The organism is Undibacterium sp. JH2W (genome assembly GCF_049340425.1).
GTDB lineage: Bacteria > Pseudomonadota > Gammaproteobacteria > Burkholderiales > Burkholderiaceae_D > Undibacterium.
Map to the genome: position 1 here is coordinate 230036 of NZ_JBMPOT010000001.1, position 57039 is coordinate 287074.

The window sequence follows — 57039 nt, forward strand, 5'->3', positions numbered from 1 at the left end:
TGTGGCTTGCCCGGTTGCTTCTTTCATGACGGCACCGAGTTTTTTCTCTATATCGGGATTGCTGAGAACAGCCTTGTTGAAGGAGTTATTCATTTGCTGGGTGCGGTCATTTGATCTGGAAATCAGGTCAGAGACCACCATCTTGTCCTCTATTGTGGCTTCTTTTTTTGTCAGCAGCCCAGCCCCTTTGGCACGCATGCGCCCCAGTTCTTCAGTCAGATAGGGCTGGATATAGTACATCGCCTGTATCAATTGATAACTGTCTATATTCGGGTCCAGGCTGAGACCGTAATAATCACCGATGAGATCATTCACCAGCAGTAATTTGGGCATCAGTGCACTGTGGGCTTTATAGCTGTCGGGCACGCTGATACTAGCTTTGGAAACCTGCTCACGCAGGATAACCCAGTCTTGTTCAGCCTTGTTCCAGGCCTCGGTGATGGCTTTGTCGTTAATGCTTTTGACTATGGCAGCCATGCCAGCATACGAGGTATCGGCTTCTTTTTGCTTGCTTTCCCGTTTATCTTTTTCGCTACTGACACCACCTAGTACCAGGGCAGACAATGCCCGGTGCTGTTGCGTCAGTTGCACAGTTTTGAGTATCAGGGTCATGGCCGGCAAGCCTTGTTTTTCAGCCAGCGCAGCATCCAGGTTTTTGGAGGATTCCAGATAATACAGAGCCGTAGGTATAGCAGTCAAAATCAAGGCTATTACACTCAATAGTACAAATTTTTGCCATAGTAGCAACTTTGTTAATATCGATTTCATTCCTGCCTCCTGTTATTGAATCCATAAGATTTTCTTGTTGGACATAAAGTTTATAAATTTATCTTAGGTCAAGCCCGGCAGGATTGCGATGCGTTTATTGAAATCTGCCCGGTTTTCTTGTCAGAAATAGTTACAGAAATAGTGACGCTTTTGAATCTGGCTGGTAGCCTAGTGGGTATCTGGAGTGAACAGGCTGTGTATGCGCATACTATTAGTTGAAGATCATATCGAGTTATCCCACTGGCTGGCCAAGGCCTTGCGTGATGCGCATCTGACCGTGGAAACTGCCATGAACGGGGCGGATGCCGATGCGCTCTTGCATACGCAGGAATATGCCCTGGTCATCCTCGACCTGAGCTTACCGAAGATGGACGGCATGGATGTGCTGAAACGCATGCGTGCGCGGGGTAGCAAGACGCCTGTGCTGATCCTGACGGCCCGCGGTGGCTTGAATGACAGGGTGCAGGGCTTGAATTCCGGTGCCGATGATTACCTGCCCAAACCGTTTGAGCTGGCTGAACTGGAAGCGCGTGTCAAAGCCCTGTTGCGTCGCGCCCAGGGTAATGAAGCCGTGACCCTGACTTGTGGAGCACTGAGCTTTGATACCGTGATACGGCAGTTTCATTATGACGGCCAGCCACTGTCGCTGACCCCGCGTGAATATGCCGTGCTGGAAGCCCTCATCAGCCGCCCCGGCCAGGCAGTGTCCAAGGACAAGCTGTTTGATGAAGTGTTTGCCCTCGATGATGATGCCAACCTCGATGCCATAGAAATCTACATCCACCGCTTGCGCAAAAAACTCGATACCGTCAGCACAGGCAAGGTCGTCATCGTTACCCTGCGTGGCATAGGCTATCTGCTGGAAGCACGTTGATGAGCAGGCCTTACCGACTCGGGAGTTTGCGCGGGCAGTTCCTGCGCTGGTTATTGATACCCCTGGTCTTGCTGGTAGCCCTGAATGCTTTTTCTGTGTATCGCAATGCGCTTGATGCAGCGGACCTGGCATATGATCGCTCGCTGCTGGCTTCTGCAAGGGCGCTGGCAGAAAGGGTGCAAATCGTCGATGGCAAGGTGGTCGCCAATGTACCTTATGTGGCACTAGACAGTTTTGAAACAGATACCCTGGGGCGTTTGTATTACAAGGTCACTGGCGTCAATGGTGAATTTGTGTCGGGCTATGAAGACTTGCCTGATTTGCCCAAAAATGTACCGCGCTCAGAAATCTACCCTGCCCTGGTACATTTTTTTCATGCTGATTATCAGGACCAGGCGGTGCGTATCGCTGCCCTGCACCAACCCGTGTATGACGACCAGATGCGTGGCATCGCCCTGATAGAAGTCGGCGAAACCCTGGATGCACGGCGCGGCCTGTCACGCAAGATCCTCATCGACACCCTGTTGCGCCAGGCTGCCCTGGTGCTGGCAGTGGCACTCATGGTCTGGGTGGCTTTGCGCTTCGTGCTGGCCCCCATCATGCAATTGCGTGCCGATGTAGAAGCGCGCGAGCCTACTGATTTGTCTGACTTCGATGTCAATCTCGTGCATAAGGAAATTCGCCCGCTGGTGAATGCCATGAATGCCTATATGGCGCGGCTGCAGACGCTGATCAATGGGCAAAAGCGTTTCATCGCCGACGCCTCGCACCAGTTACGCACTCCCCTGACAGTCTTGAAAACCCAGGCCGAACTGGCGCTGCGCGAAAATGATGTGGTGGCCATGCGGCAGATTGTTGCCAGCATCGCCCAGACCACCGATGCCACGGTCCATCTGGCGAACCGCTTGCTGACACTGGCACGTACCGGGCATGGTGCGGTAGTGGCCGAGCTGGAAGATATCTTGCTGAACCAGCTGGCGCAAGAGGTCTGCCTGGAACTCGCCATGCCTGCCGTGCGCAAGCAAATAGACTTGGCGCTGGAAGCGGATGAGGCCATTCCTTATCGTGGCAACACCTTGTTATTGCATGAAATGCTCAGCAACTTGCTCGACAATGCCATACGCTATACGCCAGAAGGCGGGCGCATACTCCTGCAGCTGTATTTGGGCGATGGGCAGGCGCACATCGATATTCAGGACACGGGTCCTGGCATCGCCGAGGCCGAACGTGAAAAAGTGTTTGAACCTTTTTACCGCGCCGCTGCCAGTTCAGCGATCAATCCGGGTGGTACCGGACTGGGTTTATGCATAGTGCATGATATCGTCAAGCTGCATGGCGGTGACATCAATCTGGCAGATGCCAGCCTGGAAGAAAAGAGCCATGCAGAATTGCCAGGCTTACGTGTGCAAATCCATTTCCCCCTCTTGAGCTGACTAGTGTAGGATACTCAGTAGTAGTATCAGATTCATCATCACCATAGCAAAGGAGCACTTTCATGGCGGATACTCCCCCACTAAAAATAATTCAGGGTACGGCTTTGAACGAGCAGCAGAAAAAAGACTTGCTGCACCGTTTGGCCAGGGTCGAGGGGCAATTGCGCGGCGTACAAAAACTCATCGCCAAGGCGGCCGTGCCTGCTGATTGTGAGGCAGTAGCACAACAGATGTCGGCAGCACGCAAGGCGCTGGATCGTTCTTTCGTGACTTTGCTGACCAGTGCAGTTGTCACCCATGCAGAAAAAGCAGAGACTACAGAAGAAGCCATCGCCAGTACCAGGCGACTGGCTACTTTACTGGAAAAATTTGCCTGAAGCACAGCTGACAAAGAAGTAATCACCTATGCCTGCCTTTGCCCAGCCAGATCGCCCAGAACCCGCTTGCAGATATTGGCTACCGGTATGGCTGTTGCTTGTTTTTATCCTTGCTTGCTTCGTCTCTACGCCAATCAAAGCAAATGAGCCTGCAAAACAAGAGAAGCTGGTTTTACTGATACGTGAATTGCGCAATGAAGCCGGTGAGATCGTGCCCATACGCGATGAAATCCGCCAGCTCCTGAATTATTTTGAGCATCAACTGCAAATTAAATTTGAAATTCGCCGTTATCCCTGGACACGTTTATTGATCAATGCCAGGACGGGTGAAGGCATTGTTTTTGGCCTGTCAAAAAACCGTGAGCGCCTGCAAACTTACCAGTTTTCCGAAGCCATTTACGCCAATTATGTCTGGCTGGTCACACGCAGTGATGCCACCTTCACTTATAACAGCATGCTGGACTTGAAAGGCAAGACTGTCGGTGTTATCCGTGGCACCAGTTATGGCGATGAATTTGATAGTCAGCGCAATGTTTTGTTCCAGGTGGAAGAAGATGTAGGTTCACACGGTGCACGCCTGAAAAAACTCATCAATAAAAGAATGGATGTGATGATTTTTGGTGACCGCCGTGCCCAGGCCGACGAGGTCGAGCAATTACTGCTGCGCATCTTGCGCAAAGAATCCAGCACGACGGATAAAGCTGTGGAACAGGGCTTCAAGGTGTTACCCAAACCCATGCTGGTTGATGAATTGCATTTCGCTGCCGTTGGTGCCCAGTATGAAGAATGGATACGCAAGCTCAATGCGGCTATCCTGGCCGGGAGAAAATCCGGTGAGATTAGCCGCATACTCATCAGCGATAAGTAAGTCTCTCGTATTCCCCGCTTATGCTGCCATATGGCGTGCCTGCCTTTGCGGTACAGCCTTTGCTGCTTCTTTCCTGGTCTGCCTTTGTGGCGCTGATGGATCAGCCTTGTTACCCTGCTTGTGCATGGCCTGGCCAGCATAGTCACTCGACATGGCCAGCTGTATCGCTTCTGCTGCCGTACCGTGGACTTCCAGCAGCCATTTGTTGACCAGGGCTGCCAGCTTGTCGAGGGCAATGCGATGGGTTGCATCGGTATTGGCAAACAGCCAGTCAGACAAGGCCATGAAATTCTCGAACGCAGTGTCTGCCAGTATCAAGGGCAGGCTGTGGGAAAAACGTCCCGAATTGGCGATCATGTCCCAATAGCGGGCAAAGCGTATCAGTCTTTGCATGTCAGCAAAGGCGATATCCTTGTTGGCCAGGATGGTGTAAGGCGGTTGCGGATCAAAGGCCAATTGATAGGCGGCGGTATGACGGATGATAGGTGTGCCGCGCAGGCGCTTCAGGATGCCGAACTGGATTTCATGCGGGCCCAGCGCCACCAGCCTGTTAAAACCCTGGGCAAAACTCTCCATGGTTTCGCCCGGCAAACCGGCAATCAAATCTACATGCAAGTGGGCATGTGAATGCTCACATAACCAGCGTATATTCTCGGCAGCCTTTTCATTATTTTGCTTGCGGCTGATCAGGGCTTGTACTTCCGGATTAAAGCTTTGTATGCCTATCTCGAATTGCAGGCTGCCTTCAGGGAATTTTTGTATGCCCTCTTTCAAGGCATCCGGCAAATGATCTGGCACCACTTCAAAATGCGCATACACAGGATCATGCGGTGCTGCTTCCAGTTTATCGAGGAAGAATTGCATGATCTTCAAACTGGTTTTGATATTCAGGTTGAAGGTGCGGTCAACAAACTTGAACAGGCGCGCACCACGCTGGTACAGGCCTTCCATCTCTTGCAGGAACAGGTCTATATCAAAAGGCCAGGCTGTTTTGTCGAGTGCAGACAAGCAGAATTCACACTTGAAAGGGCAGCCACGTGAAGCTTCTACATACAGGGTGCGATGACGGATATCCTGGTCGCTATACAGGTGATAAGGTAACTGTATGTCAGCCATGGCTGCCTGCACGCCTGCATGCACCTTCATCAGTGGTTGTGGGCCTTGCAGGATTTGCTGGCACAGGCTGGCAAAGCTGACGTCACCCCAACCGGTAATCACATAATCGGCCAGGCGTATGATTTCCTGGTCGGCAGTTTCATGCGACACCTCGGGGCCACCTAGTACCACCACCACCTCGGGGGCAACACGTTTTAAGACGGCGACGATTTGCGTGGTTTCCACGACATTCCAGATATAGACACCAAAGCCGACGATGAATTTTTCGTCGGCTTTGCGTAAGGCCAGGATTTTTTCGACGATGTCGGTACTGCGTGCACCGATGACAAATTCCTGTATCTGGGTGACAGGCTGCAATTCGCCCATGTTTGCAAGCAAATAGCGTAATCCCAGAGAAGCATGGGAATAACGGGCATTCAGGGTGGTTAGCAGGATGTTCATGGCACAAGAGGCGGGAGCAGCTAAAACCGCTATTGTACGCCTCTAGTGCAGGCAGCCTGCCATGAATCCGGTTCGCCTCTGCGCGACACCGCTTGGTCGCGCATATGCTGGTAGTGAAACTTACTAAACTGGCATGAACATGCCTGAGACAATAATGACAATAAGAATTACAAGTTCAACAAGCACTACAACGATAACAACAATAACTAATCAGTGAAACGGATGAAAACTGGTGCAATAACAATCAGTCTGTCAGCGCAGCAGTCAGCATAACGATAGTTGCCAGAATTTGAGCAAAAACGATAACGGTGATCATGTTTATTTCCTTGGTTGATTAAAAACAAGATCATGATACGAGAAGGCAACTTGCTAATCCAATGACATGTTTAGATGTCTGATATATGAATTGTGAATGTCATTATTGCGTCACATTTCTAATTCACATGAATGTAATAATCCCGTTGTGCCTTGCCTGCTGCTTATTTCACCGACAAATTCTCTGTGTTTCCCCCTGTTGCGCCAGCCTAAATTTTTGCCACTACTCTTTTCACTCTGGCGCTTTGGCTTATCGTCCTTCACTCACTTTTTTCTTGCCGGATTATCTGTCTCAGAAATCGTTGAAGAAGTGTTTTTGACACTTCGATCTCAGTTTCCTGCATTTCGTCGCATAGCCCTCGCAGATTGACAGCGCAAGTTCTACAGTACACACATCAACCAACCACAAAGAGGAAAACGAAATGAAAAACACCATCAACAACACATTCAAAACTGGTCTGATCTTGTCTACAGCATTGCTGACTGGCGCACTGGCAATTACTGCTGCTTTCACTCAGGGCAATGCCGAAGCCAGTATGAATATCGCCAGCGTGACCATCTCTGCCAAACGTATGACCGAAGAACAAAAACTGGCATTTGATGCAGCTCAGGACATCACACAAACTGTCTTGATCAGCGCAAAAAGATTGACCGCTGAAGAGAAACTGACGATGGATAAAGAAGATCAGTTTGAGCGTCAGCAACTGGCAGAAAAAGCTGCATCCCGCAAACAAGGCTGATGAGCATGTGTTTCTTGTGCGATAGCAATCGCCAAAACCACAAGGGATGCTGGCAAGTGCAAAAGGACTTTTGCTTGACGAGCGCCCGTTTTTAAAACAAAGATTTTCGACACTGCTTTCGACAATATTGACGGAAGTTTTTGTTTTGAAAATGGACGCAGGAAATTTTAAGCTTCATCCTTTGCTTGCAAATGCAGTGCTGTAAAACAGTGCTGCATTTCTGCGTCTGTCGCCAGGCATAATTCATCATCATCTTTGCTGATGACGCCAGCGTTCACCAGCAATCTGATTTTGCTGATATCACTCGCCTGTTTGAGTACCAGCCCCAGATCCTGCAACTCGCCTTCGTGGCTGACCTGGGCTTTCAAGGCTTGCATGACGGCATCGGGGAAATCCCATTCTTTGGCAATGCGATAAGACAGAATATGCGCCATGTGCAAAAAGCGCAGGCGAAATTCGGTTGCCAGTGGCATGACAGGCGCCAGCATGATTTGATCGAGGCTGCGAAAAGCGATGATCAGACCGATGTTTTGCAAGAGGCCCGCCAGATAGGCGTGGAAACCATCAAGGCCCCGCTCTTGCGCCAGCAAGCGGCAAGCCTGTGCGCATTTTTCTGACTGTTCCCAGATCACAGGGGCCACCACGCTGGTGATACGCCCCGACTGCAGCTGTATCAAGGGCCGGAAAGCCGTGCGTGCCACCAGCAGGCGCAAGCCATTGATACCCAGCAAGCGTATGGCATTGTCCAGATTGCTGATCTTGTCTGCCGGGCTATAGTAAGAACTATTGACTTCACTGATGATCTCGGCCAACAAAGTCACATCTCTGGAAATATGGTTGGCCAGCTCATCGACAGAGACATTTTCATTGCGCAAGCTTTTCAATAATTGCGGCAGCACGCTGGGCACACGCGGTATGTGGCGGGTATTGCTGAAATCAGCCCGCACCAGGCGGTCCAGTGCGATCAGCAAGGGTTTTTCAGCACCATGTTGTATTTGTTTGCCATGCACTCCCAGCAACCATGGATAAAAACGTGAATCGACATCAAACGCAGCTTGCCAGGCCCCCTCCTCCGCGACGATATCTTCCGGTTCGCTGAAGACGGTTACTGCTTGCAGTGCATCGTCGTCATAGGCCCGCCCCCTGATGAGACGTCTGAACAAGTTGCGCAAATAGCCTAGCACCTTGCCTCCGGCTGGCAGCGGCAGAGTGGCAGAAGGCAGGGCAGCAACATAGGAGGCGCTCCAAACTGGCGATGCCTGCTATATTCGCACAAACTGAGGTTGCTTTGCATACCTGCCACGGCTAGTGTTGCTAGTTTGTGGGCAGGAGTAACAAATCTTGCGTAAATTAACTAGAATAAAGCCCTGCCGTAAAGCCTTGCCATTTCACACCGGAGTACATGATGCCTGAATTAGCCCCTCTTGCTATTAATACCCGTCCTGCCTTGTCGGTACTGGTGCTGTCCCTGATTTTAGGCCTGGCATTGCCACTTGCCCCAGCCAGCGCAGGTGTACTGCGTGACAAGCTCATGGAGAGACGCCAGGAAAGAAAAGAGCAAAGGGCTGAGCAGGCGGCGGAAAAAAATGAAATGACTGAGCCGGAATCTGCAGACCTGGCGCCCCAGGGCCTGCCTGCCGGCACCAAAGTCTTGCGTGATATCTCTTATGGAAGCGACCAGCGCCAGACCATGGATGTTTACCTGCCCACCAATGTGGCCAGCCAGAAACACATGCCGGTGATCTTCATGGTGCATGGCGGTGCCTGGAAGATAGGCAGCAAGACAGCCCGTGGCGTGGTTGAAAACAAGCTGGCACACTGGCTGCCCAAGGGCTATATCTTCATCTCCATCAATTACCGCATGCTGCCAGAAATCAAACCACTGGAGCAGGCAGATGATGTGGCCAAGGCCCTGGCGGCAGCGCAAACCAGGGCGGCAGAATGGGGTGGCTCGCGCAATCGCTTCATCCTCATGGGGCATTCTGCCGGTGCTCACCTGGTGTCGCTGCTGGCCAGCTCACCATCTATCGCCAGCAAAGCCGGTGCTTCTGCTTGGCTGGCAACGATCTCACTCGATAGTGCAGCCTACGATATCAGCAAGATCATGGAGCAAAAACATTACCGTTTTTATGATGAAGCCTTTGGTACCGACCCTGCCTATTGGCAAGCCACTTCACCCAGCCTGCAATTGCAAAAGAGTGCTGCACCTTTCCTGGCTGTCTGCTCCAGCATACGGCCAGACAAGCCCTGTGCCCAGGCAGGTGCTTTCGTTGATAAAGCCAAGTCCCTGGGCATGCAGGCTGTCTTGCTGCCGCAAAGCCTTAGCCATGCCGACATCAATAAAAACCTGGGCCTGGATAATGCCTATACGGTGGCAGTGGATCAATTCTTGAAGCAGTTCGATACGGTGCTGCATGCAGCCCATGATTAACCGCGGGGAGATTTACTGGGCCTGCCCTGATGAAGAACGTGGCAATATTGCTGCCCTGGCCCATCCGCATGTTGTTGTACAGGATGATGTCTTCAATCATTCGCGCATAGCGACCGTCGTCATCTGCGCCCTCACCAGCAATCTCAAGCGGGTCACCGAGCCGGGTAATGTCATGCTGGACTTGGGTGAGGGTAGTCTGAGCAAGCAAAGTGTGGTCGTGGTTTCTCAGGTGTCGTCGATAGAGAAAAGCCAGCTTGGCGATTACATTGGGCGACTAAATCAAGACAGAGTCGAACAGATCTTGGCGGGAATGAGATTTCAGCAAAGGGCTTTTTTTAGCTAACGGATATAGCCTGAAAAATCGTCAAACATGTCTGGAGTTTGAATCAACGAACAGCAACTTCTTACTTCAAGAAAAGAGTAAAAATGGTTTTCCTTGCATTGACACGCAATGGTCTGGATGAATTGATTGCACTCAGAAAAACGACGGATATCGCAATCTGGTGTGGCAGCAATGTCTTGAGTAATGCTGAATATGCCGCTTTATCTGGTATGAATATTTCACGCTTTAATTATCCCCTGAAAAGCCCGGGCGACGAGGCTTTTCAGGGCGCGCTGGAAACCATGGCAGATCATCATGGGAATGAAAAAATCTGGGTAGAGAATATTAACTAGGGAATCCCAGAGCGAATAAACCTAATCATTTTTGTCAGATGACTTGAGAAAAATTTCCTTTACTTTGTAGGAGCGGCTTCAGCCGCGAACAGTTTACCGTGTCGGGCATTCGCGGCTGAAGCCGCTCCTACAGAGAAAAATTTTCCTCGGCATTTCTCATTTCGGCTCGTAATGCAAGCCACCCTGCAAACCTGCTTCCGGATTTAAGCCCGTATACAAACTGCGCAACAAACTTCCCTCTTCATCATCCTGCCCCAGATGCCAGAACATGGCACCGGCCAGTTTGTATTTTTTCAGGTAAGCGATCTTGTAGGCAAAAGAAACTTCATTGTCATAGCTGATAAAGATTTTCTTTTCAGCGTTGTATATCCAGGGCACCTTGGTATCGGTACTGAAATAAGACTGGTAGCCCAGGTTGGCGGCCAGCAGTTTTTTGATTTCACCATAGCCAGGCATGCGCGGATCTTTGCGGGCGGTGCAGGCATCGCAACCCACCAGCAGGCTGGGGTCGCCTTCATAGACATCACCGGCAGGTGTGACAAAGGCTTGATACAGGCCACGGTTTTCTCCGGCCTCTACCTGGAAATAAGCACGGCCATAAAATGGCAAGCCCAGCACCAGTTTACTGGCAGGCACACCGGCATACAGGTATTGCTGCACGGTGGCATCCACAGTCAAGGGCAAAGGGGAAGGGAAGCGTTGTTCCAGTGCTTTCTTGCTCAATGCCGGTTTGATGGCCAGGGCGCGCAAGGGATTATCAAACATGTGTTCACGCGCATCACCAAACAGATGAGCATTGTGGTTCGTCAGTTTTTCCCACGGCCCAGTCAAGTCATAACTCATGAGATTGATGTAATCAACCTGGGCGGCGATTTGTGGCAAATGCAGGTAAGTGCGCGCCATATTGAAAGCGCCACCGGCAACCGCGATCGTCAGTTGCGGGGCCAGCTTGGTGTCTGGCCTGCTTGCTTTCAACTGACCCAGTTGCGTGCGCATTTCCTTGAGCAAATCAACAAAATTCTGGGCATCTTCTGCACGCGGATATTCCCAGTCTATGTCTATGCCATCGAAACCATATTCACGCACCATGCCTACGCAGGATTGCGTGAGTGTCTTCCTGTTGTCTGTTGTTGCAGCAGCCTTGCGGTAACGGCCTACGGTAGGGCTTTCATCATTGCTATTGCCCCAGCCACCTATGGAAAACTGCAAGCGCAAATCCGGGTTATATTTTTTCAGGCCTTGCAATTCTCGAAAGATTTTTGCTGCAGCTGGCAAGCTGGTGCCTTCTTCCAATACGCATTTGCCATCTTCGCTGATGGTCAGGAAAGAAAAATTCAAATGTGTCAGCATGCGCGCTTTTTCTGCTTTGATGGCAGAAACCGGGAAGGCGACCTTGCCTTCATCGTAGTGATTGATTTCTTCTTTTTCCAGCGCATAATAAGCCATGACTACCGGCTTATTTTGTAGCTTTGCTGTTGGTTTGCTGGCTTCTTTGGCCAGACTGGCAGCAGAGGAAGATAAGACCAGTATGCCGAACAGGCATGACAGGAGAGGACGTGGGGTAAGGTGAGTAATTTTCATATCCATAGCATGCAAGCGCAGGCAAAGCGGGTCAACAGGTTTTTATTTTTTAACAAATCAGGGCATACCACTTGCATGCCTTGCTTGTAAGTAGAGAATACCAGTCCACTAGCATACCAGACTGGTATGGCATACTGTGCGCCTGATTAAATGAAAGCGACACCATGACGACAGAAGAAAGACTGATAGACCTGGAAATACGCCTGACCCGCCAGGATGATCTGGTCGATACCCTCAATACACAAGTCTACAGACAGCAAAAGAAAATTGATGAACTCGAAGCGCTGTGCACGGCGATGGCAGCGCGCCTGCGGGAAGTGGCTGTGGCGGCCAGCCAGAGGACTGCGGTGGTGGATGAGAGGCCGCCACATTATTGAGACGAGTGTGATTTGCTCTCGGTTTTATGAGGAAATGGATGGCTCTTTGTGTAGCCATTGCCGCATCTAAGTGTAGCGGTTGAGTGCTTGTGTCGTGTTTTACGGATACGACTGACGAGTGTGGATGACGGCAAGAATATCTATCGCGTCGGCAGTAACTCGGTATACAACAACGTAATTTGGACTGACTACGAGTTCCCGAGTGCCACGCACCGACCCTGTTCTGTATATATATGGATGTGCTGGAATTTGAGAGGCAGCAAACTCAATATCATCTTTCAGTCGCTGCGCTGCAATCAAACTATGATCAGAAATATAATCAACGATCGTTAACAGATCGTCTTCAGCTTGGCTTGACCAATGAAGATTCAGCATGTTTTTTTTGTTTTGCGTCGATGATAGCCTGAACTTTTGCCATTACCTGATCATGGGGAGACCTTGGCGTTGTACTTGCCATGGATTTTTCGATTTTTGCACGCTTCCAAGTTTCATATACCTCAGCTTCTTCTGCTGTGGCGAACTCGGAAACGATAGGAGAAAGTGCAGTAGTCATGAGTGTAGATTAGCATATTTTCTGTGATGCGTCACAACAGGATACATATTAAATTATTATCATCTGGCTTCGAAACTTCCAGAGGTATTCTGTCTATCAGTGAATTAACTTGCATCAAGGTATTTCCAAGGCAATGATATAAGCCAGCAAGCGTGCTGGCTTATATTTATATCATAGGAACACAGGCACATGAGAACCGCGAAGGGTCAACAGCAAGATCCACAACTATTGCTGTAATTGACGTTGATTACCCAGCTCAAGTTCCCCTCATCCTACTCGGCTTGATAAACCCACTTCCCACCCTTGATCTGCACCATGACGCGTGCCCTTTGATCGAGGCCCAGGTGGTCGGATTTGTTCATGTTGACGACGCCATTGGTGGTGGCCAGGCCCTGCGTCGCTTCCAGGGCATCGCGCAAGGCAGCGCGAAATTCTGGGGTGCCAGGCGCGGCTTTTTTCAAAGCGAGGGGTATGGCTTGTTGCAGCAGCAGGCCAGCGTCCCAGGCATAGGAGGCGAAGGCTGCCAGGTTGCCTGCTCCGTAGCTGCTTTCAAATTTGTTGGAGAAATCCAGTGCAGCTTTTTTGACGGGGTTGTTATCGGCCAGTTGTCTGGCGACCATAACCGGGCCGGTGGGCAGGAAGGTGCCGTCGCAGTCTTTGCCGCAGACGCGCAGGAAGTCGCTGTTGGCGACGCCGTGGTTGTGGTAGATGCGGCCTTTGTAGCCGCGTTCTGCCAGGGTTTTGGGTGGCAGGGCAGCGGGTGTGCCGGAAGCGCCGACGACGATGGCATCAGGGTTGCTGGACATGAGTTTCAAGACCTGGCCGACGACGCTATTGTCATTACGGCTAAAGCGCTCAGTCGCCACGACCTTGATTTTTTTGAGCTCGGCATACTTGGTCACTTCCACCAAAAAGGCTTCACCCAGGGCATCCGAGAAACCGATGAAGCCCATGGTTTTGATGCCCTTCCTGCTCATGTCTTCGGCGATCGCAATCGCCATCATGGTGTCGGTCTGTGGCGTCTTGAACATCCAGGCTTTATTGGCATCCATGGGTTCTATGATGCGATTGCTGGATGCCAGGCTGATGGTCGGTGTCTTGCCTTCGCCGATGACAGGCAACATGGCGAGGGAATTGGGCGTGGTGGTTGATCCTATGATGGCATCGACTTTTTCTTCCGAGATCAGCTTGCGGGTATTGGTCACGGTTTGGGTGGTGTCTGAGGCATCGTCGAGGACGATGTAGTCGACTTTTTTTCCTGCGATTTCCTTGGGCAGCATGGCAATCGCATTTTTCTCGGGGATGCCCAGAGAGGCCGCTGGGCCCGTTGATGAAATGGTGACGCCTATCTTGATCTGTGCCTGGGCGCTGATGCAGAGCAGGCCTGTTGCCAGTGCCAGCAGGCTTTTCTTGATGTTGGTATTTGTCTTCATTTTTTCTCCGTATTTTTTGTTGTGAGTCATTTTATAGTTTGCAGGGTATTGATAAAAAACCGCGGAAGCGAGCGCGCCCACCTCTGACAGGTGCTGCGCTTAATTCATAATCGGGGAAGCGCGCCAGCAAGCGGGAAATTGCCACCCTGCCTTCCAGTCGTGCCAAAAACATACCCGCGCATTGATGTATGCCGGATGCAAATGCGAGATGGCGATTCGGGCTGCGGCTTATATCCAGTTGGTCGGGCTCAGGGAATTGCAAGGGGTCACGATTCGCTGCGCCTATACACAGGCTGATACGGCTGCCAGCGGCGATAGCGACATCGCCAATTTGCGTATCCACCGTCGTCATGCGGTTGCCTAACTGGTTGGAACTTTCAAAGCGCAGGAATTCTTCGATAGCGGTGTTGATCATTTCTGGCTGGGCGATCAGGCGGGCTTTTTGTGCAGGCCAGTCCTGCAGGGCGACCAGGCCATTGCCTATCAGGTTGGTGGTGGTCTCATGCCCGGCATTGAGCAGGAATACACAGTTTTGCAAGAGCTCGGTTTCCGTCAGCTTTTCGCCATTGGTTTCGCCTTCTATGAGGCGGGTCAGCATATCGGTCCTGGGGTCACCTGGATGCAGCCGGCGCTGTGCCACCAGTTGTTTCAGGTAATCCAGAAATTCAGCGACACATTGATTGGCGTAGGCAAAAAATTCTGGCGTGATGGCAGGTTCCAGTGCACCGAGTATGGCCAGTGACCACTCGCGCAAAGGCTCGCGCTCATCATGCGGCACAGCCAGCAAATTGCCTATGATTTCTACCGGTATGGCAGAGGCGAAATCGCTGATGAGATCGACTGCTCCCTTGCTTTCCATCTGGTCCAGCAAGCCATCCACCAGTTTGATGAGGCCGGGTTCGGTATCGGCCATGGCTGCCGGTGTCAACCCACCCATGATGAGGCGACGCACTCTTGTGTGCAGCGGCGGATCATTGAAGACCAGGCTATTAGTGTGATGTTCATACAGCAGAGAGTCACCATAGCGCGGTTTGAATTCCAGCTTTTTGTCTGAGCTAAAGGTCCTGGCATCCTTATACACATGCACCAGGTCAGCATAGCGCGTCAGCAGGTAAGAGCCATCCGGCATCTTGCGCACGGGTGTCTGTTCGCGCAAGGCGTGGTAATAGGGATAGGGATTCTGGTAAAAATCTGCAGGCAGGTGGCGCAGGTCAAAATCGTCCGTGATTAGCGGCGCTGATGTGGCGGTATTCTGATACTCAGGATCAGGATTCATGGAAAAACCCGGCAAAGGACAGAGTTTGCACTGTGTCCGATTTGCCGGGTACTGTCAATCAGGCTGACGACAATACAGATTATGGCAAGGGGGCATAATTCAAAGGCGTCCAGGCATAGCCCTTGCCCTCTTTGCGCACATAACCCAGGGCAGGAAAGGATAAATGAGCAGCACCAACCAGATAGGCATGCTGCGCTGCATCAGCATAGGCTTTTTGTCTTTGTGCCGTGGCAGCCTTGCTATTTTCTTCAAACTGGATGGCGACTGCTGGTGTCTCAAACTGGACTGCCGCAACATGCATGAGATCGCCCCACAAGACCAGGGTCTGGCCCTTGCTCTCCAGCTTGAAAATACTGTGACCGGCAGTGTGTCCATGGCTGGCAATCGCCTTGATGCCTGGCAGCAGTTCAGTATTGCCATCGAAAGTTTTCAGTCTGTTGGCCTCGACATAGGGCTGCAATACCTTGCTTGCTCTTTCATAATAAGCCTGGATTTCCTTGGGGGCCCTGGCCATATTGGCCGGGTTCAGCCAATGCTCAGCATCTTGGCGGTCTACCCGCACAGTGGCATTTGGAAAAACTGCTTTGTCGCCCTCCCCCAGGCCACCGATATGATCAGGATGTAAATGGCTGAGATAAATTTCATCAACTTGTTCAGCCTGATAACCGGCAGCCTGCAAATTGCTCAGCAGTTTGCCCAGGCTGGGGCCAAAGAACTTGCCACAACCAGTATCGATCAGCACCAGTTTATTGCCGGTATTGACCAAAAAGCCATTAACGGAAGTGATCACCGGGCTGGACAAATACGACCTGGCCAGGGCCTTGTTGACTTTTTCTGGACTGGTATTCGTCAGCATTTGTGCTGCCGGGAATGGGAATGTGCCATCCGACAAAACGGTAATTTCAAAATCTCCCAGCATGCTGCGATAAAAACCGGGTGTCGCCGTGCTTGCCAGCGGCGCGGCTGCCTGGGCAACTGGCGTTAGCCCAGTCAGGCTGATGAGGGCCGCCAGAGCGGTGGAATAAAATGCACCGGAAAATAGCGGGCGTGATAACTGCATGAATTTCTTTCTATGAGTGGCAAGACAATTAAAAAGCCAACACCTGCCGCCCGCATGGCGGCGCAGCATGTGTTGGCGATGTTGCTTGTGTAGGAGGATGGGCTAATCTGCCAGGGGGAACTAATTATTGCAGTGGAGCGTAATTCAAAGGCGTCCAGGCATAGCCCTTGCCCTCTTTGCGTATATAACCTATGCCAGGGAAAGACAAGTGAGCAGCGCCCACCTGATAGGAATGTTGGGCTGCATCAGCATAGGCTTTTTGCCTTTGCGCATAGGCGGCCTTGCTGTCGCTGTCAAACTGTATGGTGACGGACGGATCTTCAAACTGCACGGCAGCGACATGCATGAGGTCACCCCACAAGACCAGGGTTTGCCCTTTGCTTTCTACCTTGTAGATGCTGTGGCCAGGAGTATGTCCATGTGAAGCGACTGCCTTGATGCCGGGTACCAGTTCAGTATCACCTTCAAAGGTTTTCAGCTTGCCAGCCTGTACATAGGGTTTCAGGATGGCGATGGATTTTTCAAAGCTGCCCTTGGCGTCGCCAGTGGCCTTGTCCAGGTTGGTCTGGCTTAACCAATAATCGGTGTCATGCTGGTCTATGCGCACGATGGCATTTGGGAAGGCGGCCTTGTCACCATCTACCAGACCACCGATATGGTCGGTATGCATGTGGGTGATATAGATTTCATCGATTTGCTCAGGCAGGTAACCGGAGGCTTTCAGGCTGGCCTGCAGCTTGCCCAGGGTAGGGCCAAAGAAGGCTCCAGCACCGCTGTCTATCAATACCAGCTTGTTGCCGGTGTTGATGAGAAAGGCATTGACTGAAGTCACCACGGGGGATTGCAAATGGTATTTACTGAGTGCCTTGCCGACTTTTTCTGGCGTGGTATTGGTCAGTATCTTGTCCACTGGCAGTGGGACTGCGCCATCCGACAAGACGGTGACTTCAAAATCGCCCAGCATGCTGCGGTAAAAGCCGGGGGCACTGGTTTTAACCATGGGCGCTGCAGCATGGGCGCTCATGGCGGGGATGCCAAACACGGCCATGCCAGCCAGGATGGAAGAGCTGAACAGGCCAGAACGAAGCAAACTTTTCAATTGCATGGTTTTTCCTTGGAAGATGGCAGGGACACAGCAGGCTGGGGCTTGCAGCCGGGCAGCTTGCTGTTACAGGACAAAAATTGTAAATGCGACAGTTATTATGCCGAATTTCTGCCAACTTCGTTGCTAAGCGCTTATCTGCTTGCCTGAGTGTATTTTTATCGGTGTTAACTGATGAGGGAGGCAGTCAGGGCATCAACTTCTTCAGCCGATTCAGACAGGATGGAAAGCAAGGTGCCTTCGCCGACGGCAAAATCAATTTCTGAAGCCGACTGACGTATGCTTTCTGGCGAGCGTGGGTCTAGCGGTGATGGGACTGCTGCCAATTCATTGGCCAGCAATAAGGTGTCGCCCAGGGTTTCCGGTGGCATGACACGCATGCCATACCACAGGGCTTCAACAGCAGATACCACGCGCTTGGGTACCAGCAATTTGTTCAGGACGGCGCGGCCTATGAAGGTTTCATCGGTTTCGGTCAGCGCATCTGGCACGCTCGTTGTCGCATCGACATCCAGTAAGGCCGGGAATTCCTGAGCGCGTGAGAGCAGGTAAAACCCACCTACCTCATGCACGATGCCAGCAAACAAGGCGGTTTCTGCATCGACCTTGCTGACCTTGCGGGCGATCAGGTGAGCCAGGGCGGCAACATAGGCAGAATGACGCCACAGGGCATCCATCCTGCTGCGTATGCCAGGGTCGGAAACTGCGGCACTGAGCTGGCGCATGACCACGGCAGCGGTCACTGAGCGCAGGGTATTGAAGCCGAGTATGGTGATGGCAGTGCGGATATTGGTGACGCCGCCGCCAAAGCGGTTATAGGCTACTGAATTGGCAATGGCTACCACGCGGGCAGACATCAGGGGTTCAGTCATGACCAGTTTTGCGGCTGTCTCTATGCCGCAATCAGGATCGTCGAGTGCCTGTTGTATCTTCAGCGAGGCATTCACATTGGTAGGGAAAACCAAGTCGCCCTTGCTGGCTTGCGCAACGATACTCTTTAATGCTTCCGACTTGTTCATAATATGCTTGTTGGAGCAGACCAGAAAGCAGGGATCTGCCCCACAGCCCGCTAATTTTTATTGAAACCCAGTGCCCTTACCAGTTTACCAGCAGTTGCCTTGATCAAGGATGGCTCTTCCTCAGTATAGTCGTTCCTGGCGGAACTGAGGTTAACTGCTTGCACCCGGCGTATGTGATTGCCGGAAGCATCCAGTTTGAAGGCCGATACTGCCCTGGCCAGGTTATTGGCTTGTTCTTCCATGCTTTCTGCCGCAGCAGCAGCTTGCTCCACCAGCGCCGCATTTTGCTGCGTCATTTCATCCATCTGATTGATGGCGCGATTGACTTCTTCTATGCCTGAGCTTTGTTCCTGGCCCGCTGCCGTGATCTCAGACATGATTTGTGCCACATGTTTGACCGAGCTGACGATTTCATTCATGGTCTTGCCAGCCGCATCGACAAGCTTGCCACCGGTATCGACTTTTTCTACAGAATCGCCGATCAGGGTCTTGATCTCTTTGGCGGCACTGGCACTACGCTGCGCCAGATTACGCACCTCGGAGGCCACTACAGCAAAGCCACGCCCTTGTTCACCGGCACGGGCAGCTTCTACCGCGGCATTCAGTGCCAGGATATTGGTCTGGAAGGCGATGCCATCAATAACACTGATAATATCGACAATCTTGCGTGAGCTCTCCTTGATGGAGTTCATGGTGTGGACAACTTTGCCGACTTCTTCACCACCCTTGATGGCGAAGTTGGAGGCAGAGGTGACCAGGCCATTGGCCTGTCTGGCATTGTCGGCATTATGTCTGACAGTGGCCGTGATTTCTTCCATGGAGCTAGCGGTTTCTTCCAGCGCACCAGCCTGGTTTTCAGTACGTGAAGACAGGTCGGAGTTACCGGTCGAGATTTCTACTGCAGCAATCGCGATGGCATCTGTGCCCTGCCTGACTTCGCTGACGATATTGTGCAGGTTATCGCTCATTTCCTTGAGCGCATTGAGCAATTCACTGATTTCATCAGTACCATCAGCCGCTTCACGGAAAGTCAGTTCACCGGCAGCAACACGCTTGGCGATGACAACCGCATCACGCAAGGGTGTAGTGATGCTGCGCGTCAGGAAGATAGAAAATCCTGCACCAAACAGCAAGATCACCGCGCCTATGGCGAACAGGGTCAGGGTTAATTGCTTGCCCTTGCTTTCTGCCGTGGCGGAAAGCTCGGCAGAAGCCTTGTCCTGAATATCGACTAATTTATTAATCTCCAGCAAAGCTTTTTGTTGCAAAGGGTCAACCTGGGTGGCGATCAGTTTGACGGCTTCTTCACCATTGAATGCCAGCATCATTTTCATGGCTTCCTTGATGGGCACGTCCACTTGCTTGTCGAATTCTGCGACGCTATCGACTATCTTTTTTTCTTCTGCACTGAGGCCCAGGGCAATCAGTTTTTCACGGGTTTCGGCAAAGCGGGCCTGTTGCTTTTTGGAGATGGCTTTTTGCTTGTCGATTTCACCAATATCGCTTTGCAAGCCTATGTTGCGTATGGCAATGCCACCTTCCAGCATGCTGCTCTTCATACTGGCAGCGAGCTCACTTTTATTGTGCGAAAGTTCCAGGCCCGCAACCATTTCCTTGCGGTTACTGGCGCTGAAGATGCTATCGATGACCAGTATCAGTACCAGTGTAGCGAGTATCACCCCAAAGCCCACCGCGAGTCGGGTTCCTATGCGCAAGTGACGCAAATTCATAGTGAATCTCCAAGAAAGAAATACATTGCTACGAGGTCGTGCTTACCTGAATTCTTCAATTCAAAGGACTTAAGCTTCGGTACGCAAGGCGCATGCCAAGGACTGTCAGTCTCAGTTGCCGATTTGATTTGTATGTCGTAAAGATTTCAGATTAGCCTCTTAGAAAAAACTTTTTCATAAAACAACATATCAGAGTCTGGGGAATAGAAAATCTGGTATCGCAGACTAGGCTTAGAATAAGCTACGGCAGTTTATGTCTGGCTAACTAAATCACTTTGTTTCCATACTATGCCAAAATTGCTTTTGCGCAAAGCGTGCATGGCGCAAGTTTTTGTTAAATTCTATTGATCAAGAGCAAGAATACTTATGCCCATATTACTTGGTGTCGTCGTCCTGGTACTGGCTGTCAGTCTGTTAATGGTCTGGATGCGCTGGCGGCGGGCGGCGCGAGCTGACTATATACGCACTTATATGTTTCCACCTGGACTGTTGGAAAGGCTACACAAACAGCGTCCGGACTTGCATCTGAAAGACCAGCAATTGGTCGCCAGGGCTTTACGGCAGTTTTTCCTGGTCTACCTGAAATCCGGTTACAAGCATATTTCCATGCCTTCGCAAGTGGTCGATGACTTGTGGCACGAATTTATACTATATACAAAAAATTATGAGCAATTTTGCAAACAGGCTTTTGGTCGCTATATGCACCATACACCGGCAGCAGTACTGGGTAGCAGCCAGCGCAGCAATGAAGGCTTGCGCCGTACCTGGTGGTTTGCCTGCCTCGAAGAAAACATCAACCCGCGCCGCGCCACCCGCTTGCCCCTGTTGTTTGCCCTGGATGCCAAGTGGAATATCGCCGACGGCTTTCGCTACCAGCCTGACTGTAGCGCCTTGCGCAAGAATGGTGATGGCACAGTGTATTGTGGCGGCGATTTTTATGGTGGCAGCAGCAGTGATACTGCGTATGATTTTGGCGGCACCAGTCACGATAGCGGCAGCAGTGCCGATAGCAGCAGTGACAGCGGGGGGGACAGTTCGGGCTGCTCTGGTGGTTGCGGTGGCGGCTGTGGCGGAGGGGATTAAGCGCGAGGTAGGCAGAATATAAACAGAATATAAACAGAATAAAAGCAGAATCAAGCCAGACTGGGCCTGAGTGCAGCATTACTGCTTTCCAGCCTGTCCATCAGGATTTTCTTTTCACCATCGTGAAAACGCAAGAATTCCAGGCCTATGCGAAAGGCATATTGCGAGAGTATGGTGTACACCATCCTGCTCTCGACTTCGATTTTTTGTGCTACCGCGCCTATATGCAAAGGCGGTAAGCTCATGACCAGTTTGACCCTGCCATCAAAAAACACATTGTAGTCACAAAACATGCTGAGACCATTCTCGGAAATATCATTGATTCTGCCGTAATAACTGTTTTTTTGATCCCGGCCTTCATGAATCAGGGCGATTTCCCACTTCACCAGATAGCGGTTATGGGAACGCAATAGCTGCGTTTTTACTACATTGAATTTGGCCAGGGTGTCGGCGATGGCCGGGTTTTGCGAGGCTGCCAGGTCTTGCACGGCAATCACTTCACCGAGGTCAGGGTTGCTTGCTGCCGGGTCAGTAGACTTATCTGTGACTAAGGCTTGATCCAGTGGTGCAGCAGGAACTGCTGGCGCTATGGGATCAGAGCCATAAGAGACTTTTCTTTTTCCGGGTAGTTTATGCATGATGGCATTATATAGAGGAAGTCAGCATGAATTTCCACAAAGAAATAAAGATAAATGTTTGATATGCCTTTTCTATATTAATACACCTTCATGGTTCTGGTGCTGAATGTTGAATAGATATCCGCAGGTGAAGCTCAAACTGTGCTCAAGACTCTCTTCGCTGGCCTGAATTGCTCACGATAACTGGCTGGCGACAAGCCCGAATGTCGTTTGAACAGGCGGCGGAAGGAACTGGGGTCGCTATAACCCGTGCGCTCGGCCACTTGTTCCAGGGTCAGCGTGGTGGTTTCCAGCAGGCGCTTGGCAACATCCATCTTGACTTGCTGGGCATAGGTGGCTGGCGTGGTATCGAGGGTCTGGTGAAAGTGGCGTATCACAGTACGCTCGCTAACCGCCAGATGCCCTGCCAGGGCAGGCAGGCGAAAAGGCAGATGATGATTCAGGCTCAGCCATTTCTGTGCACGTTGCACCAGCACATTCTCATGCTGATGGGTATCTTGCTGGGTCATGCTCAGCAATTGCATATACGGCATTTGCGATGCACGATTGGCATCAATCAGCAAAGTCTTGGCAACACCGCTGGCAATATCCTGGCCACCAAAGCGCTCCACCAGATGATAAGCAAGGTTCAGGTAACTGGTGGCGGCACCACTGGTCAGTATGTTTTGATATTCATCCAGTATTTCGGAAAGATGCAGGCTGACTTCCGGATAGCGTGCCTTGAAGGCGCGCTCCAGCCACCAGGTCGTCGTGGCATGGCCACCATTGAGCAAACCAGCTTCAGCCAATAAAAAAGTGGCACTGCAATTGGCCGCCAGTACGCTGCCCTGTGCATGCCTGGCGCGTAAAGTCGGTAATAGCCCGCGCATGGCATGTAAATCCGCCGCTAGCCCGGCGACGCCATTCTCCATATAGATGCCCGGCAATAAGACTATGTCCGCCTTGCTGTCTGCAAGTATGGCACCGTCGACGCTCAGGCAGACTTTGGAAGGTGTCACGACAGACTCGCCGTCAATGGAGCGCAGACTCCAACTGAACAGCTGGCCTACCTCATCCTTGTTCTTGATAGCCCAGATGGCATTGGCAACCGCGAACACATCCAGCGGCCCGGTGACCGCAGAAGCCATGCATTGGGGATAGAGCCAGACCTCTATATGTGCCATTTGTCGTAATCTGCATAGAAAGAGTCAATACTGACACTGTCCGCCTTTTCCTGCAATAACTAGAATGCAGACTGCACATCACAGGAAAAGATTATGAGCACAGCAGATACAGCCAATAACACTGCAGCAGAAGAGCAGGCGCAACGCCTCAACCAGTTTGGCACTAAATTCCTGCCCGGCCATCTGGGAATACGGATTTTGAGCGTGGAAAAAGGCAAAGTTACCGCAGAATTGCCGGTCCAGCCACATTTACTGGCCCCAAATGGCTATCTGCATGCTGGCAGTGTCGTGACCCTGGCCGATACCGCCTGCGGTTATGGTTGCATCGCCAGCCTGCCAGAAGGTGCACAAAGCTTTACCACCCTAGAACTGAAATCCAATCATCTGGGCACGGCTCGTGAAGGCACGATCAGCGTCGTAGCCACTGGCGCGCATCTGGGTCGTACTACCCAGGTCTGGGACGCCGTCGTCAGCTACGAAGGCAAGACTATCGCCCTGTTCCGCTGCACTCAAATGATCTTGTTCCCCAGAAAGGATGCATGATGAGTCGTGATGCAGCAACGGTCTTACAGCAATGGCAAGAGCAAGAAGCTGCAGTGCGCGCCCGCATGGCAGAACCCGGCGTCTTAAGTCTGGAACAATTAAAAGCCGTCAGCGGCATTGATTTCCTGCGTGGCATCTTGAATGGTGATTACCCCATTGCCCATATAGGCAAGACCCTGGATTTTATTCCGGTAGAGGGTGAAGCAGGTCACATCGTCTTCCAGGGCACGCCGGGTTTGCAGCATTACAACCCGCTGGGCAGCGTACACGGTGGATATTTCTGCACCCTGCTCGATTCTGCCGTTGGTTGCGCCGTGCAATCCATGCTGCCAGCCGGTATCGGTTACACCACCCTGGAAATCAAGGTCAACCTGATACGCGCCATGAACAGCAAGACTGGCCCGGTGCGTGCTGAGGGCAAGGTCATACAGGTGGGCAAGCAAGTGGGTACGGCAGAAGGCCGTATCGTCGATGCCGCAGGCAAGATATATGCGCACGCGACAACGACTTGTCTGATATTTCCTTTGCCTTGATGCTAATCATACGGGCTTGCTTTCATTTTCAATAAGCAGCAATCCTGAATTCGTCGCTTCTGCGGCGTTTGTTGCATACCATGTTCTAATTGGCATGCAACGAACGCCACCCTACATCACACCAGCAAATCCGCCAGGCTGCGCGCAATGACCTTGGTGGCTTTGCGTAAATCTTCCAGATGCAAACGCTCATCTGCGCGCTTGGCATGAGACTCCAGCACAGTACGTGGCCCCGCGCCATAGATAACGCCAGGTATGCCTGCTTCCGAGAACAGGCGCACATCGGTATACAAGGGTGTGCCCAAAGCAGGAATCGCCTCACCAAATACCGCACCACCGTGTTTTTGTATCGCATCAACAAGAGGCGTATTACCTGGCAATGGGCGCATGGAATTTGCCAGCAGTATGCGTTTTACATCGACGCTGATACCAGGAAATTCAGCCGCGGTATCGTTAATAACTTTGCGCAAAGTCGCTTCGACTTCTGCCGGGTTTTCTTCCGGTATCATGCGGCGATCCAGCTTGAACGTGACGCGGCCAGGGATAACGTTGGTGTTGGTGCCACCTTCTATCGTTCCCACATTCAGGTAAGGGTGGGTGATGCCTTCGACTTTCGATGTGACTTGTTTGTAAAGCGTGTTTTGCGCATACAGGGCATTCAAAATCTTGACTGCTGCCTGCAAGGCATCGACACCTGAGTCAGGGATAGCTGCATGCGCCATCTTGCCATGTACCGTCACTTCCATCTGCAGGCAACCGTTATGCGCCGTGATAACCTGGTAAGAAAAACCGGCAGCAATCATCAGGTCAGGCTTGATCAGATTGTGCTTGAGCATCCAGCCGGGGCCGACTTCGCCACCGAATTCTTCATCATACGTAAATAACAACTCCAGCGTGCCTGCTGTTGGTTTGGCCACTGCTTCCAGCGCCCGCAGGGCAAAGGTATAAGTCGAGAAATCACATTTGCTGACTGCTGTGGCACGGCCATAGATATTGCCGTTTTCTATTTCACCGCCGTAGGGGTTCTTGGTCCAGCCTTCGCCTGGTGGCACCACATCACCATGGGCATTCAGCAGCACGATCTTGCCTGGGCCATACTGGCGACGTACCAGCAGGTTCGTGATGCTTTGCAGGCCTGCTTCTTTGACTTCATTGTTTGGTACAGCATGCTTTTCTGCGCTGATGCCCATGTCTTGCAACAGGTCAGCGGTGCGTTCTGCATGCGGGGTGTTATTGCCGGGTGGTGTGTCGGTAGGAACACGTATCAGTTCTTGCAGGAATTTGACTTGCTCGTCAAAGTGCGCATCTACCCAGGCGTCGAGTTGTTCGTAGTTATTCATGTCTTGTACTTTCTAAATTTTTATTGGATTACTTGGCACCAGCCTGGAACCAGGCACCGACGACTGCACGTTCTTCTTCCGTCATTTGTGTCATATTCCCTATAGGCATGGCCTTCAACTGCACCGCTTGTAAGTTCACCTTGACCGCATTCTGTTTGATCAGTTCTGGCGTATCAAGCTTGATACCGGCAGGTGCAGTGGCAAAGCCAGGCTGGGTAGGTGCAGCTGAATGGCAAGACACGCAACGCTGCTGGATGATGCCCTGTACTTTAGTGAACTGCGCTGCCTCTGCTTCTGCCGCCGACAGGGCAGGGTCAGGCGCTGCCACTTTCGCTGGCGGCTTGGGGGCAATCGCAATCGCCACGGCCAGCAATAAAGTCACGCCAGCCGCAGGGTAAGCCCAGTTGGTAATGCCCTTATGGCGCAGGTTGAAGAAGTGACGTATCAAGACACCCGCCGCCATGATGATCGCCAGCACCAGCCAGTTGTACTCGTGGTTATACGTCATCGCATAATGGTTGCTGATCATGATGAACAGCACCGGCAGGGTGAAGTAATTATTGTGTACGCTGCGCTGCTTGGCTTTCTGGCCGTGGATAGGGTCAGGCGATTTACCCTGCTGCATGGCTTCGACCAGTTTGCGCTGGCCGGGAATGATGAGCATCAGCACATTACCGACCATCATCGTACCTATCATGGCACCGACATGGATATAGGCAGCACGGCCACTGAGGAATTTCGACAACACAAAAGCTACCGCCACAATGAACACGAACATGATGATGCCGAGCAGACCTTCACGTTTGCCCAGCGGTGAGCGGCACAGCAGGTCATACACAGTCCAGCCCACCAGCAGCGTACCCAGGCCTATGCCTATGGCTTGCCAGCTCGTCAGGTCAGCCACGGACTTGTCTATCATCATCGCAGACGCATTGAAGTAATAAACGATGAACAACATCGCAAAGCCAGACAGCCAGGTGGCATAGGCTTCCCATTTGAACCAGTGCAGTTCTTCTGGCAATTCCTTGGGGGCGATCAGGTATTTTTGCGGGTTATAAAAGCCACCGCCATGCACGGCCCACAATTCACCGGACACACCCTTGTTGGCCAGTTCAGAACCGGGCTTGGGCGGGCGGATATTATTGTCCAGCCAGACAAAGTAGAAGGAGGCACCTATCCAGGCAATGCCTGTGATCAGATGCAGCCAGCGGACGATCAGGTTCAACCACTCAGTGCCATACGCAAGTAAAAAAGCTTCCATGTTTTCTCTCATGTTAGAAGCTCGTCTGCCTCCGCGGGGCTCTTCAGACGAGAGGGATATAAAAATATCCCAAAGTGGTCGCGAACCGAAGCTCCGCTGCGACCGGTGTTATTGAGGAATATACCTTCCTATTATTCACGATGTCAGTGCTAAAAAACCACAAAATGTATCTAACTGCTGCAAATGTCTCCTATTGCCGCAGTTAGACCAAGGGCAGGTGCCGTTGGTCCAGCATTAATAGCAAAAAACTTGGTGAAGTCTGGCAACGATAAACTTTTTCCCTACAAACTTCATTGAAAACCAAGTATATTAAAAATACAGATTTCGATATACGTTTGAAGACAGGCATCAGCATGGCACAACTACCCAATCATCTCGATCTGCATCTGATACGCATTTTGTATCTTTTGCTCAGTGAGAAAAACGTTTCCCGCGTGGCTTTGAAGCTTAACCAGCCCCAGCCTTCGATTTCTGCCTCGCTACGCAAACTGCGCGAGCTGACTGGCGATCAATTGCTGGTACGTGGTGGCCGTGGCATGGTGCCTACCCCGCATGGTGAAACCCTGCTCAAGCCTGCCAAGCGCATACTCGATGAAACAGAGCTCTTGTTTGAACGCAAGGTCCCCTTCGTCGCCCAGCAGGAAAGCAAGACCTTCCACATCGCTGCGCCAGATTCCCTGCATGTACAATTCCTGCCCAGCGTCGTCGAGCGCCTGCGCCGTGAATCACCCAAAAGCCGCATCGTCATCCATGGCCTGGGGGCAGAAGTCGATTATGTACGCCACCTGTCTGACGGCGACCTTGACCTTGTCATCGCCAACTGGGACGAGCCACCGCAGCATCTGCATCTATCGAAACTGTTTGAAGACCCCATCGTGTGCGCCATGCGCGCCGACAGCCCGTATGCCAAGCGCACCGGCACTGACGACATGACGCTGGAAGACTACCTGAGCCTGCCGCATGTCGCACCTTCGCAACTCCTGTCCGGTTATCATGGCGTTATCGACGCCCACTTGGAACGCCAGCACCTGCGTCGCAATGTCGTCGTTGAATCTGCTTATTTTGGCCTGATGCCACATATGCTGACGCAGTCCGACATGGTCCTGACAACAGGCAAGCAATACCTGAGCTTTTATGAAAAAAGCCTGCAACTCAAGACTTTTTCCATCCCCATCAAATTCCCGCCACTGCGTTTTTACCAGCTCTGGCATGAACGCGTCCATCATTCACCAGAACACAGATGGCTGCGTGAGCAGATTGCCCAGGCAGCCAAGTCTCTGATGAGCAAATAGCTTTTTTAACTGCCGCGGTAAGTTGAATAAGCCCATGGCGACACTACCAGCGGCACATGGTAATTCTGGCTGGCATCGGCCACGCCAAAAGCCAGGGTCACGCGGTCTATGAATTTGGGGCTGGGCAGGTCCAGGCCCTGCTTGTCGAAATAATCGCCTGCCGCAAATACCAGCTCATACAGGCCTGGCTTCAGGCTGTCACCTTCCAGCAAGGGCGCATTGCAGCGGCCATCATGGTTGGTGGTTTCTGTCTTCAGCAGGGTTTTCTCACCTGCATTGACGGCATATAACTCCACCTGCACACCCACGCCGGGTTTGCCAACGGTGATGTCCAGCACATGTGTACTGAGCTTTCCCATACTGATCTCCTATATTGATGACTTGAAATGCGCTATCAGCCAAATCTTATACTGCCAGCAGTCTATCAATATACTATCGAAGATATACAGATCATGAAGACAGCAGCACATTGCAGGCCGGAATTGGGCTTAAGCTTCATCATCATCATGCCGGGACAACACCGGTCACATTAATGAATACGTACAAATAACAGGCACAACGCCTGAGCAATTATGACGACAACTCTGGACCACCTGAACCACTGTAGCACGCAAGACTTTGTGCACATCCTGCACGGTATCTATGAACATTCACCCTGGATACCTGAACGGGCTGCCGCCAGCCGCCCCTTTGCCAGCATCACGGCTCTCAAGCTGGCCTTGCAAACCGTGGTCAGCCAGGCGACGGAGGCAGAACAACTGGGCCTGATCCGTGCTCACCCCGAGCTGGCAGGCAAGGCCGCCATCGCCGGAGAATTGACGGCAGAATCGACCGGTGAACAGGCCAAGGCGGGCCTGACCAATTGCAGCCCTGAAGAATTTTCGATACTGCACAAGCTCAATGCCGACTACAACAGCAAGTTTGGTTTCCCCTTCATCCTCGCCGTCAAAGGGCCGGATGGCAAGGGCTTTACGCGGGAAACCATCATCGCCACCTTCCAGCGTCGTTTTAAAAACCAGCGTGCAGACGAGCTGGCAGAATGCCTGCGCCAGATAGGCCGCATTGCTGAACTGCGTCTGAATGATTTGCTCGAACACACTCTGCAATTCGGCAACACCATCATGCAATGGTCAGAAACCCTGGCCGCCTGGAGCGATGATGAAGATGGCCTGACCTGCGCCTACATGACAGCCGCGCACCAAAAAACTGCAGAGCAACTGGCAGCCTGGATGCGCGAAGCTGGCATGCATGTGCATATCGATGCAGTCGGCAATGTGGTGGGCCGCTACCTGTCTGATGCAACCGACGCCAAGACCCTGCTGACCGGCTCCCACTATGACACCGTCTGCAATGGCGGCAAATACGATGGCCGCGAAGGGATCCTGCTACCCATCGCCATCGTCAAGTATCTGAACGACAGAAATGAAAAACTGCCTTTCAATTTCGAAATCATCGGCTTTTCTGAAGAAGAAGGCGTGCGTTTCAAAAGCACCTTCCTCGGTAGTAATGCCGTCATCGGCCAGTTCGACCTGGCCTTGCTGGACAAGACCGATGCAGACGGCATCAGCATGCGTGAAGCACTGACTGCCGCCGGACATGATGTCAAACAAATCCCGGCCATAGCGCGTGACCCTGCACAAATCCTGGGCTATGTAGAAGTGCATATAGAACAAGGCCCGGTCTTGCTGGGCCGTGACCTGCCAGTGGGCATCGTCACTTCCATCGCCGGCAGTTGTCGCTATCAGGTGCAACTCAAAGGTGTCGCCAGCCACGCTGGCACCACACCCATGAGCATACGCAAGGATGCTGCCGCTGCTGCAGCAGAAATCATTTTGTATGTAGAACAGCGTTGCGCCAATGGAACGTCCCTGGTTGGCACCGTAGGCCAGTTACAGGTGCCGCATGGTTCAGTCAATGTCATCCCCGGCTCCTGCAATCTTTCGCTCGATATCCGCGCCGCTGACGATGCTACCCGCGATGCCGCGGTGAATGACATCCTGGCAAAGATAGACGCCATCTGCCAGCGCCGCAATATTGAAGTCAATATAGTCAAAGCCGTATCAGCCCCGGCAGCGCCTTGTGCCCCATGGCTGATGCAGCAACTGGCAGCAGCCACGCAAAGGGCAGGTTTGCCCGCCTTTGAATTGCCATCAGGCGCAGGCCATGATGCCATGGCGATAGCAAAGATGACCGATGTGGCCATGCTGTTCACCCGCTGCGGCAACGGCGGCATCAGCCACAACCCACTGGAAACCATGAGCGCTGACGATGCAGAAGTCTCGGCCCAAATCTTGCTCGATTTTTTAAGGAGTTTTAAGGGTAGGGATTAGGACCAAAGAGCTCACCACAGAGACACAGAGGAAGGAAAGACTTCTTGCAAGAAGTCTTCGTTCCGCAGGCATGCGGCATGCCGCATGAATTCCCTGCTACACCACAGAGAAAAGCATGAGAAAACCTTTTTCTGTTTTGTTTTTCCTCTGTGCCCCCTCTGTGTCTCTGTGTTGAGAGGTTTTTCTGTACCCGTTTTACCAGGATTTCTGGCGCCACTTTCAGTATTGCCTGCATCAGCTTCGCAATGAAGACCTGATGCAGGACCAAGACTGAGCTTGAGCCTGCTGCCATGTTTGTGCTTGATAGCGCAACATGGTTTGAGGCGACGCAAGAATATGCTTTCACCGGCATTTTTTTACGACGCAGATCAATCCTGACGAGATGTCTTCTTCCAGTTCGTGGAGGATGTGCTTCGTCAGGCAGCAGTAAAAAGCGCAGTCGGACTATATGTTTCGGCTGTATTTGTAGCCGCTTTTCCTGACGACACCATCGTCAGGAAGGCAAACCAGGAGTCTTGCACATGATGCATTTCCCCGTCATACCGATTACCAGTCGCCTAAATCTTTAGCAGCTCAGTATGTGCATTTCCAGCCATCACTGACAAAAAATTCCGTCAGAGAACCCAGCAGTGATGTGTCAAAAAAACCAAACCATCAAGCAAGGAAGAGACGATGCAAACAGCGACACACCCGGTAGATGAAAAGCTACCAGCAGCAAAATTATTCACTCTGGGCATACAGCACGTGCTGGTGATGTATGCCGGGGCGATAGCCGTGCCTCTCATTATCGGCGGTGCCCTGCACCTACCCAAAGACCAGATAGCCTTCCTCATCAATGCCGATTTATTCTGTTGCGGCCTGGTGACCTTGATACAAGCCCTGGGCATCTGGAAGTTTGGCATACGCATGCCTGTCATGATGGGTGTCACCTTTGCGGCAGTCGGCCCCATGGTGGCAATGGCGGGTAACCCGAATCTGGGCATACTCAGCATTTATGGGGCAGTGATTGCCTCCGGTATTTTTGGTCTCATTATTACGCCCTTCATGAGCCGGGCTGTCAGGTTTTTCCCGCCTGTGGTTACCGGCACCATCATCACCGTCATCGGCATTACCCTCATGCGCGTGGGTATCAACTGGGCCGCGGGTGGGCAAGCAATGATCTTTGATGCAGCAAGCAAATCCATGCAGCCCAATCCCAATTATGGTGCGCCTGAGAACCTGGCGATTGCATTCTTTGTGCTGGTCTCCATCATGCTCATGACACGTTATTTGCGCGGTTTCCTGGGCAATATCTCGGTCTTGCTGGGCATGGTGGCGGGCTTTGTGGTTTCGCTGGTCTTGGGCAAGGTCAGTTTTGATGGCCTGGGTGAGGCAGGCTGGTTTGCCTTCATCATGCCGTTTCAATATGGCATGCCAAGCTTTGACCTGGGTGCCATCATAGGCATGTGCCTGGTCATGATAGTCACGATGGTCGAATCGACAGGCATGTTCCTCGCCCTGTCTGAGCTTACCGGCAAGCGCATCAGCAATGAAGAACTGGCGAATGGCTTGCGGGCTGACAGTCTGGGCACGGTCATCGGCGGTGTCTTCAATACTTTTCCTTACACCTCGTTTTCACAAAACATAGGCCTGGTTGGTGTTACTGGTGTACGCAGCCGTTATGTCTGCGCGGCTGCGGGTGTGATATTGGTGGCGTTTGGCATGTTCCCCAAAATGGCGCATGTGGCGGCATCGATACCTGTGTATGTACTCGGTGGTGCAGGCATAGTCATGTTTGGCATGGTGGCGGCCACCGGTATCAAGATACTTGGTAATGCCGGGCTCAATCACCAGCGTCATAACCTGTTCATCGTTGCCGTCAGCATAGGGGCAGGCATGATACCGCTTGTAGCACCACAGTTTTTCTCTCATCTGCCGCACTGGCTGGGCACGATAGTCGATAGCGGCATCTTGCTGGCCACCATTGCGGCAGTGACGCTCAATCTGTTTTTCAACGGTCAGGGTGCCGAGTCTGAAGCCAAGGCATTTGCCATGGCGGCGGCTCACAGCTCCGACCATTAATTTATCTGTTATTTTATTTTTATGGCCAGCTTACTTATCAAAAATGCCCGCGTCGTCGTCACCATGGACGACACGCGCCGAGAAATCAGCAATGGTGCGGTATACATCATCGACAATGTCATCGCTGAGGTAGGCCTCAGCGCAGACTTGCCGCAAACCGCCGAAGAAGTCATCGATGCGACTGACCATGTTGTCATGCCCGGCCTCATCAATACCCATCACCATATGTACCAAAGCCTGACGCGTGTCATACCTGCGGCGCAAAATGGTGAGCTGTTCAACTGGCTGACCAATCTCTACCCTATCTGGGCCAATCTGACACCAGAGATGGTGCAGGTATCGACCCAGGCCGCCATGGCAGAGCTGATCCTGTCTGGTTGCACAACCAGCAGCGACCATCTCTACATCTATCCGAATGGCTGCCAGCTTGATCACAGCCTGCAGGCAGCGCAAGAGATAGGCATGCGCTTTCATGCGGCGCGTGGTTCCATGAGTGTGGGCCAGTCAAAAGGCGGCCTGCCGCCAGACCGCGTAGTGGAAGACGAAGCCAGCATCTTGCGCGACACCCGGCGCCTGATAGAGACTTATCACGACAGCAGCCGCCACGCCATGCAACGCATCGTCGTTGCACCCTGCTCGCCATTTTCTGTCTCACGCGATCTCATGCGCGAATCAGCAACACTGGCGCGCAGCTATGGCGTCTCACTGCATACTCACCTGGCAGAAAATGCCAATGACATCGCCTACAGCCGTGAGAAGTTCAATATGACCCCGGCAGAATATGCCGAGGACTGCGGCTGGGTAGGCCATGATGTCTGGCACGCGCACTGTGTGCAACTCGATGATGATGGCATCTATATGTTCGCCCGCACTGGCACAGGCATTGCCCACTGCCCCTGCTCGAATATGCGCCTGGCATCCGGCATTGCACCAATACGCAAGATGCTGGATGCCGGTGTCAGTGTCGGCCTGGGTGTCGATGGTTGCGCCTCGAATGATTCTGGCCACATGCTGGGCGAAGTCAGGCAAGCCATGCTCCTGCAACGTGTGGGTTTTGGCCCTGACGCCATGACAGCCAGACAGGCGCTGGAAGTCGCGACCCTGGGTGGTGCCAAGGTACTCAACCGCGACGACATAGGCGCACTCAAACCCGGCATGTCGGCCGACATCGTCATGTTTAACCTGAAGCAGATAGGTTATGCCGGTGCCTGGCATGACCCGGTCGCGGCCCTGGTCTTTTGTACGCCTTCAGATGTGGCTTATAGCATCATCAATGGCCGTGTCGTGGTGCGTGATGGACAAATCACGTCCATAGATTTACCAGTAGTGATGGAAAGGCATAATCGTCTTGCCCATCAACTGGCTGAGGCAGCACGTTGAGCTGATCTTGCTCTTTCCAAATGCTGACAGTGGTATAAAAAATGCCGCTGTCAGCATACAATTTTCGTGTATCCAGAACTTGCTGGTATGCTTGAGTTATTGACTTTAATAACTCATGCATGAAAAAACAGATTCCATTAAACCCAGCTGAAATTACAGAGCTGAAAAAGCAGTTTTTCCATTCCCTGAACCTGGGAACAGGCAGGGCGATACTGCTCATGAAGGCGTATCCTCAACTGGATTTTTCCAGAGAACTCATTGCGGCATCCGTCAGGAATCTCGCAAATGATGCTCAATCTGAAGGTAGCAGAGCCGATTATTTATACCCTATGATCAGGCGGGCTAAGAATAGAGCCTTGATAGAAAAAGCAGTACTTCAAAAACTCAAAAAGAAAAAATCCGACGTCTCTGATCTGAATCAATTGTGTGACCTTGCCCTGCATTTCTATCAGGATGGAAATCTTCATGCGCGCGATATTTTTCTTGAGCGTTTCGAGAAATCTTTTGAAGATGGCTATGAGCTTTGTGGAAATGAACGGATCATGAAGATGGATGGTTTGCAGGGATTATTCAAGCTAGCGGAAAAGATAGGCAAACTCCCTGAAGAAGAATGGGCATGGTATGAATATCGCTGGGATATAGACGAGTTTCAGGACGCTAATCCTGCGCTGGATGTCTTTAAAGAATTTGAGTCTGCAGCTAAGGAAAATCCCTACATCCAGAACTATTTTAAATTGATATCTGCGATAGAGCCTTTCGAACGCTCACGCCGGAAAGAGCCTTCAGCCTACACGGTGAAAGATGTGGAGGAAATTATCAATCGCCCAAATAAACGTGCCGGGTTTAGCAGTGTACGCACTTTGAAGATGAGCCCGGAAGAAATAATCACAGTTGCCCGAAACTTTCTGGATGAAAAAGAGAAACTCAGAAAATTCAAGTATCTACGTTTTTTCTACGCGACCCAATTCCCTTTTGATTACGCGCCTTTGCTAAAAATTGCGAGTGGCCAAAAAAATCATCAAACTGTAGCAGTGAATAATGCAGTGCTTGCGCTCAGCCATTTTTCTGGTGATGACATCCGCGCCCTGGCTTTGAAAAAATTGCGGGAAGAGAGAATCCCCTGTGAGTACCTGCACCTGCTCGTCAGTAACTATCAGGCCGGGGATGCTGACTTGTTGCTGGAAATAATAGGGCGAGCAAAGAATTTTGATGAAGTGCATCTGCTGGTACAAGGCATCATCGCCATCTTCAAAGCGAATCCCGGGGCTGATTGCAAGGCACCGCTGGAAGCCATGTACTACAATATGAATTGCGCTTTACACAGAAGGGATTTACTAGAAATTCTGAATGACAATGCTGTGCTCTCTGACGATATTCTTGAAGAACTGGCATATGATACGGATGCAGATATACGCAAATTATCCCGTCGCATAAAACGTTCAAGAAAAAGTGAGGCTATATCAAAATGAGTTTGGCTATCAAAAAGTTTTTATGTTTTCTGTGTTTCAGCATCTATGCGGTGGCTGCTTTTGCCGCGCCACCCAAACCCATGGAACTGGATTGCAGTGGCACCAAGGCCAGTGTAGAGTTTGAGGAAGAACAGCTCAGTCCCCGACAATACAAGGCTTATCTGACTATAAAAGGGCAGGATGGCTATACCTCAATATTGACCTTTTCCGTGCGCAGTTTTGGGATGGAGTGTCGCAGTAATATACTCAACTGGCGAGGCTTTGTCGTATGGCAGACAGCTTGTCCTCTCGCCTGGGGGCCTGCTACTCCCTTCGAAGCCTGTGACAAGAAAAACTATTTTGGTATTGCCAAAGGCTCGCATATCATGTTGGTACCCAGTGCCAACAATGGGCGCCTAGCGGCTGAACTATTTCATTACCCTTATCAGAAAAAAGCCCCTGATCTGGCGCCTGTCAAAATATACTTCAAGACTGATGACAATCTCATCAAGTGAGTGTCACATCTACTGAAACAGATGAGTGTGATTGCGACGGACTTACAGTTTTTCGGTATGACCTTTCAAACCTATCAACTTGCGACCATGGAAATCACAGGTGACTTAGGCAATAACAGAGACGTGCACCAGGTTATATTTTGCATTGAAGTAAAAAACGAAACTTCCTTGGTGCCGACCATGCGCAGGCTGGCCTGTATCCAGCACAGCACTGCCGCCGGGATGAGTTAGAAGAGGATCATTGCTTGCTGGTTCGCATGCATATCCAAAATGCATGCGAACTCTTATTCAGTTTGTTAACTCAAGCTGCAATAGCTGCTCTCAGTGTACTTCTTTCCTGCTCCGTAAAATCGAGTGTCGTCAGATCATCATTGAGTATGACGACATGGGGTGTGCCAGCGAGCCTGATTGCCAGTGCCATATCTTGTTGATGCGGCAGGAACAGCGGGCCTTCTTTCTTGCGCATGATGTGGCGGAGTTTTTTCTTCACGCCATCTATATCGGTTTCAAAGTACACGGTACGTTCATTTTGTATGTCTTTGACTTTGACCATCACCGGTAGCAAGCCCGGTTTTGTTTTTATCAGGCGATTAAAAAGATTGCTCAACCAGGCGGCGTACAGGCAACCGAAAGAAATGAATCCAAACAGCAGGGCAAAAGTCAGTATCATGAAAAAACGGTTGGTGATATGTTCGGTCGCCATGGTCGTCGTGATCATGCTGGGATTGGATCTGGACCTGACGGCTACTGTGGACATGGATGGCTGGAAGCTGACAAACCAGAAGCTGTGCTTGATCTCCTGTGCTACGGTATCTTGCGGTGTTGGCAGATAACGGATTTTGACATCGCAGTCAATAAAGATCACTTTGCGGCTTTTGCAGCTACCGTGGATTTCTGCGCGTTCATCCACGACAGGGTCTTTGGATACTTTGTAGTCATACAGAAAATCCGGCACCGTCATATAGATCAGACCGACCAGAAAAAGCAGCCCGGTCATGGACAGACCTATCAACATCAGCACCCCCTGTTTTCCGGTAGCGAGTATTTGCATGCGTCGCTTGGGGAAGGCAGCGTTGATGGATGCAAGTTGTGCTTCCGCTGAAGTGCTGCGGGTGGTTAATGGTGTCTGGGACATGTCAGGCTTCCTTGGCAGAGTAAAAATACCTTTGTAAGTATCTTTTATAAGCTGGAAGTATCGGAAAAGCTGACATGCCGGAGTAGATTTATTTCAAATTTTTACATTTGAATAATCGTGTTGAAGAAGAGTTTTTCATTCGGTAGCAAGCATGTACACAAGCTGGTGAATGGAAAGATATCAGTGTTGAATATCAGGTTTGAGCAAAGATCATTCTGAGCCGAATACTACATTTGCTGGAACAAATGCGTGTGATTGCGGCTGACTTCCAGTTTCTCTGCATGGCCCTTCAAACCTATCAATTGACGGCCACGGAAATCACGGGTGACTTCGGCTATGGCAGAAACGCGCACCAGGGTGGAGCGGTGTATGCGCCAGAACTCTTTGGGGTCGAGTTCGTCTTCCAGTTCTTTCAGTGATTTGCGTATCAGGTATTCAGCTTGCTCAGTCTGCACCAGGGTATATTTTTCATCGGAACGGAAAAACAAGACTTCCTTGGTGCTGACCATGCGCAGGCTGCTGCCTACGCTGGCTTGTATCCAGCGCAGGTATTCACGCTTCTGGCTTTGCTGCTGCATTAATTGTGTCAGCATTTGTTCCACCTGCCTGGCCTGGTCGCTGGCGGCATTGGTGGGCGCGATTTTTTCTTGCTGGCGCTGTTGCAATCTCTCTTGCAGGCGTTGGCAGGTGCCAGCCAGTCTGTCGGCTTCTACCGGTTTCAAGAGATAATCCATGGCACCGCGCTCGAAAGCCTGTATCGCATATTCATCATAGGCGGTGACAAATACCACCAGTGCCTGCTTCGCTAATATACTGGCGGCTTCTATGCCATTCTTGCCCGGCATGCGTATGTCGAGAAAGATAATGTCGGGATGCAGTTCTTCGGCCTGTTCTATGGCGACTATGCCATTGGCAGCCTCGGCAATGATGGACAAGTCTGGCCATGCTTGTTGCAGGCGTGCACGTAGCTGGTCGCGCATCGGGCTTTCATCATCGACTATCATTGCTGTGGCTTGAACTGGCATGCGGTTACCCTGAATGCAAAACGCTGAATTGTTAAGAATAATAGGCTTATGCCTTGCTGTCTACAGGTACCAGTATGCCGACGATGGCACCACCAGCCTGTGGTGCTTCTATGACCAGTTGCGCCTTGCCTGAATACAGGACTTTCAGGCGTTCACGTATGTTTGTCAGGCCCATGCCATCATCGGCATGCATGTCAAAGCCCATGCCATTGTCTGTGACTTCGACCAGTAATTGTCCCTCGCTTATTTGGGCCTTGATGTCGATATTGCCACCTGTAGTCTTGGGTTCGAGGCCATGCTTGATGGCGTTTTCTACCAGGGTTTGTATCATCATCGAAGGGAAGGGCAAGAATTCCAGCTCCGACGGCAAGTCTATCTGGTAAGTCAGCCTCTCCTGCATGCGCGCCTGCATGATGTTGAGGTAGGCACGGCACATCTCTATTTGCAGGCCCAGCTTGCCATTACCCTTGTCACGCATCTGTGGCATGGCCGAGCGCAGGTATTTGATCAGGTGCTGGTGCACTATCGTGGCTTGCGCCGGATTGGTTTCTATGAGCTGGCCTATCAGCGCCAGGGTATTGAACAAAAAGTGTGGCTCTATCTGTGCTTGCAGCGCTGCCATTTCTGCTTCCAGTAAGCGACGTTCCAGTGCCTCTACATCGGCCCGGGTTGCTGCCGCAGTGGCGGCTATCTCTGCACTGCGTTTGCCGCCTGCCAGGCTCTTGATAATGCAGGAAGCGAACACCAGCCCGGGCATCAGGCTACCCAGGCCCAGGGCACCACCTACTATCATGGCGACCAGCGAGATGGCCAGTAAAGATGACCAGGGCACTACCGCCAGCCAGTCAAAGAACTTCCACCAGATCACGGTCACCGTATCGGTGATATCCATGATCAGGTCGAGTACTTTGTTATCGTCACGATGTTTCATACCATTTCCATTCACCGCTTATCTTGCAAGGCGGCTTATTCAGTTTGCGGGTTGCTTGCTGTCTTGTCTTTATCAGCAAATAATTTGGCAATGATAGCGCCAAACACCAGGCCATTTGCCAATGATGATAAATGCAATATGCCGCCAGTGATCAAAGTCAGCAAAGAAGTCAGCAAGAGCTTCTTCCATGATGCCTGCAATACCCAGTCCAGCGCATGGCGGCCTGCATAGACCAGGGTGTCTGCCAGGTTTTTGGCAAAATCCAGAACTGGGTTGTTGTTTGTGCTGTTCATGTTATCGCTCCTGTTAGTGGCTGTTTCAAGGGTGACCAAAGTGTTTTCTGTTGGTGTATTCATTTTTCTCTCCTGTCTGCCGGATGATTTCCTTCATCCATGGAGACAGAATAGCAGGCACTTTTACAAGGCAATAGCCTGCTGCGACTAACAGTAACTTGATTGGGTTTAACGGTCATTTGCGAGGATAATTGGGAAGAGTCGAGGAAAAGGCTGACAGCGCAAATCGCGGGCCAGCCCCTTCTTATGCATGGATTTTATTTATTGCACAACATCAGTCTGTCAAAACCCAGACCAAATCCTATACCCTGCTTATAGCTGCCACCGCCGACTACCTGTTTTTGCGCACCGAGTGCAGGGACAGAAATTTCAAAACCAGCCTCAGTGTAATAATCCAGTCCACGTTTGACTGAACTGGCGACTTCATAAGCACCGCTTTTCAAAGCCACCATTTGTTCTGCCATGGCCAGCAACTCTTCACGACAGGAAGAGTTGTCAGGATTGATGATTTCGACACCAAACTGGAAAAATTCGCGGTAGCGTCCTTCCTGTGGTTTTTCATAGCGCCAGCAACGCTCGAAATACCAGAGCTTCAGATTTTTCTTTTGCTTGTAGTGTTTGTCAGCGAGCAGTTGTACTGTTGCCGTCGCTTCGGGGCGCAGGCATAGCGATCTGCCTTTTTTATCCGGGAACACATACATCTGTGAGAGCACTTCAGGGCCTGCCTTATTAATGTAGATAGCTGCCGGTTCCAGTGAGGGCAACATGATTTCATTAAAACCATTTGCTTCCGCGATATCGATGAGGGCATTCAAGAGGCGACGTCTTTCCCTGACTTCGTCACCCACTAAAATTCTGACACCACGACTTTGCTCTTCTATTCTTAATTCCATATTTCACTCCATCATTGCATTGCAACATAGCCGTTGCGCATCCAACCCGGTCTTCGCGCAGCAGAAATAAAAAAGCCCTCTGTGCAGGCTGAGAGGGCTTTCTTAGTGATGGGGCTTAACATTCATCCAAGCAATAGCTCTCCCAGCCAGCGATGTGACTGATGTTGGACAGCATGCAAAAGAGAGATAGAAAATGTAGGCATGGCAGGGATCATAAATTTGCCAGCTGTTTCTGTCAATCAAGACATTGAATATGAAAATGTGAATTTCTAATAATTTAGAGGATTTTTTTGTTACGTATTTTTACAACTTTTCAAAACTATATTCTTTCTGTTTGGAATTTTTGAACTTAAAATTCCGTCCTGCTAAATAAACACCCAATTTTCTGGTTTTGTGAAATTTGGCCTAGATATTTATAAAATATATTACTAATATATTTCCACCAAATGATATTTGCATTTGGTAAAGACAATGTCCGGCGCTATTTAATAGGCTAGTGGACGGCAACAGCAAAAGCGAAAGTGCAGGGCACTTACCGGCGTATCCAGGCAAGGTCAATGCTTGTGCGTATCGATTCTGACTATCGAGCGCATTTGCAAGGCAGCCATGATAGTCGCGTAAGTGGCCGACACTTTAACTTTGACTGTGAAAATTCACTACGTGCGCAGGCATTGATAAAAGCAAGCAGCGGCATGCAGATGCATGTCTGCTGCTTTGACATATATGGAGTCGGTAAATACCTGCTTCCAGAAATTCGGGCGACGTCATTCTACAAACTGACGGATGAAAAAGCCTGAAGGGGATGGTATTGCCCGAAACTCTTAAACAATCAGGGAGATGTATTTCATGTTATATCCAAACAAAATAGCCAGCATGGCTGGGCTGATGGCGCTTAGCTTTACAGGCCTGACGCAAATGGTTCATGCTGCCGATGCAGAAGAACATACGCGCTTGAAGCAAGCACCTATGCCGCATCTGCGACAAAGTCTGCCACCTACGGCAGAGCAAAAGAAATTCAACCTGCCACCAACCAGTGCCACGCGCCTGGACCTGGGCATAGTCAATAAGCAAAGAAATCTGATGGCACCGCCACCAGTTGACGATTGCAAAAACATGGCCACTCTGGCTGGCTATAGCGGTGACGCCCTGGCAACCTACATCGTCAATTTGCCCAGCTATGAATGCCATTACGGCCTGTTCTCGCTGAATGCAACTGATGCAGCGAAGGTGTATTCACCTGCCAATTTCACGGCTGTCATCAATCGCTTTGCGCAAGAAGCAGCCAACTACAATGCCACTAACATGGCACTGGTCAATTTGATCATTTACCTGCGTGCCGGTTACTACCTGGCGGGCAGTGATATCATCCCTGCGCCTTCGGCGAATTACCTGACCAGTATGCGCGGGCCTATCAAGCAACTGGTGGATGGCAACCAGTTGTTCAAGACCAATACAGTAGGGCCAAGCACAGCGGCAGAGACCCTGAAGCTGGTCACCAATCTGCATGACGAAGCCAACTTCTTGTCCAGCGTAAAAAATATCGTTACCCGCTACACCAATACGCCAGCCAATCCCGCTGCTACGGATGCATTGAAATCATCGACGGTTGCCGATGCTTACACTGCGGCCCTGACCATCCTATTCTACGGACACTCCCGTCCTGATGCCTTGCCTGTATTGCGCAGTGACGTGTCTTATGCGACCGCCTTGAACAATTTCGTGGTCAACAATAAAGCAGCATTGATGGGCACCAGCCTGGAATACCAGCTCAGCGACACCGAGAATGAAGCTTTCCGCTTTATGCAGTATCCCAGCCTGCAGTCTGCGGTCAAACCCATGATCAAGTACCAGCTCAGTCACTCCAGCATGACAGGCAATGACAGTTCGCTGTGGTTGAATGCAGCATCGGCAGTCAAGTACTATGACACTGCCAATTGTGCAGAATATGGCACTTGCAACTATGAGACGACGCTGGCCAATACCATCCTGAAAAACAACTACACTTGCAGCCCTAGTCTGAAGATTCGCGCACAGGACATGACTACTGTACAGTTGCAGGATTCTTGCTCCATGCTGGCAACAGAAGAAAATTATTTCCACACCATGATGCAAAGCAAGCGTCAGCCTGTAGCCGGGGATAACAATACCTCACTGGAAGTCGTGGTGTTTGATGACTACACCAACTACAGCAAATATGCCTCCATACTGTATGGTATCGACACCAATAATGGTGGCATGTATATGGAAGGTGACCCAAGTTCTCCTACAAATCAGGCGCGTTTCATTGCGCACGAGGCATCCTGGCTGCGCCCTGTCTTCCAGGTATGGAATCTGCAACATGAATACGTTCATTACCTCGATGGTCGTTTCGACATGAAAGGTGATTTTAGTGCTGGCACTGCCAAACCTACAGTCTGGTGGATAGAAGGTATAGCAGAATACCTGTCACAAAAAAATAATAACCAAAAAGCTATAGACGCAGCAAAAACCGGCACATATAAGCTGAGCCAGATCTTCGGCAACACTTATTCCATGGCTGATTATGTGAATCGCGCTTATAGCTGGGGTTATATGGCGACGCGCTTCATGATGGAAAAACATCGTAGTGATGTGGATGCGGTTATTGCCAAGTTCCGCGTGGGGGATTACGATGGCTATCAAACCTATATGAGCAATATAGGCACACGTTATGACAATGAGTTTACCTCCTGGGTCGCTGCTGCTACTACAGCTGGTGAACCACCGCTGCCTGTTGATAACAGTTTGCCAGATTGCCCTGCCGGTAGCTACCTGGGTAAAAACTGCGTTAAACGCGGTTATGCATCGAGCACCCAGGCTTATGCTTACATCATGGTACCTGCAGGCGCGAAAAACCTGAAACTGACTACCAGCGGTGGTACTGGTGACGTGGACTTGTATGTGGCTCTCGACAAGTATCCAAGCACAGGTATCTATGACTATGCTTCCGTCAAGAGCGGCAATGATGAAAGCGTGACTATCAGTAATCCAACGGCCAATCGCTGGTATTACATCATGCTGAGCGCAAGACAGAGTTTTGCAGGTGTCAATGTTTCGGCAACCTATGACTGATAAAAAACTGGCTGCTTGCTAGTCGCAAACCAGCCATTATAAGAAAAGTGTAACAAGGTGTTGGGGCAGGCATGTAAATGCCTGCCCTTTTTTTATGCACTAAATCTGCTGATACTTTTTTTTTATTCTGTACCTCCACGCACATGCAGGGAGCTCAATATGCATAAAAGTCGATTGGTATGTTTTCTGATTGATTGCCAGGTGGATGATATCAAGCCGGGAGCTGATTTCTGGGCTGCGACTTTAGCTTATCCAGCCGGAGATGCGGACGAAAAATACGTCGCCCTTGAAGCCACTCCCACTGGCCCGAAAATGCTCTTGCAAAAGGTTGAGCACACTAGCCGCATCCATCTCGATATAGAAACCGACAATAAGGAAGCAGAGGTCCAGCGTCTGGAAAAACTCGGCGCCAAAGTCGTCAAGCTCATGGAGCGCTGGGTCGTCATGGAAGCACCGACTGGTCACCGGTTTTGCGTCGTCAATCCCCAGCGCTCAGATTTTCATACAGCCAACGATGTCAATGTCTGGGAGTAAGATTGCATGCACATTAATGCTGAGGCCAGATCTCGGCTATCCGCAATAGATTGGTGGAGCCCGGCTGGCCAAACGGCACACCTGCAGTAATCGCTATATGTTCGCCGACTTGCGCCAGACCCTCCTGCCAGGCGGTGCGGCAGGCGGTGGCGACTAGTATGTCTTCGTTGGGTACAACATCGCTGACGCTGGAATGCACGCCCCAGACCAGTGCCAGGCGGCGGGCAGTATTTATCTTCGGCGTGATGCTGAGTATCGGTGCCATCGGCCTTTCACGGGCGGCGCGCAAGCTGGTGTGACCAGAGCTGGTATAGGTGACGGTCGCCACCGCACCGACGATTTGTGTGACTGAGCGCAGGGCGGCGCAGATGGCATCGCCCTTATTATTCTGCGGCGCTTCATGCTGGGCGGCGATCATGTTTTTGTACAGGGGGTCGCGTTCCACTTCGCAGATGATGCGGTCCATGATTTCAACGGCTGCAACCGGGTAGGCACCGCTGGCTGATTCTGCTGACAGCATGACCGCATCAGCCCCATCATAAATCGCGCTGGCGACATCAGATGCTTCAGCACGGGTGGGCACGGGCGCGGCTATCATGGATTCCAGCATCTGGGTGGCGATGACTATCGGTTTTCCATGGCTGCGGCAGACGCGCAAGATCCGCTTTTGTACCCCGGGTACGCGCTCTGGTGGCAGTTCCACACCCAGGTCACCACGGGCCACCATGATGGCATCGGATACTGCGACAATTTCTTCCAGCCTGTCCAGTGCTGCTGGTTTTTCCAGTTTGGACAATACTCCGGCACGCCCTGCCACCAATGTCCTGGCTTCCACCACATCTTCAGGCCTTTGCACAAAGGACAGGGCGATCCAGTCTGCTCCCATATCCAGCGCGAAGGACAGATCGCGCCGATCTTTCTCTGTCAGCGCCGGGATGGGTAATACCGCATCTGGCACATTCACGCCCTTGCGGTCAGATAGTGCACCGCCATTGATGACGCGAGTACGTATGGTGTTTGCATCACTATCCATGACTTGCAGACGCAACTTGCCATCGTCGAGCAATAATGATTGCCCGGCTGTGATGACGGCAAACAATTCAGGATGTGGCAGGCAGACCCGGTTTGCGTCACCTGGCGTGCTGTCGCTATCGAGTATGAATTCCTGCCCGGCAGTAAGTATGACCCGGCCCGCACTGAATTGCCCTACCCGCAGTTTCGGTCCTTGCAAATCCGCCAGGATGGCAATAGGGCGACCCAGTTCTGCTTCGATTTCACGCACAATATTGCAACGCAATTGATGGTCAGCGTGGCTGCCGTGGCTGAAGTTGAAACGGAATACATCGGCACCGGCTTCAAACAAGGTTTTGATGACTTCTTTGCTATTGCTGGCGGGCCCCAGGGTGGCGACTATCTTTGCTTTGCGGCTGCGTTTCATGGCTTGCTTTCATTTGTTATAGACGGCAGCCGTCCCGGCGCGCTGCACCGTATTCTTGCTGTCGTAGAATGTTTGAGTTATGTCTTACAAGATCAGGATAGCTCTGAAGTCGTTGACGTTGGTGCGTGTAGGGCCGCTGACGACGAGGTCTTCCATTGCGCTGAAAAAACCATAGCCGTCATTGTTTTCCAGCAGGCTGCGGGCGCGTATCTGCTTTGCTGCGGCACGGGCGACGGAATCTGGCGCATACAGCGCCCCGGCATTATCTTCCGAGCCATCTATGCCATCAGTATCACAGGCGATGGCATGAATATCTTTGTAACCATCGAGTGCCACCGCCAGGCTCAGTAAAAATTCTGCATTGCGACCACCACGCCCTTTGCCGCGCACAGTGACGGTGGTTTCACCGCCAGAAATCAGTACGCAGGGTTTCTGGAATGGCTGGCCATGCTTTGCCACCTGCTTGGCCAGGGCCGCATGCACCAGGGCAACATCGCGGGCTTCGCCCTCTATACCATCCGACAAAATATAGGGTGTGATACCTGCTGCACGCGCCGTGGCTGCGGCGGCTTCGAGTGCTTCCTGTGCCGTAGCAATGACATGATGGCTGTGACCTGCAAAACGCGCATCATCGGGCTTGGGTGTTTCGCCTTTACCGCTTTCCAGATGCTGCAAAATCTCTGCTGGAATAGCGATATCGTATTTGCGCAAGATCGCCAGGGCTTCTGCGCAGGTCGTGGCATCGGGCAAAGTAGGGCCGCTGGCGATGATGCCGGGTTCATCGCCGGGTACATCGGAGATCAGCAAAGTCACCACGCGTGCCGGTGCACAGGCAAGCGCCAGACGGCCGCCCTTGATGGCTGACAAATGCTTGCGTACGCAATTCATTTCAGAAATTGCTGCACCGCTTTTCAGCAAGGCCTTGTTGATGGCCTGCTTCTGTTCGAGACTGATACCATCTGCAGGCAAGGCCAGCAAGGCAGATCCACCGCCGGAGATCAGGCAGAGTACCAGATCATCCTTGCTTAGCCCTTGCACCATGTCCAGTATGCGCGCTGCAGCCTGCTTGCCTGCTTCATCGGGTACAGGGTGGGCAGCTTCCACCACTTCTATCTTGCGGCAATCTGCACCGTGGCCATAGCGTGTGACGACCAGGCCTGAAAGTTCCCCCTGCCAGTGATCTTCTACTACCTTTGCCATGGCTGCTGCACCTTTACCTGCTCCTATGACCAGGGTGCGGCCTTTTGCTGGTGGTGCTGGCAAAAAGGCGGGCAGGCATTTCTCTGCGCTGACGGCGGCGACGGCGCTGGTGTAGAGGTCAAGCAAGAACTGGCGTGGGGCTAGGGTGGTCATTTGGGGCTTTCTAAAAAACGGGCAGTGCGTGCCCACTCAATATACATCGTAGGTTGTGCTACGCTTCATCAGCCCAACACTCGGCGGTTCAATGACGTACGTGTTAATTTAAGGCCCAGTGTTGGGCTGGTAAATCGTAGCCCAACCTACAAGATAATTTCAAAATCTAGTATGCCCTCAAACAGCTTGACACTAGATGAATTTTTTTCGTGTATCCACTGTCAAAGACGAACAACGATCAAACCTTGGCAATCTCATGATTCGACATAATCTCTATCGCCCGGCACAGGGCCGAATGATCGAGGCCACGCATGCCATTCGCCGAACAGGCATTCATCAATTCCTGCACCGCCGCGGTATTTGGTAAAGATACACCCAAAGCTTTTGCCCCCTGCAAAGCCAGGTTCAAATCTTTTTGATGCAGTTCTATCCTGAAGCCGGGATTGAAAGTGCGCTTGACCATACGTTCACCATGTACCTCCAGTATGCGCGATGCAGCAAAGCCGCCCATCAGTGCTTGCCTGACTCTGGCCGGATCGGCACCGGCTTTCGATGCAAACAGCAGTGCTTCAGCCACGGCCTGTATGTTCAGCGCAACGATGATCTGGTTGGCGACCTTGGTGGTCTGGCCATCGCCGTTGCCACCCACCAGGGTGATGTTCTTGCCCATCAGTTCGAACAGGGGTTTGACTTTGTCAAAGGTAGCTTCAGGGCCACCGACCATGATGGTCAGGCTTGCCGCCTTGGCACCGACTTCACCACCGGACACAGGCGCATCGAGGTAATCGCATTTCAGGGCATTGATTTTCTTGGCGAAGTCCTTGGTGGCGATGGGGGAAATAGAACTCATGTCCACCACGATCTTGCCAGCGTCGAGGCCAGCAGCAACACCGTTTTCGCCAAACAGCGCAGCTTCTACATGCGGTGTATCCGGCACCATGATGATGATGATGTCAGCCCGCCTGGCGACTTCTTCACCTGATGTACAGACGGTTGCACCGCGTTCTATCAATTCAAACGGCGGGTTCTTGATGTCGTGCAAATACAGCTTATGCCCACCCGCCTGCAAATGCCCGGCCATAGGTGCGCCCATGATACCCAAACCTATAAATCCAATTTTAGCCATGATAGTTCCTGATAGTTTCGTTGTTGTTTGATGAAGACCATTAACCACAGAGGCACAGAGAAGGTCATGAGAAAACCAAAATCTCTTTCCATTCTGTAGATGAAAATCACTAAAAAACTCTCTTTATTTTTTCTCTGTGTCTCAGTGTTGAGAGGTCTTAAGATCTTAAATAATTAAAGGCCGTGCGATTTGATCCAGCCCAGTCCAGCAACAGTGCCGTTCTGCGGTTTGTATTCGCAGCCTACCCAGCCCTGGTAACCCATGTCGGCCAGGGTGGCGAAGATAGTGCGGTAATTGATTTCACCTGTGCCCGGCTCAAAGCGTCCAGGGTTGTCAGCCAACTGGATATGTTTGATCAGCGCCAGATTATTCTTGATGGTATTGATCAGTTCACCTTCCATACGCTGCATGTGATAGATGTCGTATTGCACGAAGATATTGTCTGAACCGGTGGCGTGTATCAGATCGAGTGCCTGTTGCGTGCCAGATAAAAAGAAGCCGGGTATGTCAAAGGTATTGATGGCTTCGATGAGCAGGCTGATATTCGCTGCCTTCAGTTTGTCAGCCGCATAGCGCAGATTGCTGACCAGAGTTTGCTCTGCATCTTCTTTGCTGATATTTTCCGGACGTATGCCAACCAGGCAATTCAGTTGCGTGACATTCAAGGTTTTTGCATAAGCGATAGCGATGTCCACGCCCTGGCGGAATTCTTCCACGCGGTCAGGATGGCAGGCGATACCGCGTTCTCCTGCTTCCCAGTTACCAGCGGGCAGGTTGTGCAGCACCAGTTGCAGATTGTTTTCTTGCAATTTTTCTGCGATCTGTTTTACTTCGAAAGCATAGGGGAATAAAAATTCCACAGCCTTGAAACCTGCTTGCGCGGCAGCGGCGAAGCGGTCGAGAAATGCATGTTCGGTAAACAACATGCTGAGATTGGCGGCCAGTCTGGTCATCGCATATCCTTGTAGATGAGTGACCGTAAGCCTCCCGCAGCATAGCTGCGGGAGTTCACGGGGTGCCGGACGGGGAGACCCGGCACCTGAAAATTTTTCGCTAATTGTTTAATCGAGCAAAGCTATTGCTGTCGGCGCATGACCATCTTCCGTTGCCAGCTCTTCAAATTCATTAATATTGCTGATCTCGGTACCCATGGCGATATTGGTCACGCGTTCCAGTATGATTTCCACGACAACTGGGACGCGGAATTCCTGCATCCAGCGCTGGGCCTGGGCAAAGGCATCTGCAATCGCACTGGGTTCCGTCACACGTATGGCCTTGCAACCCAGGCCTTCGACGACGGCAACGTGGTCTACTCCATAGCCATTCAGTTCTGGCGCATTGATGTTTTCAAAAGCCAGTTGCACGCAATAATCCATGTCAAAGCCACGCTGTGATTGACGTATCAAACCCAGGTAAGAATTATTGACGACCACATGCAGGTAAGGCAGCTTGAATTGCGCGCCGACGGCCAGTTCTTCTATCATGAACTGGAAATCATAATCACCAGAGATGGCAACCACCTGGCGTTGCGGGTCAGCCGCGCAGACACCGAGGGCTGCCGGTATGGTCCAGCCCAGCGGGCCAGCCTGGCCGCAGTTGATCCAGTGGCGCGGGTAATACACATGCAGGAATTGCGCAGCCGCGATTTGTGATAAGCCTATAGTACTGACATAGCAGGTTTCGCGGCCAAAGGCCTTGTTCATTTCTTCATACACGCGTTGCGGTTTCACCGGCACATTGTCAAAATGCGTGCGGCGTAACATCGTGCGTTTGCGTTGCTGGCAATCTGCTACCCAGGCAGAACGGTCTTTGAGCTTGCCTGCGGTTTTCCATTCTCTGGCGACTTCGATGAAAAGTTTTAATGCCGCGCCAGCATCAGAGACGATGCCAAAGTCCGGTCCAAACACACGACCGATTTGCGTGGGTTCTATATCGATGTGGACAAATTTTCTGTCCTTGGTAAACACATCAATGGAACCTGTATGACGATTCGCCCAGCGATTACCTATGCCCAGCGCAAAGTCAGATGCCAGCATGGTGGCATTGCCATAGCGGTGGCTGGTTTGCAGGCCGACCATGCCTACCATCAAAGGGTGATCGTCGGCTATTGCCCCCCATGCCATCAGGGTAGGTATGACAGGCACGCCAGTCAGTTCGGCAAATTCCACCAGCAGGGCTGAGGCATTGGCATTGACGATGCCGCCACCAGCGGTGATCAGCGGGCGCTCAGCATCATTGAGCATGGCGAGGGCTTTTTCTATCTGGGCGCGGCTGGCCTTGGGTTTATACACTTCCAGCGGCTGATAAGTGTCAGGGTCAAATTCTATCTCGGCCATCTGCACATCAAATGGCAAGTCGATCAGTACCGGACCAGGGCGGCCAGAGCGCATGATGTGAAAAGCTTGCTGGAATACCATGGGCACGAGAGCCGGTTCACGCACCGTTATCGCCCACTTGGTGACAGGCTTGGCAATGGATTCTATATCCACAGCCTGGAAGTCTTCCTTGTACAACCTTGCCCTCGGTGCCTGGCCAGTAATACAGAGTATGGGTATGGAATCCGCCTGGGCAGAATACAGGCCGGTAATCATGTCCGTACCCGCCGGGCCGGAGGTGCCTATGCAGACGCCGATGTTGCCAGCCTGGGCACGGGTATAGCCTTCGGCCATGTGGGAAGCCCCCTCAACATGGCGCGCCAGTATGTGTTTGATAGTGCCTTGCTTCTTCAAAGCCGCATAAAACGGGTTGATCGCCGCCCCCGGCACCCCAAAAGCCTGATGCACGCCTTCTTTTTCCAACACATAAGCCGCCGCCTGCGCCGCCGTCATCTTTGCCATTTTGCTCTCCAGTTTTGCTATTAGTTGTGTGTATGCAGATCTTGAAACACATGCTAAAGGCAAAACAGGTCACTGATAAGAAGACAAATTCTCGCTTTATTCGATACTTGAAGTATGGAATAATAAAGAGGCCTTTAGCTTTGCTCTGGGCCCCCTCTGTGCCTCTGTGCCTCTGTGCCTCTGTGCCTCTGTGGTGAGGGGTTTTTGGCAATCAAACCGCGATAAACCATGGACAAACTCACCCAAATCGAAGCCTTCGTCGATGTCGTCGAAAAAGGCAGTCTGGCCCGCGCTGCGCTGGGCCAGAACATTACCCCGGTCATGCTGGGTCGTCGCATTGATGCTCTGGAAAAACGCCTGGGTGTGAAGCTCATGCACCGCAGCACGCGCCATCTGACGCTGACTGAACAGGGCACGGTTTATCTCGATCATTGCCGCAAATTGCTGGCGGACCTGGGTTATGCCGATCAACTGGTATCCGAGGGACGGCACAAGGCCACTGGCCACCTTATCGTCTCAGCCCCCGCCGCATTCGGGCGCAAGCATGTGGCACCGCATGCGCCGCAATTCGTCAAGGCCAATCCTGCTGTACAGATTTCCTTCAACCTGACCGACAGGGTGGTGGATCTGATACGTGAAGGTTATGACCTGGGCATACGTATAGGCGGCAATATTGATCCCAATTTCGTCGCGGTCAAACTGGCCAGCAACCGCCGTGTGGTTTGTGGCACGCCAGCCTATTTTGAGCGGCATGGCATACCGCGCACACTGGAAGACCTGGCCCAGCACAATTGCCTGGCCTTCAACTTGCAGGGTGGACAACAGCGCGGCTGGTATTTCCAGCAAAACGGCAAGCCTGTGACCATCAAGGTCGCTGGCAATCTGGATTGCAATGATGGCGAATTACTACACCGCTGGGCTTGCGAAGACCTGGGCCTGGCCTGGCGCTCTTCTTGGGAAATACAGGCGCAACTGATCTCGGGCGAATTGATTACTGTGCTGGATGACTATGCCCTGCCGCAATACGACATCGTCGCTGTGTACCCGCAACAACGGCATTTGCCGGTGAAGACGCGGTTTTTCATAGACACACTGAAGGCGATCTATGCGCAGCCAGATTACTGGTTGAAAAATTGATGGGGTCGGGCACATATTCAAATTCAAATAGCATCTATAGAAATTCCTTAGCCTTGATATGGAAATAATTGAGCTATCGTCTTTTCACAAATTAAAAAAATTGATTTACTTATAATCGAGGAGACAAACGTGTTAACTTCCGAGCAAATTCCGGCTGCACAAGATACAAGCAGGCCTGTCAGTCACAGCCCTGCGCAGCTTTCCTTTCTCGACAGATTTTTCAAGTTAAGAGAAAACAATACTGATGTACGCACTGAATTACTGGCAGGCCTGACCACCTTCCTGACCATGGCATATATTATTTTCGTCAACCCGTCGATACTGGGTGATGCAGGCATGCCCAAGGACTCGGTGTTTGTTGCCACTTGCCTGGCTGCATCGATAGGCACCATGATCATGGGCCTGTATGCCAATTACCCTATGGCGCTGGCGCCGGGCATGGGTCTGAATGCTTACTTTACTTATGCTGTCGTCAAGGGCATGGGCATACCCTGGGAAGCGGCGCTGGGTGCAGTCTTTATTTCCGGTTGTTTGTTTGTCGCCGTCAGTGTCTTCAAATTGCGCGAGATGATAGTCAATGGCATACCGCAATCGATACGCACTGCCATCACAGTGGGCATAGGTCTTTTCCTGGGACTGATCTCGTTGAAGAATGCCGGTATTGTGGTTGCCAATCCTGCCACCATGGTGGGTATAGGTGATATGCACAAGGCGCCACCCATACTCGCAGCATTGGGTTTCTTCTTGATCGTCACGCTGGACAGGTTCAAGGTGCGCGGTTCCATCCTCATCGGTATCTTGACGGTGACGGTGCTGAGTTTTTTCTTTGGTGGCAACACCTTCCATGGCGTGGTATCCATGCCGCCTTCTCTCGATCCTACTCTGTTCAAACTCGATATCATGGGTGCCTTGTCAGTAGGTATCCTGAATGTGGTGCTGGTGTTTTTCCTGGTAGAGTTGTTTGATGCCACCGGCACGCTGATGGGTGTTGCCAACCGTGCCGGTTTGCTGGTAAATGGCAAGATGGAAAGACTGAACCGCGCCTTGCTGGCTGACAGCACTGCGATTGTGGCAGGTTCCTTCCTCGGGACATCCAGCACGACTGCTTATATAGAAAGTGCTGCCGGTGTGCAGGCTGGTGGCCGCACAGGTTTGACAGCAGTGGCAGTGGGCTTGTTGTTCCTGGCTTGCTTGTTCATTGCGCCGCTGGCCGGCGTGGTACCCGCCTATGCAACTGCCCCCGCCCTGTTCTATGTCGCCTGCCTGATGCTGCGTGAACTGGTAGAGATAGACTGGAGTGATACTTCTGAAAGCATACCGGCAGGTATTACTGCCCTGTTCATGCCTTTCACTTATTCTATTGCTCATGGTGTGGCATTTGGTTTTATTTCTTATGCAGCATTAAAACTATTCACGGGTCGCGCCAAGGAAGTGAAAGTGATAGTCTGGGCGATAGCTGCGGTGTTCCTGTTCAAGTTTATTTATCTGGGTGCCGGCTAAACAAGTTACTTAGTAATCTGTATCTGAAAGCAGCGCAATATGCGCTGCTTTTTTTATACGTGGAGCAATGTAATTTTGACCACATACTTGGGTATATTTTGTAGCACATCGCATTAATATCCAGCCTGCTTTAATTCGGCCATGGCATTATTCTGCTGCTCTATTGTTCTTTACCTTATGTATAGAATGAGAAGGCGGGAATTCAATTGGAGTAATCATGTTAATCCTCAGAAGTGCACGTGAAGCCGACAATATAAAGATAAGAAAATTAGTACAGGCATCACTTGCAGATTTTGATATTGCGGCCGAGTTCAATGGCCTGGATGCTGCAATCGGTTCGGCTGGTTTGCCTGACAGTGAGAATTTGGTGGAACTGGTCGCTGAGTTTGAGCAGAAAATTTGCGGCTGTGTTGCACTTGAGCGCCTGCAAGCGCAAGAAGGAAAAGTGTTTGGCTTTCATGTGGATAAAGATTTTCGCGGTAAAGGAATCGGCCGCGGACTATTGGCAGAACTTGTACAGCGCGCCAAACAATGCGGACTGAAAACATTGCATCTGGACACTTGGGACAGCATGCAAAGTGCAGTCAGTCTTTATGTATCACTGGGCTGGGTGGCCGCACCTGATCCTATGCCAGATTCTGGCGCGAACCGTTCATTCCGACTTGAAATAAGCTGATCTTTTCTAACAATATTAACGGCAATCCTGATCATGTTCTCTTTTCTTTTTGCACCTGGGTGGTGGTTCGAATTTCATCCTTTTGCGTGTGGTTTTGTGGCATTGCTAATGAGTTTCACGGCCTGTCTGGATAACTACAGTAAAAGTAATCGCATGCTGTTTGCTGTCACAGCGGTTTTTTGGTGGATTTTTACGTATACTGAAGCGACATTCACTGTACATGCCTTGCGTGTTGATCTGGTATTCATGGCTCCGGTGTACCAAATTCTGGCTCTTTGGAGTTGCTGGAAAATATATAGCGATCCTGCTGAAATCCGTAATACTGAAAAGCAAGCCGATGAGTATGAATGAATTCATTGTGCAGCAATCTGATAGTAAAAGGAATTCATGGAAGAAGCACAGTTAGAGTATCAAAAACTGATACAGAAATTGTTTACCATGGCCTCAGTGGATGCTGGCCAGATGTTTGGCAAAGCCTTTATCGCACAGCATAAAGACACCGTGGTTTTTAAATTGTCAGGTGATGCACATACCAGGGCACTGGCTTTGGCTGGTGCAGTCTTATGGGACCCCTCTGGCAAAGGCCGCCCCATGAAAGAATGGGTGGCACTGACCAGTGTGCATAGCAAGAAATTTCCTGTGATGGCAGCATTTGCTTTAGAGTATGTGCAATCACTAAGCTGATTTGCCCATGAAAAAATTATCGCGCTTGCTGTTAACTCAAACACTATTTGCCGCCAGTATTTTATCGCTTCCCATAGTGGTACAAGCCAGTACCGAAGCACGCTGGGTACATGGTTCCTGGGTCAATGTCCGTGCCAGACCAGAAGCCAATGCAGAAGTGTTGACACATCTGGTCGTGAATACGCCTGTGCAGGTGGATGTGTCTGCATCGAATACCAGATTCTGCGCCATTACCTGGGGTGCGGGGCAGCAAGGTTTTATGGCCTGCAACTTATTGGGTGACAAGGCTTTGCGTTTGGAAGACTTTGTTGATAGCTATCACCGTACTGGCGAAAGCACTAATTATTTTCCTGCTCGCAGTTTCTGGATGGCACCCAGCTTAAGGCGTCTGCAAGATGCCGGTTCCTACTTCCAGGAAACCATGCTGAGTCCGCAACAAAAAGCACTGGAAACCGTAGACGACAAATTTGTCTGGGAAAAACGACCAATACTCAAGCGTTTTCCTATACCTGAGTTTGAGGCCATGAAGCAACGCATGATGGCCGGTGTCATAGAGCCAGACTCCGCCTCTTTCCAGCCACCTGCTCTTTGGGAAAATTTGTTAAGGCTGGCAAGGTCAGAAGAATTGCCGGGTAAACAGACGACAGCAGCTACAAGTCGTTTGCATTCTTCCCTGTTTTATCCCGGTGTGCTGCTCATGTTGCGGCAACTGGATTTGCCTGCTGCTGCACCATCATATTTTAAATCCCTGGATGAATTGGGCAGGCCTTCTGCCAACCCTGAAGAGATTTCCAGGCAATACAAGATGCCCTATGTCATCAAGCCTGTCACTGGTCCTTATTGGGACAATTACGAAGCTTCAGGCATCAATATTATCGGTTGGTGGGATTTGGGCAAGGTCGATGTATTCCTGCAAAAGCCGATTTTCAAGCATAGTGTAATGCTCAGTGGGCGATTGCAATCAGCCAGCTCGGATGTAAAGTACAGCCTGGGCGCAGATAACTGCAAGCAGGGTTTTCGTTACGGTGGGCCCGATGAGCAAACCGAACCCGTGAAAAGTCTGGCGCAGCGCAGGCTGGAACCCAAAGCCAAGGATGAAGCGGTTTTGTATTTCTATACCCGTGACAAATTACCTGCATTGAATGGCATGGCGCAAGTGACAATGCAAGCGCCAGTCAAACTGCAATACGACGGCGAGGCAAAGTCGAATAACTCCGAGCATTTTTCTCAGGCCAGCATCACCAGCATAGACCTTGACAATGATGGCGTCGTCGATTTTGTCATCGCTGAAGCCTGGCACCGCGGTATCATGTTCGACAGTGCCGTGCATCAACCAGCTTATAGAGTGATCTTCGTCAATGCAGGCGGGCGCTGGTATTTATTTGATATAGACCAATATACTATCTGTGGCTGTTAAATCCTATTACCAAACCTATCTTGAGCATCATCTCTCTCTCCTCAGGCGTACAAAATAATCTCAGTATTATGCCACGCTGGCCTGCTACACAAGTATTGATAGATAGTTTGGCCTGGCAAAAATTGCAGGCTGTGCAAGCTAGTTTGCCCGGACATCTGGGTTTGATACTGACGCGCGCCTACGAGCCTCGTGTCTCAGAATTGGGTCGAGCCCGCACTGCGTTCCGGCGTGCCGGGATCTGTCTGTTTGGCCTGCTTTATCGTCATAGAAAAGAGGAAATACAAGATATCTTCGGCAGCAATGGGCATGATCTTGATGGTACACATATTGATGTTTCTTTCAGCATCAATGGGCAAAGGGTACGCTTATTGCCTTTGAGTGTATTCACTCCCATGTCATGGCAAGCGAGGCGTATCAAAAAATTTGATGAAGAACTGAGTATGGTACTGGCAGCCTTGCTTGCCCAGGGTTTTCAATTACACAGGAATGCCACGGAAAGCCTGCAAATTCATTGTGATTTAAAACCTGTACTGTAGCAGGCCCTCTGCCAGAAAATCAAATACTGTCCTGATACGTTTGCTGGATTTGAGTTCTCTGTGTGTCGTCAACCAAACCGGCAGGGCGGGAAGTTCTTGCCCAAGCAGCACCTGCTCCAGTTCTGCATGGCGCTCTGCCAGCCATTGCAAGGCGATGCCTATGCCCAGCCCTTGCTGCATGGCTTGCCAGTTGACCAGATGATTATCGCAGCGAAAGTCGAAAAAGCTGCGGTCTACTTGTATACCTGCTGCACGAAATCCGGCAATAAACTGGTCAGACTGATCCAGTCCCAGCCAGCGGAATTTCTGCATTGTTGCGAGCGAGGTGGGCGAGTCAGGAGTAGGCAAGCCGGGCAAGCCCGCCAGATAGTCTTTGTGTCCATACATGCCTATGGGCCAGTCAGTCAGGTGGCGGGCAATCAGGGCTGACTGGGTTGGCCGTACCATGCGTATGGCGATATCGGCTTCGCGCTCCAGCAAATTGCTGACCTGGTTACTGGCCACCAGCTCTATCTGGATTTCTGGATGTAGCTGGGCCAATTGTCTTAGTAATGATGGCAAGACGAAGCCGGATACCATTTCACTGGCCGTAATCCTGACCGTGCCGCGCAACTCGTGGTTTTGCGTGGCAGCAGCCATGCCCAGTGAGCGTGCTGCTGCCATCATGTAGCGGGCTGG

General features: G+C 51.3%; 55 protein-coding genes (2 of these 55 only partly in view). 27 read left to right on the forward strand and 28 right to left on the reverse strand.

Annotation, left to right across the window (positions count from 1 at the left end):
- Positions 1 to 768, reverse strand: partial view of a methyl-accepting chemotaxis protein gene (locus ACO0LC_RS01020; protein ID WP_422999734.1) — the start only. Its footprint begins 1155 nt before the window's first position; 768 of the gene's 1923 nt are visible here — the first part of the coding sequence; its start codon is at positions 766 to 768; its stop codon lies off the left edge, out of view.
- 199 nt (positions 769 to 967) lie between these two features.
- On the opposite strand from ACO0LC_RS01020, the gene ACO0LC_RS01025 reads away from it, so the two are divergent.
- The 4 genes from ACO0LC_RS01025 to ACO0LC_RS01040 all read left to right on the forward strand — a co-directional run bounded on the left by ACO0LC_RS01025 (position 968) and on the right by ACO0LC_RS01040 (position 4320).
- A complete protein-coding gene (locus ACO0LC_RS01025; protein WP_422999736.1) occupies positions 968 to 1642 on the forward strand; it encodes a response regulator in 675 nt (224 codons plus the stop codon).
- Positions 1642 to 3075 (forward strand): sensor histidine kinase, encoded by a 1434-nt coding sequence (locus tag ACO0LC_RS01030; protein WP_422999738.1) that lies wholly within the window; start codon positions 1642 to 1644, stop codon positions 3073 to 3075. The genes ACO0LC_RS01025 and ACO0LC_RS01030 overlap by 1 nt, the downstream gene beginning before the upstream one ends.
- Before the next feature lie 62 nt (positions 3076 to 3137).
- Complete coding sequence (locus ACO0LC_RS01035; RefSeq protein WP_422999740.1) at positions 3138 to 3452, forward strand: metal-sensitive transcriptional regulator; 315 nt, start codon at positions 3138 to 3140, stop codon at positions 3450 to 3452.
- A gap of 28 nt (positions 3453 to 3480) precedes the next feature.
- Entirely contained in the window at positions 3481 to 4320 is an 840-nt protein-coding gene (locus tag ACO0LC_RS01040) for a substrate-binding periplasmic protein (protein WP_422999742.1), read from the forward strand.
- Positions 4321 to 4338: 18 nt separating this feature from the next.
- On the opposite strand, the gene ACO0LC_RS01045 is transcribed toward ACO0LC_RS01040, so the two are convergent.
- Positions 4339 to 5877, reverse strand: coding sequence for a DUF4080 domain-containing protein (locus ACO0LC_RS01045; RefSeq protein WP_422999744.1), 1539 nt, complete (start codon positions 5875 to 5877; stop codon positions 4339 to 4341).
- Between the two features lie 737 nt (positions 5878 to 6614).
- Here ACO0LC_RS01045 and ACO0LC_RS01050 point away from each other — a divergent pair.
- Positions 6615 to 6932: a hypothetical protein gene (locus tag ACO0LC_RS01050; RefSeq protein ID WP_422999746.1), complete on the forward strand. Its 318-nt coding sequence runs from the start codon at positions 6615 to 6617 to the stop codon at positions 6930 to 6932.
- Positions 6933 to 7099: 167 nt separating this feature from the next.
- On the opposite strand, the gene ACO0LC_RS01055 is transcribed toward ACO0LC_RS01050, so the two are convergent.
- On the reverse strand, positions 7100 to 8116 hold the full coding sequence (locus ACO0LC_RS01055; protein WP_422999748.1) for an HDOD domain-containing protein: 1017 nt from the start codon (positions 8114 to 8116) through the stop codon (positions 7100 to 7102).
- A 221-nt stretch (positions 8117 to 8337) separates the two neighbouring features.
- Here ACO0LC_RS01055 and ACO0LC_RS01060 point away from each other — a divergent pair, with 221 nt between their 5' ends.
- The 3 genes from ACO0LC_RS01060 (at position 8338) to ACO0LC_RS01070 (ending at position 10038) form a co-directional block, all read left to right on the forward strand.
- A complete protein-coding gene (locus ACO0LC_RS01060; RefSeq protein WP_422999750.1) occupies positions 8338 to 9363 on the forward strand; it encodes an alpha/beta hydrolase fold domain-containing protein in 1026 nt (341 codons plus the stop codon).
- Positions 9347 to 9706 carry a type II toxin-antitoxin system PemK/MazF family toxin gene (locus ACO0LC_RS01065; RefSeq protein WP_422999752.1) on the forward strand — a complete coding sequence of 120 codons (360 nt, stop codon included), beginning with the start codon at positions 9347 to 9349 and terminating at the stop codon, positions 9704 to 9706. Before ACO0LC_RS01060 ends, ACO0LC_RS01065 begins: the two co-directional genes overlap by 17 nt.
- 83 nt (positions 9707 to 9789) lie before the next feature.
- A complete protein-coding gene (locus ACO0LC_RS01070) occupies positions 9790 to 10038 on the forward strand; it encodes a hypothetical protein (RefSeq protein ID WP_422999754.1) in 249 nt (82 codons plus the stop codon).
- A gap of 156 nt (positions 10039 to 10194) precedes the next feature.
- Here the strand turns inward: ACO0LC_RS01070 and ACO0LC_RS01075 are convergent, their stop codons facing one another.
- Positions 10195 to 11619: a glycoside hydrolase family 18 protein gene (locus ACO0LC_RS01075; RefSeq protein WP_422999756.1), complete on the reverse strand. Its 1425-nt coding sequence runs from the start codon at positions 11617 to 11619 to the stop codon at positions 10195 to 10197.
- A 164-nt stretch (positions 11620 to 11783) separates the two neighbouring features.
- On the opposite strand from ACO0LC_RS01075, the gene ACO0LC_RS01080 reads away from it, so the two are divergent.
- Positions 11784 to 11996 (forward strand): SlyX family protein, encoded by a 213-nt coding sequence (locus ACO0LC_RS01080; protein ID WP_422999758.1) that lies wholly within the window; start codon positions 11784 to 11786, stop codon positions 11994 to 11996.
- Positions 11997 to 12095: 99 nt separating this feature from the next.
- Here ACO0LC_RS01080 and ACO0LC_RS01085 read toward each other — a convergent pair whose 3' ends face one another.
- The 8 genes from ACO0LC_RS01085 to ACO0LC_RS01120 all read right to left on the reverse strand — a co-directional run bounded on the left by ACO0LC_RS01085 (position 12096) and on the right by ACO0LC_RS01120 (position 20169).
- Positions 12096 to 12371, reverse strand: coding sequence for a type II toxin-antitoxin system RelE/ParE family toxin (locus tag ACO0LC_RS01085; RefSeq protein ID WP_422999760.1), 276 nt, complete (start codon positions 12369 to 12371; stop codon positions 12096 to 12098).
- Entirely contained in the window at positions 12340 to 12549 is a 210-nt protein-coding gene (locus tag ACO0LC_RS01090) for a stability determinant (RefSeq protein ID WP_422999762.1), read from the reverse strand. Before ACO0LC_RS01090 ends, ACO0LC_RS01085 begins: the two co-directional genes overlap by 32 nt.
- Positions 12550 to 12821: 272 nt before the next feature.
- On the reverse strand, positions 12822 to 13982 hold the full coding sequence (locus ACO0LC_RS01095; RefSeq protein ID WP_422999764.1) for an ABC transporter substrate-binding protein: 1161 nt from the start codon (positions 13980 to 13982) through the stop codon (positions 12822 to 12824).
- A gap of 31 nt (positions 13983 to 14013) precedes the next feature.
- Positions 14014 to 15258 carry a cytochrome P450 gene (locus ACO0LC_RS01100; protein ID WP_422999766.1) on the reverse strand — a complete coding sequence of 415 codons (1245 nt, stop codon included), beginning with the start codon at positions 15256 to 15258 and terminating at the stop codon, positions 14014 to 14016.
- Between the two features lie 79 nt (positions 15259 to 15337).
- Positions 15338 to 16318, reverse strand: coding sequence for an MBL fold metallo-hydrolase (locus tag ACO0LC_RS01105; protein WP_422999768.1), 981 nt, complete (start codon positions 16316 to 16318; stop codon positions 15338 to 15340).
- Between the two features lie 124 nt (positions 16319 to 16442).
- Entirely contained in the window at positions 16443 to 17423 is a 981-nt protein-coding gene (locus tag ACO0LC_RS01110; RefSeq protein WP_422999770.1) for an MBL fold metallo-hydrolase, read from the reverse strand.
- A gap of 164 nt (positions 17424 to 17587) precedes the next feature.
- A complete protein-coding gene (locus ACO0LC_RS01115) occupies positions 17588 to 18439 on the reverse strand; it encodes an HDOD domain-containing protein (RefSeq protein ID WP_422999772.1) in 852 nt (283 codons plus the stop codon).
- Positions 18440 to 18489: 50 nt separating this feature from the next.
- On the reverse strand, positions 18490 to 20169 hold the full coding sequence (locus tag ACO0LC_RS01120) for a methyl-accepting chemotaxis protein (RefSeq protein ID WP_422999774.1): 1680 nt from the start codon (positions 20167 to 20169) through the stop codon (positions 18490 to 18492).
- Between the two features lie 366 nt (positions 20170 to 20535).
- On the opposite strand from ACO0LC_RS01120, the gene ACO0LC_RS01125 reads away from it, so the two are divergent.
- The gene (locus ACO0LC_RS01125; RefSeq protein WP_422999776.1) at positions 20536 to 21252 is read left to right on the forward strand and encodes a glycine-rich domain-containing protein; all 717 of its coding nucleotides are present in this window, start codon (positions 20536 to 20538) and stop codon (positions 21250 to 21252) included.
- A 50-nt stretch (positions 21253 to 21302) separates the two neighbouring features.
- On the opposite strand, the gene ACO0LC_RS01130 is transcribed toward ACO0LC_RS01125, so the two are convergent.
- Positions 21303 to 21890, reverse strand: coding sequence for a PilZ domain-containing protein (locus ACO0LC_RS01130; protein WP_422999778.1), 588 nt, complete (start codon positions 21888 to 21890; stop codon positions 21303 to 21305).
- Between the two features lie 134 nt (positions 21891 to 22024).
- Positions 22025 to 23053 (reverse strand): GlxA family transcriptional regulator, encoded by a 1029-nt coding sequence (locus ACO0LC_RS01135; protein WP_422999780.1) that lies wholly within the window; start codon positions 23051 to 23053, stop codon positions 22025 to 22027.
- A 93-nt stretch (positions 23054 to 23146) separates the two neighbouring features.
- On the opposite strand from ACO0LC_RS01135, the gene ACO0LC_RS01140 reads away from it, so the two are divergent.
- Both ACO0LC_RS01140 and ACO0LC_RS01145 read left to right on the forward strand, forming a co-directional pair.
- The gene (locus ACO0LC_RS01140) at positions 23147 to 23596 is read left to right on the forward strand and encodes a PaaI family thioesterase (RefSeq protein ID WP_422999782.1); all 450 of its coding nucleotides are present in this window, start codon (positions 23147 to 23149) and stop codon (positions 23594 to 23596) included.
- Positions 23593 to 24129, forward strand: coding sequence for a PaaI family thioesterase (locus ACO0LC_RS01145; RefSeq protein ID WP_422999784.1), 537 nt, complete (start codon positions 23593 to 23595; stop codon positions 24127 to 24129). The genes ACO0LC_RS01140 and ACO0LC_RS01145 overlap by 4 nt, the downstream gene beginning before the upstream one ends.
- A gap of 116 nt (positions 24130 to 24245) precedes the next feature.
- On the opposite strand, the gene ACO0LC_RS01150 is transcribed toward ACO0LC_RS01145, so the two are convergent.
- Positions 24246 to 25469, reverse strand: coding sequence for a M20 family metallopeptidase (locus ACO0LC_RS01150; protein WP_422999786.1), 1224 nt, complete (start codon positions 25467 to 25469; stop codon positions 24246 to 24248).
- Between the two features lie 28 nt (positions 25470 to 25497).
- The gene (locus ACO0LC_RS01155; RefSeq protein ID WP_422999788.1) at positions 25498 to 26730 is read right to left on the reverse strand and encodes a urate hydroxylase PuuD; all 1233 of its coding nucleotides are present in this window, start codon (positions 26728 to 26730) and stop codon (positions 25498 to 25500) included.
- Between the two features lie 353 nt (positions 26731 to 27083).
- Between ACO0LC_RS01155 and ACO0LC_RS01160 the strand changes: the two genes are divergently transcribed.
- The gene (locus ACO0LC_RS01160; RefSeq protein WP_110254977.1) at positions 27084 to 28022 is read left to right on the forward strand and encodes a LysR family transcriptional regulator; all 939 of its coding nucleotides are present in this window, start codon (positions 27084 to 27086) and stop codon (positions 28020 to 28022) included.
- 5 nt (positions 28023 to 28027) lie between these two features.
- Here the strand turns inward: ACO0LC_RS01160 and uraH are convergent, their stop codons facing one another.
- Positions 28028 to 28381, reverse strand: coding sequence for a hydroxyisourate hydrolase (uraH, locus tag ACO0LC_RS01165; protein WP_422999791.1), 354 nt, complete (start codon positions 28379 to 28381; stop codon positions 28028 to 28030).
- Positions 28382 to 28594: 213 nt separating this feature from the next.
- On the opposite strand from uraH, the gene ACO0LC_RS01170 reads away from it, so the two are divergent.
- The 5 genes from ACO0LC_RS01170 to ACO0LC_RS01190 all read left to right on the forward strand — a co-directional run bounded on the left by ACO0LC_RS01170 (position 28595) and on the right by ACO0LC_RS01190 (position 35756).
- Positions 28595 to 30352, forward strand: coding sequence for an allantoate amidohydrolase (locus ACO0LC_RS01170; protein ID WP_422999793.1), 1758 nt, complete (start codon positions 28595 to 28597; stop codon positions 30350 to 30352).
- Positions 30353 to 31024: 672 nt separating this feature from the next.
- Complete coding sequence (locus ACO0LC_RS01175; RefSeq protein WP_422999795.1) at positions 31025 to 32413, forward strand: nucleobase:cation symporter-2 family protein; 1389 nt, start codon at positions 31025 to 31027, stop codon at positions 32411 to 32413.
- Positions 32414 to 32434: 21 nt separating this feature from the next.
- Complete coding sequence (locus tag ACO0LC_RS01180; RefSeq protein WP_422999797.1) at positions 32435 to 33793, forward strand: 8-oxoguanine deaminase; 1359 nt, start codon at positions 32435 to 32437, stop codon at positions 33791 to 33793.
- Positions 33794 to 33912: 119 nt separating this feature from the next.
- A complete protein-coding gene (locus ACO0LC_RS01185; RefSeq protein ID WP_422999799.1) occupies positions 33913 to 35262 on the forward strand; it encodes a hypothetical protein in 1350 nt (449 codons plus the stop codon).
- The gene (locus ACO0LC_RS01190; RefSeq protein ID WP_422999801.1) at positions 35259 to 35756 is read left to right on the forward strand and encodes a hypothetical protein; all 498 of its coding nucleotides are present in this window, start codon (positions 35259 to 35261) and stop codon (positions 35754 to 35756) included. Before ACO0LC_RS01185 ends, ACO0LC_RS01190 begins: the two co-directional genes overlap by 4 nt.
- 301 nt (positions 35757 to 36057) lie before the next feature.
- Here ACO0LC_RS01190 and ACO0LC_RS01195 read toward each other — a convergent pair whose 3' ends face one another.
- The 5 genes from ACO0LC_RS01195 to ACO0LC_RS01215 all read right to left on the reverse strand — a co-directional run bounded on the left by ACO0LC_RS01195 (position 36058) and on the right by ACO0LC_RS01215 (position 40033).
- Positions 36058 to 36891: a hypothetical protein gene (locus ACO0LC_RS01195; RefSeq protein ID WP_422999803.1), complete on the reverse strand. Its 834-nt coding sequence runs from the start codon at positions 36889 to 36891 to the stop codon at positions 36058 to 36060.
- 227 nt (positions 36892 to 37118) lie between these two features.
- Positions 37119 to 37916 carry a LytR/AlgR family response regulator transcription factor gene (locus ACO0LC_RS01200; RefSeq protein ID WP_422999805.1) on the reverse strand — a complete coding sequence of 266 codons (798 nt, stop codon included), beginning with the start codon at positions 37914 to 37916 and terminating at the stop codon, positions 37119 to 37121.
- 46 nt (positions 37917 to 37962) lie between these two features.
- Positions 37963 to 38847, reverse strand: a complete 885-nt coding sequence (locus ACO0LC_RS01205) for a sensor histidine kinase (RefSeq protein WP_422999807.1) — start codon at positions 38845 to 38847, stop codon at positions 37963 to 37965.
- Between the two features lie 35 nt (positions 38848 to 38882).
- Positions 38883 to 39140 (reverse strand): hypothetical protein, encoded by a 258-nt coding sequence (locus tag ACO0LC_RS01210; RefSeq protein ID WP_422999808.1) that lies wholly within the window; start codon positions 39138 to 39140, stop codon positions 38883 to 38885.
- A 257-nt stretch (positions 39141 to 39397) separates the two neighbouring features.
- On the reverse strand, positions 39398 to 40033 hold the full coding sequence (locus tag ACO0LC_RS01215) for an ATP phosphoribosyltransferase regulatory subunit (protein WP_422999810.1): 636 nt from the start codon (positions 40031 to 40033) through the stop codon (positions 39398 to 39400).
- An 846-nt stretch (positions 40034 to 40879) separates the two neighbouring features.
- Here ACO0LC_RS01215 and ACO0LC_RS01220 point away from each other — a divergent pair.
- Complete coding sequence (locus tag ACO0LC_RS01220; RefSeq protein WP_422999814.1) at positions 40880 to 43123, forward strand: collagenase; 2244 nt, start codon at positions 40880 to 40882, stop codon at positions 43121 to 43123.
- 159 nt (positions 43124 to 43282) lie between these two features.
- Positions 43283 to 43657 carry a VOC family protein gene (locus ACO0LC_RS01225; RefSeq protein WP_422999816.1) on the forward strand — a complete coding sequence of 125 codons (375 nt, stop codon included), beginning with the start codon at positions 43283 to 43285 and terminating at the stop codon, positions 43655 to 43657.
- A gap of 13 nt (positions 43658 to 43670) precedes the next feature.
- Here the strand turns inward: ACO0LC_RS01225 and pyk are convergent, their stop codons facing one another.
- From pyk to gcl, 5 genes are all read right to left on the reverse strand, one after another.
- Positions 43671 to 45095 carry a pyruvate kinase gene (pyk, locus tag ACO0LC_RS01230; RefSeq protein ID WP_422999818.1) on the reverse strand — a complete coding sequence of 475 codons (1425 nt, stop codon included), beginning with the start codon at positions 45093 to 45095 and terminating at the stop codon, positions 43671 to 43673.
- 84 nt (positions 45096 to 45179) lie between these two features.
- Positions 45180 to 46448 carry a glycerate kinase type-2 family protein gene (locus tag ACO0LC_RS01235; protein ID WP_422999820.1) on the reverse strand — a complete coding sequence of 423 codons (1269 nt, stop codon included), beginning with the start codon at positions 46446 to 46448 and terminating at the stop codon, positions 45180 to 45182.
- A 238-nt stretch (positions 46449 to 46686) separates the two neighbouring features.
- Positions 46687 to 47574, reverse strand: coding sequence for a 2-hydroxy-3-oxopropionate reductase (gene glxR, locus ACO0LC_RS01240; protein ID WP_422999822.1), 888 nt, complete (start codon positions 47572 to 47574; stop codon positions 46687 to 46689).
- Positions 47575 to 47747: 173 nt separating this feature from the next.
- Positions 47748 to 48527, reverse strand: a complete 780-nt coding sequence (gene hyi / locus ACO0LC_RS01245; protein WP_422999824.1) for a hydroxypyruvate isomerase — start codon at positions 48525 to 48527, stop codon at positions 47748 to 47750.
- 108 nt (positions 48528 to 48635) lie between these two features.
- On the reverse strand, positions 48636 to 50411 hold the full coding sequence (gcl, locus tag ACO0LC_RS01250) for a glyoxylate carboligase (RefSeq protein WP_422999826.1): 1776 nt from the start codon (positions 50409 to 50411) through the stop codon (positions 48636 to 48638).
- Positions 50412 to 50639: 228 nt separating this feature from the next.
- Between gcl and ACO0LC_RS01255 the strand changes: the two genes are divergently transcribed.
- The 7 genes from ACO0LC_RS01255 to ACO0LC_RS01285 all read left to right on the forward strand — a co-directional run bounded on the left by ACO0LC_RS01255 (position 50640) and on the right by ACO0LC_RS01285 (position 56361).
- The gene (locus ACO0LC_RS01255; RefSeq protein WP_422999828.1) at positions 50640 to 51548 is read left to right on the forward strand and encodes a LysR family transcriptional regulator; all 909 of its coding nucleotides are present in this window, start codon (positions 50640 to 50642) and stop codon (positions 51546 to 51548) included.
- A gap of 147 nt (positions 51549 to 51695) precedes the next feature.
- Positions 51696 to 53048, forward strand: a complete 1353-nt coding sequence (locus tag ACO0LC_RS01260; protein WP_423000195.1) for an NCS2 family permease — start codon at positions 51696 to 51698, stop codon at positions 53046 to 53048.
- A gap of 217 nt (positions 53049 to 53265) precedes the next feature.
- The gene (locus ACO0LC_RS01265; protein ID WP_422999830.1) at positions 53266 to 53724 is read left to right on the forward strand and encodes a GNAT family N-acetyltransferase; all 459 of its coding nucleotides are present in this window, start codon (positions 53266 to 53268) and stop codon (positions 53722 to 53724) included.
- A gap of 33 nt (positions 53725 to 53757) precedes the next feature.
- The gene (locus ACO0LC_RS01270; RefSeq protein WP_422999832.1) at positions 53758 to 54075 is read left to right on the forward strand and encodes a hypothetical protein; all 318 of its coding nucleotides are present in this window, start codon (positions 53758 to 53760) and stop codon (positions 54073 to 54075) included.
- Between the two features lie 36 nt (positions 54076 to 54111).
- A complete protein-coding gene (locus tag ACO0LC_RS01275) occupies positions 54112 to 54408 on the forward strand; it encodes a hypothetical protein (protein ID WP_422999834.1) in 297 nt (98 codons plus the stop codon).
- 7 nt (positions 54409 to 54415) lie between these two features.
- Positions 54416 to 55825, forward strand: coding sequence for a hypothetical protein (locus ACO0LC_RS01280; protein ID WP_422999836.1), 1410 nt, complete (start codon positions 54416 to 54418; stop codon positions 55823 to 55825).
- Positions 55826 to 55845: 20 nt separating this feature from the next.
- Positions 55846 to 56361: a hypothetical protein gene (locus tag ACO0LC_RS01285; RefSeq protein WP_422999838.1), complete on the forward strand. Its 516-nt coding sequence runs from the start codon at positions 55846 to 55848 to the stop codon at positions 56359 to 56361.
- Here ACO0LC_RS01285 and ACO0LC_RS01290 read toward each other — a convergent pair.
- A protein-coding gene (locus ACO0LC_RS01290; protein ID WP_422999840.1) for a LysR family transcriptional regulator crosses the window boundary here: on the reverse strand, positions 56344 to 57039 show its 3' portion. It continues 228 nt past the right edge of the window; the window shows 696 of its 924 coding nt (coding positions 229-924); its start codon lies off the right edge, out of view — the gene reads right to left on this strand; the stop codon is at positions 56344 to 56346. The genes ACO0LC_RS01285 and ACO0LC_RS01290 overlap by 18 nt on opposite strands.

Excerpts from the sequence above, each read along its gene's own strand:
- ACO0LC_RS01085 (WP_422999760.1), bottom strand. The coding sequence starts at position 12,371 with ATGCTGAATCTTCATTGGTCAAGCCAAGCTGAAGACGATCTGTTAACG.
- ACO0LC_RS01160 (WP_110254977.1), top strand. The coding sequence starts at position 27,084 with ATGGCACAACTACCCAATCATCTCGATCTGCATCTGATACGCATTTTG.
- ACO0LC_RS01140 (WP_422999782.1), top strand. The coding sequence starts at position 23,147 with ATGAGCACAGCAGATACAGCCAATAACACTGCAGCAGAAGAGCAGGCG.
- ACO0LC_RS01150 (WP_422999786.1), bottom strand. The coding sequence starts at position 25,469 with ATGAATAACTACGAACAACTCGACGCCTGGGTAGATGCGCACTTTGAC.
- ACO0LC_RS01115 (WP_422999772.1), bottom strand. The coding sequence starts at position 18,439 with ATGAACAAGTCGGAAGCATTAAAGAGTATCGTTGCGCAAGCCAGCAAG.
- ACO0LC_RS01075 (WP_422999756.1), bottom strand. The coding sequence starts at position 11,619 with ATGAAAATTACTCACCTTACCCCACGTCCTCTCCTGTCATGCCTGTTC.
- ACO0LC_RS01225 (WP_422999816.1), top strand. The coding sequence starts at position 43,283 with ATGCATAAAAGTCGATTGGTATGTTTTCTGATTGATTGCCAGGTGGAT.
- ACO0LC_RS01125 (WP_422999776.1), top strand. The coding sequence starts at position 20,536 with ATGCCCATATTACTTGGTGTCGTCGTCCTGGTACTGGCTGTCAGTCTG.
- ACO0LC_RS01050 (WP_422999746.1), top strand. The coding sequence starts at position 6,615 with ATGAAAAACACCATCAACAACACATTCAAAACTGGTCTGATCTTGTCT.
- gcl (WP_422999826.1), bottom strand. The coding sequence starts at position 50,411 with ATGGCAAAGATGACGGCGGCGCAGGCGGCGGCTTATGTGTTGGAAAAA.
- ACO0LC_RS01220 (WP_422999814.1), top strand. The coding sequence starts at position 40,880 with ATGTTATATCCAAACAAAATAGCCAGCATGGCTGGGCTGATGGCGCTT.
- ACO0LC_RS01155 (WP_422999788.1), bottom strand. The coding sequence starts at position 26,730 with ATGGAAGCTTTTTTACTTGCGTATGGCACTGAGTGGTTGAACCTGATC.
- ACO0LC_RS01065 (WP_422999752.1), top strand. The coding sequence starts at position 9,347 with ATGCAGCCCATGATTAACCGCGGGGAGATTTACTGGGCCTGCCCTGAT.
- ACO0LC_RS01215 (WP_422999810.1), bottom strand. The coding sequence starts at position 40,033 with ATGGAATTAAGAATAGAAGAGCAAAGTCGTGGTGTCAGAATTTTAGTG.
- ACO0LC_RS01060 (WP_422999750.1), top strand. The coding sequence starts at position 8,338 with ATGCCTGAATTAGCCCCTCTTGCTATTAATACCCGTCCTGCCTTGTCG.
- ACO0LC_RS01135 (WP_422999780.1), bottom strand. The coding sequence starts at position 23,053 with ATGGCACATATAGAGGTCTGGCTCTATCCCCAATGCATGGCTTCTGCG.
- ACO0LC_RS01030 (WP_422999738.1), top strand. The coding sequence starts at position 1,642 with ATGAGCAGGCCTTACCGACTCGGGAGTTTGCGCGGGCAGTTCCTGCGC.
- hyi (WP_422999824.1), bottom strand. The coding sequence starts at position 48,527 with ATGACCAGACTGGCCGCCAATCTCAGCATGTTGTTTACCGAACATGCA.
- ACO0LC_RS01255 (WP_422999828.1), top strand. The coding sequence starts at position 50,640 with ATGGACAAACTCACCCAAATCGAAGCCTTCGTCGATGTCGTCGAAAAA.
- ACO0LC_RS01195 (WP_422999803.1), bottom strand. The coding sequence starts at position 36,891 with ATGTCCCAGACACCATTAACCACCCGCAGCACTTCAGCGGAAGCACAA.
- ACO0LC_RS01080 (WP_422999758.1), top strand. The coding sequence starts at position 11,784 with ATGACGACAGAAGAAAGACTGATAGACCTGGAAATACGCCTGACCCGC.
- ACO0LC_RS01170 (WP_422999793.1), top strand. The coding sequence starts at position 28,595 with ATGACGACAACTCTGGACCACCTGAACCACTGTAGCACGCAAGACTTT.
- ACO0LC_RS01070 (WP_422999754.1), top strand. The coding sequence starts at position 9,790 with ATGGTTTTCCTTGCATTGACACGCAATGGTCTGGATGAATTGATTGCA.
- ACO0LC_RS01045 (WP_422999744.1), bottom strand. The coding sequence starts at position 5,877 with ATGAACATCCTGCTAACCACCCTGAATGCCCGTTATTCCCATGCTTCT.
- ACO0LC_RS01100 (WP_422999766.1), bottom strand. The coding sequence starts at position 15,258 with ATGAATCCTGATCCTGAGTATCAGAATACCGCCACATCAGCGCCGCTA.
- ACO0LC_RS01280 (WP_422999836.1), top strand. The coding sequence starts at position 54,416 with ATGAAAAAATTATCGCGCTTGCTGTTAACTCAAACACTATTTGCCGCC.
- ACO0LC_RS01040 (WP_422999742.1), top strand. The coding sequence starts at position 3,481 with ATGCCTGCCTTTGCCCAGCCAGATCGCCCAGAACCCGCTTGCAGATAT.
- ACO0LC_RS01095 (WP_422999764.1), bottom strand. The coding sequence starts at position 13,982 with ATGAAGACAAATACCAACATCAAGAAAAGCCTGCTGGCACTGGCAACA.
- ACO0LC_RS01180 (WP_422999797.1), top strand. The coding sequence starts at position 32,435 with ATGGCCAGCTTACTTATCAAAAATGCCCGCGTCGTCGTCACCATGGAC.
- ACO0LC_RS01090 (WP_422999762.1), bottom strand. The coding sequence starts at position 12,549 with ATGACTACTGCACTTTCTCCTATCGTTTCCGAGTTCGCCACAGCAGAA.
- ACO0LC_RS01175 (WP_422999795.1), top strand. The coding sequence starts at position 31,025 with ATGCAAACAGCGACACACCCGGTAGATGAAAAGCTACCAGCAGCAAAA.
- ACO0LC_RS01265 (WP_422999830.1), top strand. The coding sequence starts at position 53,266 with ATGTTAATCCTCAGAAGTGCACGTGAAGCCGACAATATAAAGATAAGA.
- ACO0LC_RS01130 (WP_422999778.1), bottom strand. The coding sequence starts at position 21,890 with ATGCATAAACTACCCGGAAAAAGAAAAGTCTCTTATGGCTCTGATCCC.
- pyk (WP_422999818.1), bottom strand. The coding sequence starts at position 45,095 with ATGAAACGCAGCCGCAAAGCAAAGATAGTCGCCACCCTGGGGCCCGCC.
- ACO0LC_RS01185 (WP_422999799.1), top strand. The coding sequence starts at position 33,913 with ATGAAAAAACAGATTCCATTAAACCCAGCTGAAATTACAGAGCTGAAA.
- ACO0LC_RS01105 (WP_422999768.1), bottom strand. The coding sequence starts at position 16,318 with ATGCAGTTATCACGCCCGCTATTTTCCGGTGCATTTTATTCCACCGCT.
- ACO0LC_RS01275 (WP_422999834.1), top strand. The coding sequence starts at position 54,112 with ATGGAAGAAGCACAGTTAGAGTATCAAAAACTGATACAGAAATTGTTT.
- ACO0LC_RS01145 (WP_422999784.1), top strand. The coding sequence starts at position 23,593 with ATGATGAGTCGTGATGCAGCAACGGTCTTACAGCAATGGCAAGAGCAA.
- ACO0LC_RS01120 (WP_422999774.1), bottom strand. The coding sequence starts at position 20,169 with ATGAATTTGCGTCACTTGCGCATAGGAACCCGACTCGCGGTGGGCTTT.
- ACO0LC_RS01025 (WP_422999736.1), top strand. The coding sequence starts at position 968 with ATGCGCATACTATTAGTTGAAGATCATATCGAGTTATCCCACTGGCTG.
- ACO0LC_RS01270 (WP_422999832.1), top strand. The coding sequence starts at position 53,758 with ATGTTCTCTTTTCTTTTTGCACCTGGGTGGTGGTTCGAATTTCATCCT.
- ACO0LC_RS01200 (WP_422999805.1), bottom strand. The coding sequence starts at position 37,916 with ATGCCAGTTCAAGCCACAGCAATGATAGTCGATGATGAAAGCCCGATG.
- glxR (WP_422999822.1), bottom strand. The coding sequence starts at position 47,574 with ATGGCTAAAATTGGATTTATAGGTTTGGGTATCATGGGCGCACCTATG.
- ACO0LC_RS01205 (WP_422999807.1), bottom strand. The coding sequence starts at position 38,847 with ATGAAACATCGTGACGATAACAAAGTACTCGACCTGATCATGGATATC.
- ACO0LC_RS01190 (WP_422999801.1), top strand. The coding sequence starts at position 35,259 with ATGAGTTTGGCTATCAAAAAGTTTTTATGTTTTCTGTGTTTCAGCATC.
- ACO0LC_RS01110 (WP_422999770.1), bottom strand. The coding sequence starts at position 17,423 with ATGCAATTGAAAAGTTTGCTTCGTTCTGGCCTGTTCAGCTCTTCCATC.
- ACO0LC_RS01210 (WP_422999808.1), bottom strand. The coding sequence starts at position 39,140 with ATGAACAGCACAAACAACAACCCAGTTCTGGATTTTGCCAAAAACCTG.
- ACO0LC_RS01235 (WP_422999820.1), bottom strand. The coding sequence starts at position 46,448 with ATGACCACCCTAGCCCCACGCCAGTTCTTGCTTGACCTCTACACCAGC.
- uraH (WP_422999791.1), bottom strand. The coding sequence starts at position 28,381 with ATGGGAAAGCTCAGTACACATGTGCTGGACATCACCGTTGGCAAACCC.
- ACO0LC_RS01035 (WP_422999740.1), top strand. The coding sequence starts at position 3,138 with ATGGCGGATACTCCCCCACTAAAAATAATTCAGGGTACGGCTTTGAAC.